Raw genomic sequence first — 49,220 nt, forward strand, 5'->3', positions numbered from 1 at the left:
TCATGTTTAATTCTTTTCATTTAAGAAAAGCCCTATCACATTTACGAAACTTTGTTCAGTTTTCAAAGGACTACCTTATCGCTTGACGCAATAAGCTTTATCAGCTTATCACAGCAGCAATCAAGTTGTCAACGAAAATTTCAAATCAATTTTCGTAAAGCGCTTCATTCACGCTTGCGACAACTTACATATCATATCAGCTGTGTTACCAATCGTCAACTACTTTTTCACGGTAATTTTCAATTAGTTCGATCAAGCTGAATATTCATTCAGCCCTGCTGCCATGTATGCACGCCACCATTCGATCAACCGCATCAAGCCGGCTGTCGAAATGACAACGTTGAATATAATATCAATTCCTGCCGCGAGGGTCAACCCCCTTTTCCAGAAAAAAATCATGATGCGGTGTCACAAGCCATTGACCACATAAAAAAGCTAGGGATTTCTCCCTAGCTTTTTGGGCCCACGCTAGTCTTCTGCAGTGATCAAAGTCTGGCCACCCATGTATGGCACTAATACCTCAGGGGTCGTCACCGTGCCGTCAGCATTTTGGTAGTTTTCTAAAATTGCGGCGACAGCACGGCCAACTGCCAAACCAGAACCATTTAACGTATGCACGAATTGCGGCTTGCCGTCGTCATCGCGATACTTGATCTGCGCGCGGCGGGCCTGAAAGTCGGTACAATTAGAGCAGCTGGAGATCTCACGGTAACGATCTTGCGCTGGCAACCAAACTTCCAGATCATTGGTCTTGGCACTGGTAAAACTGGCATCCCCGCTGGCTAAAGTGATCACGTGATACGCCAAGCCAAGCTTTTGCAGCAGTTCTTCGGCATCATGGATCAAGTTGTCGAGTTGATGCCAAGAATCTTCTGGTTTGCAAAACTTCACCATTTCAACTTTATTGAATTGGTGCATCCGGATCAATCCGCGCGTATCACGCCCAGCACTGCCGGCTTCAGAGCGGAACGCTGGAGACAATGCGGTGAAAGAGATCGGCAATTTTTCGCTAGGAATGATCTCATCGCGGTAATAATTGACCAGTGGCACTTCCGCCGTCGGGATCAGCGTTTCTTCTTGATCCTCGTTGTTGATGCTATAGACATCTTCAGTGAACTTGGGGAATTGTCCGGTGCCAAACATCGAGTCGTCATTGACTAAATAAGGGGTGAGCATTTCGGTATAGCCTTCTTTGGCATGTTCATCCAAGAAGAAGTTATACACGGCGCGTTCCAACCGCGCCCCTGCACCCTTGTAATACACAAAACGGCTTCCAGAAACTTTAGCCGCACGTTGAAAATCTAAGATACCCAGTGCCTCACCGATTTCATAATGCGCCTTAGGGGTGAAATCAAATTCTGGCAGTTTTCCCCACTTATATTCTTCACGCGAATCATCTTCGTTCAAGGACATAGGCACATCATCAGCCGGAAAATTAGGTAAACGGACAAGAATATACCGGATCTTTTCATCGATCGTTTTTAATTGCGCATCTAATTTTGCAATGTCTTGCCCAACCGCGCGCATTGCGGTGATCTGCGCGGTGGCATCTTCTTTGGCGCGTTTTTTGTTGGCGATCTCATCAGACACTTGATTGCGCTTGGCCTTCAAGTCTTCAGTCTGCTTGATCACACTGCGACGCTGCTCATCTAAAGCCAACACCTCATCGATTTGGGCGCCATCAACGCCTCGAGCTGCCAGTTTGTCCTTTGCCCATTGCGGTTTTTGCCGCAACACCTTGATATCTAACATGTCTTTCCTCCTAAAATTGCACACAAAAAGCCCTTCATCCAATTGGGACGAAAGGCCTGTTTCCGCGGTACCACCCAAGTTTGGCCAATTGGCCACGCTCAAACGGGGTAACGGCCCGCGACCGAACGGATCCTCTCCGCCCACTAACGCATACTGGAATCAGGGTCTTCGCCGCTTGCACCAACCGCGCCGTCTCTAGGTGACCCCCTATGGGTACGCTATGTGTGTTTAATAATTTATAACATAACGTATTTTCTGCCGTGACGCAATCCAAACCGGCCTCAAAAACCCAAAAAAGCTTGCCAGTTGCCGCCATTATTCTTGGGCGGCTAACGCCTCAGGATCTAAGAGCTTGATTTGTCGATGAGCAGCTTGCTGCAGCCACCCCTTGTCAGCAAATTGCGTCAGTTTGCGGCTGAGTGTTTCCGGCGTCGTCCCCAGAAAATCCGCGAGATCACGTTTTTTCATCGGTAATGTCAACGTGTTGCCTTGCGTTTGCGCTTGGGTCAACAAATACTGTGCCAAGCGCGTCGCCACATCAGCAGTGGTGACCATGGTCGTTTGGGTCTCTAACTCGCCGATGCGCGTCGCCAAAGCGGCGATCACGGCTTGGCTGATCGCCGGATACGTTTGCAGCAGCTGTTGAAAGTCTTTTTTGTATAAAACACAAGCAGTAACTGGCGCCAATGCTTGGGCTTGGGCGCTGTGTTGGCGATCCATGAACAACGCTTGATCACCGTCAAAATCCCCTGGGTGTAACACTCGCAATAATTGCTCGCGGCCTTGCGCTGAGGTGCGCGCGATTTTGACTTGACCGGCATGCAAAATATACAACGCCTCTGCAGGGGTGTTTTCCAAATACAACGTTTCTCCCGCAGCAAAATGGCTATGATGCACCAACGCTTCGATGCGTTCCAGTTGGGCGTGCGGCAGCTGATTGAAAATCGGCACCTGCGCCACACACAAATGTTCATGCTCAGTAATCGACGACACCCCCAACGCTCATCTTATCATCCCAAAGTTGCCGAATGGTGGCATACAATTCACCGTACCAGTCATTAGAGCTTGTCGACGCCCATTTGTAAGTCACTGTGCCGGGCCCTTTTTTCTCAGCTGAATCAGGCACTGTCGAGCTTTCGATCACCAGATCGGCTTGATCCAGATCCGTTTCATTCGGTGACACCAGCTCGACGACGGGCTGGCTCATCAAAAAGGCCAGCAAATCAATATAACCTAGTAAGGTTTGTTCGATCACCACGGCCACTTTGACTTTCACCGGCGGAATGAACTGCACGACTAATTGCAAGACGTTGCGGTAAAAAGAATCCGTCAGCACATCAAGGGAAGCCGTGAATTCATCTAATTCATGGCTAAAGACCACGTGTTCCAAAGTTTGGCGCACTTTTTTGCGAAGCCCTGGGTTTTCTGGCATCTGGTGCAGCTTGTCATTGACTTCATAAGCGATCACTTCGGTCAAGTCTTCACCGAATTCTTGGATCGACACCGTCACCGCCAACAAATTCGCCAACAACATATTCATGGTAGCTTGCGGCAGCATCGCATCGGCAATGAAGTCCACTGGCAACTTCGCCAAAAACTCCGTGACCAACGTATGGATCTCTGGGTTATACCGTTCAAACCGCCGCACAACAGTCGACTGCAGATCCGTCCCAGTGGTGACATAAAACGGTAAGAAATTGAACAGGAAAAACAGCGCCGCTGATTCGCCCATTTGCTCACTGATACTTAAGTCGCTGTGATCCAGGCCAGCAGGCAGCACATCTTGAAGTTCTTCAAAAACATTCGGCACCGGATACTTCAAGGCAAAGCTAGTATTCGCTAGTGACAATGCGTGCCCGTCTTTAGCGCGCTGTTGCGCCACGGCACCATAGTACATGGCGATTTCACGGGTCACGAGATTCGGCCGGCCCATATCAAACATGCGAATGATCGCATCGATTTCTTGACCCTTGTCATCACGCTGGCAACCGGTAAACGGCCAACCAGCCCCGTCTGTTGCCATCCAAAAGATGATCGTCAAAAAGACGCGGATGCGCTTTTCATCGCCTTGCAAGCTTAAAGTTTCATAAGAAAAACGGACGCCAAATTTGCGGGCAAAGTCTCTGACCGGCTTCAAATGGCGCAGCATCGTGGCTTTGCTGGTTTGTTCATGAGCTAAAAAGTCTTCAAAATTATCAAATTTATGGTACAACAAGGCTTCTAAGAATTTATACGGCTGGCCTTGTTGGACAAAAAATAACCGCACCTGACTCGATGGTACGTTAAATAACCGCTTCGTCGTCGTGTTTTTATGGTGGGTCATGACTTCCAAAGTCTCGACCAGACCATTGTACGTGTTATAAACGCTACCATAGTTACGCCCAGTCAATGACGCGATCTGCTTGAGATTGACATCTTTAACTAAAGGCTTGCCTTGATGTTCTAACTCAAGGCGATCTTCAACTGGCGTTTGTGCCACACGTGCATTCACGATTCGGCGGAACAAACTCATTTTTTCTGTTTCGGACATCGAAAGAAAAATATCTTCCCGACCGCGCATATACATTTCCCCCAATTTAGCCTGGTATTCATCACGGTAATTATACCCGCAGATGACAGAAGTTTTCAAATTAAGTTTTCAGAATATTGAGCCTCACCTAACGCTTGCATTCGGCTAAAGTTCCCCGTATGATGGAAGACGCGTGAATTTTCGCGACGAATTCCTGAGCAAAGAGGGAGCATGATGACATTGATCGTATTAGCAGGGACTATTGGGGCCGGCAAAACCAGCCTCACCCAAATGTTGGCAGACCATTTGGGGACACAAGCGTTTTATGAATCCGTTGATGACAACGAAGTCTTGCCATTGTTTTATCAAGATCCGAAAAAATATGCCTTTTTATTGCAAATATACTTTTTAAATAAACGCTTTGCTGCGATCAAACAGGCTTATCGCGACGATAACAATATCTTAGACCGATCGATTTTTGAGGACTCTTTGCTTTTCCATTTAAATGCCGATCTTGGTCGGGCAACCGCCACCGAAGTCAAAGTCTATGACGACTTGTTGGCGAATATGATGGAAGAGCTGCCGTTTGCCGCGCACAAAAAGCGGCCAGATTTATTGGTCCATATCCGCGTCAGCTTCGAAACCATGCTTGACCGGATCAAACGCCGCGGCCGCCCTTATGAGCAGCTCGATGCTGACCCGACATTGTATGCCTACTATCAAGAACTCAACCAGCGCTACGACCAATGGTACGACGATTACAACGAAAGCCCTAAGATGCAGATCAATGGTGATGCACTCGATTTTGTCGGCAATGACTTAGACCGGCAAAAGGTGATCGCCAAAATCGACGCCCGCTTAGCGCTGTTGAATCAAGCGCATCAACAAGCCAACGCCTAAGCCTGCCGCTTCAAACCAAACGCCCATGATCACTATCATGGGCGTTTTTGTGTCGCCATGCGCCTCACTGACGCGGACCCGGTCAGGAGAAATCACTTTTGATTATAGTATTTTTTCCGATATTTGATATAATTAATTCGAATACGGTAGGAATGAGGGGCGTGGCGCATGGATTTTGCGGCAATTTTTCTAGAAAAATCAGATCTGCAGAAATATCAATTGCTGCAAACCCTCAGCGCGTTAGAAGCCACTGGCAAAACGATCGCTGATCTCAGTAATAAGTTGGCCTTTTCTTATCAACGGACCTATAACCTTTTCCAAGAACTCAGCCAAGACTTGGCCGCGATGCGCCACTTGGCCCCGGCAAAAATGCGCCAGCAGCTGCTGTCGCCTGGGCCGCTGGCGATTTCTGCTGATCATTATCTTTATGATCGGCTGCAGCACGCACTGCCATTTCTCTTCTTTGATTATTTGGTCCAAGGCCACCAGCCTTCGGTTAACCGCTTTTGTGCAGAACACTTCATCAGCCGTTCGACGCTGAATCGCAAATTAGTCACATTACGCCATTTTTTCGCGCAATATCAGATCAAACTCTCCTTAAGCCGGCCTGGGTTGATCGGGCCTGAACCGCAGATCCGCTTATGTTTGCAAACGATCTATTGGCAAGCGACCCATGGCGAAACATGGCCGTTTAGTGCCACGCCATTAGCCGCCCTTAAAACACAATATCAGGCCTTACCCAGTGGCGAGGCTTATCCGGTTTTCGCCCAATTGGATCTGTACTTGATCGCCTGCAGCCGCTTGCGCATCGCGACTGGTCATGTAATCACGGCTTTGCCGCTGGCGGCTGCGCCGGTGTATCCCGTTTTTGACAGTGCCAGTTATCCGCATTTAAGTGCGGCGCAGCTAGCGGCTGAAAATGATTTTTTTGCTTTTTATCAAGCGACCAATCTGCGTTTGCACACGACCACCAAACAACCGGCCAGCTTATCTGCTTGGCTTCCAGAAGCGCTATTAGTGACGCAATATTTGCAACAGCACCTGCTGCAGCCTAGTGATGCGGGTTATGTCGCCTTGCACGCGAATCAACGCTTGATCGCCAATATACAGCGCGTCACCGCCCGTTTTTTGGCTTTTGGCGGCAATTATCCCAAAGCTTGCGATTTTTCCATGCCTGAGCGCATCACCGCCCGCAGTCAACGTTTAGCTGAACAATTGGCGCAATGGCTGACCACATTGCCCAAAACGGCCCCATTTGATCTGCTCACGCAAAACGCCGCGAGCTTTGCCGACGCCATCAGATTCTTGTTAGCCCCTTATCTGCTCGCCGCAAAACCGCCAGCGCGCGTCAACGTGAAAGTGTTACTGGCAGCGAATGACATCTTAAATCGCCAGTTGAGCGGTTTTTTAGACAATCTCTTCTTTGTAACGCGCATGTCTGAACTGGCGCCGTTAACCGATGCTGATCTGGTCGTTTGTGACGCGGAAATGGCACAAACACCACCGGTACATCGCTATCTCAAAACCCATCCGCAAGCCTTGTTCAGCTGGTATTTAGATGTTACCCGCACTGATTTTCATCAACTGTATCTCAAATTATCCCAGCTTTACCAAGCAAGCTTAGTGCCTGTCCACCCAAAACCATAAAGATGTGCAAGCCCACCCAGCAACCCAAAAGGCTGCTTGATCAATTTTTGATCAAGCAGCCTTTTTTCTGGCTATTGCGGATAAACGGCGATCCGGTCGGTGCCGATATGGGTCAATTGGATCGGCGCCGCGTAAAACTCACTGAGTTTGTCATCGGTAAGCAGTGCTTGGCGCTTGCCTTGAGCAAAGACTTCGCCGGCTTTTAATAACATGACATGTTGAAAACACGGCATCAATTCTTCCGTGTAATGGGAAACAAACAGCAACGCCGGGCTATCTGGCATCTGGGCGATCTTAGCAACGCGCTGCAACAGCGCTTCTCTGGCAAACAGATCCAAACCGTTGCACGGTTCATCTAAGATCAACAAGTCCGGTTTGGCCATCATCGCCCGTGCGATCATCGCCAATTGGCGTTCGCCTTGTGATAAGACGGCATATGTTTTGCCGATCAAGCTTTCGCCGCCCATTTCGCTTAACACCTCTTTGGCCGCTTGCAAGTCAGCTTGGGTATAGCGCTCATACAAGCCGATGCTGGCAAACTTCCCGGACAAGACGATTTTTTCCACCAAGTCGCCAGGGTGCAGCCAGTCTTGCAGCGCCGTAGAGACCCAGCCAATGCGCTTGGTCAATTCAGGGATCGAAATATGACCAAACACCCCGCCAAGGACTTCAAGTTCCCCATCAGTTGGCCATAAATCCCCATGGATCATCTTCAGCAGGGTGGTTTTGCCAGCCCCATTCAAGCCTAAGATGGCCCAGTTTTGCTTGGGTTGGATTGTCCAGTCAATGTGGTTGAGGATCTTTTTATCCCCACGCTCCAGCGAGACGTCGCGGAACGCTAAAATCGGTTCTGCCATTAGTCTTCCTCCTTTGGCGAATCACACCAGCATTTCGTAAAGCATCGGGTTGTCCATCAAGTTGATATAGTGCGGATCAAATGCCGCCATGCGTTTGACCAAATCAGGATAACTGTTGCGATTGCTCAACAAGATCCCCAACAAAACAGGACCATCCCCGCGATTGACTTTTTTGGTGTACTCAAACTTCGTGATGTCATCATTCGGCCCTAGCACTTGGCTGACGAATTCGCGCAAAGCACCTGGTCGTTGGGGGAAGTTAAAGATGAAGTAATGTTGCAAGCCGGCATAAATCAAGGCGCGCTCTTCGATTTCTTGCATCCGATTGATGTCATTATTCCCACCAGAAATGATGCAAACGACGGTTTTGCCTGTGATCTCGTCTTTGAGGTTTTCCAACGCCCCAACACTCAAAGCACCAGCAGGTTCTGCCACGATGGCTTGTTTGGTGTACAGATCAAGGATCGTTTGGGAAACTGCCCCTTCAGGCACTTGCGTCAATTCATCCACATATGCCCGGGCGGTTTGGTAGGTCAAATTTCCGGCAGTAGCCACTGCACAGCCGTCAACAAATGTATCCATCGAATCCAATGTGACGGGCTTGCCAGCTGCAAAAGCGGCCGCCATGGACGCCGCGCTGCCAGGTTCGACCCCGACAACTTTTGTTTGCGGGCTGACGCCTTTGGTATAAGCAGAAACGCCAGAAACCAAACCGCCGCCGCCAATGGCCACACATAAGTAATCGACAGCAAAACCTTGTTTTTTAGCATCTTGGAAAATTTCTGTGGCGATCGTGCCTTGCCCGGCCATGGTCAAGAGATCATCAAATGGCGCGATGAACGTTTGTTGTTCTTGTTCACAAAATGCATTCGCCGCGGCCGCACATTCATCAAAAGTGTCGCCGACCATCTTGATGGTCACATTGTCACCGCCGAAAAAGCGCACTTGATCACATTTTTGCTTTGGGGTGGTCACTGGCATGAAGATCGTGGCATGGATCCCCATTTTGTGACTGGTCCAAGCGACCCCTTGAGCATGGTTGCCGGCACTGGCACAAACGACCCCGCGCTGGCGTTGGGCTTCAGTGGCTTGGCTGATCGCATAATAGGCGCCGCGGATCTTAAAAGAGCGCACCGCTTGCAGATCTTCGCGTTTTAAATAGACATTGGCTTGATATTTTTGTGATAAGTAAGGATCGTATTGCAAGGGGGTGTGGCGAATAATTGGTGCCAACACCTCGCTTGCTTTTTCAACATCTGCCTGGGACAATACTTGTTTCGTGACAGCCATATTCGCCACCATCCTTTCATTATTCATCATGATCGATTGTGTGTTCAGACCAAGCTGCGGTGTGAGCACCGCTTAACGCTTGCTGGCGCTAAGCGGTACTCGCCCCTAACAGGCGAGCGACCGAAACACTTCATATGTAAAAGAGCCGCGGCCACAATGCGTGACCAGCGGCCCTTTCAAATGCCGTATCGAAAACTGCGATTAGTTAGCTGGTGTGCTGTACTTATCAGCTTCCGTAACAAATGGCATTGCCGAACGTAATTCTGCACCCACGCGAGAAAGCAGGGAGTTAGCAGAGCGTTCGCGCAGCTTCTTGAGTTCTGGGAAGCCGGCACGATAGTCTGCCATGAAGCGCTTAGCAAAGGTTCCGTCTTGGATATCCTTGAGGGCATCTTCCATCGCCTTCTTGGATTCTGGGCCAATGACCTTAGGGCCGACGATGTAAGCACCGTATTCAGACGTGTTGGAGCAGTCAGCATACATCTTGTTGAAGCCGCCTTCGTAGATCAAATCAGCGATCAGCTTCATTTCGTGTTGGACTTCGAAGTAAGCCAATTGTGGGCTGTAACCAGCTTCGGTCAGCACTTCATAACCGGTTTCGATCAAGGAAGTCAAACCACCCATTAAGACGTTTTGTTCGCCGAAGAGATCTTCATCAGTTTCTTCTTTGAAGGTCGTCTTCAAGAGGCCGGCACGGGCAGCACCGTTGCCTTTAGCAAATTCCTTTGCTTCGTCTTCAGCATGGCCAGAGTAATCTTGGAAAACACCATACAATGCAGGAACACCGAAGCCTTCTTTGTAAGTCCGACGGCAAAGATTACCTGGGCCTTTAGGAGCCATGATGATAACATCAACGTCTGCAGGCGGCACGATTTCTTTGTAGTAGATGTTGAAACCATGGGAGAAGCCTAAGATGTTGCCGGCTTCCAAGTTATCCGCAACGGATTCCTTGTAAACTTCTGACATTGCTTCGTCAGTAGTCAGCATTTGGATGACATCTGCTTGCTTGGCAGCTTCGGCAACGGTGTAAACTTCAAAGCCGTCTTTCTTCGCTGCATCCCATGACTTACCAGGACGAGCACCGATGATGACGTCATAGCCTGAATCGCGCAAGTTGTTGGCTTGGGCGTGACCTTGAGCCCCGTAACCGATAAAGGCAAACTTCTTGCCCTGCATATAATTTGTGGTAACGTCCTTTTCGTATAACATGTTAGCTACTGCCATATGTAATCCCTCCAGATTTTATCCATTCGATTAATAATCAACATTTGCATTTCAATACTTTGGAACATGATGTCTTCATTGCAACAAACCAGAACACTTTAGATCCCCATCATGTGGTCATTTGATTGACCAGGCGCGATCATGGGACTGACCGCTTCCAACTTAGGGATCGGCACTTCGATCAAAGCTGAGTGTTCTGAAGATAATGCATCCTGAAGCATGTGCTTCCAGTCGCCATGCGGATCTAATAAGTAATTTTCGATCCCATAGGCTTGGGCCAGTTTTTGAAAATCAGGCTGTTCATGAAAAACGGTTTGCGAGCGGCGTTCGTCATAAAACAGATCCTGCCATTGGCGCACCATACCAAGCGTCCCGTTGTTCAACAAGATCACTTTGACATTTAAGCCATAGGCACTGAGCACGTCCATTTCTTCGCTGGTCATCTGTAAGCTCCCATCCCCAGTAATTAGGATGATGGTTTGATCAGGATGGGCAAATTGCGTCCCGATGGCTGCCGGCAGGCCGAAGCCCATGGTGCCTAACCCGCCACTGGTCACGAGCTGACCAGGGAAAGTGTACGGATAATACTGTGCGGCCCACATTTGATGTTGACCGACATCAGTGACGATATATGCCTTACCTTCAGTCAATGCACCCACTTCTTCGATCAGCTGTTGTGGTTTGATCTTGCCGTCTTCGTGGTTGTAGTGATACGGATGTGCATGTCTGCGGTCGCGACATTCTTCGACCCACTCAAGATGATGAGCGGCTGAAGAGGTGCTGGTCAACATCGCCGTTAACGCTTGTTTGGCATCGGCGACGATCCCGTATGTTGTGGTAATGATCTTACCAATTTCGTTAGGATCGATATCGATATGCGCGACTTGCGCGTTCGGCGCAAAGCGGCGGGTATTCGGTGCGAAGCGATCTTCGAACCGGCAACCTACATTGATCAGCAGATCGCAGTTATGCAAGGCCATGTTAGCCGCAAATGATCCGTGCATGCCCGCCATCCCCATAAATAAGGGGTCGGTATTCGGCATCACGCCGAGACCTAGAAGCGTGGCGACCACTGGGATCTGATGTTGATGGGCGAATTCGTTGAACTCAGGACTAGCCTGAGCGGAAACGACCCCGCCACCGGCGATCAGCAATGGTTTTTGGGCCTTATGTAAGGCGGTCATGAGCGCATGGAGCTCGGTTTTGGCTTGGTCACTAAGCCGGGTCGCTTCAGGAGCTGGCGGCAAGGCCGTGATGGCAGCAGGGGTGATTTTACCCGACATGACATCCTTAGGCAAATCGACGACTACAGGGCCCTTACGGCCGCTGGCGGCAATAGTGAAAGCCTTTGAAACGGTTGCTGCGACGTCTTCGATGCGCCGAGGCTGGAAACCGGCTTTGGTCACGGACTTGGTGAGGCTGAGGATATCCACTTCTTGAAAAGCGTCTGTCCCGATCATCGCCGTGCCGACTTGGCCGGTAAAGATCACCATCGGTACCGAATCGCGCATCCCATCTGCGATCCCAGTGATCGCATTGGTTGCACCAGGACCGCTGGTAACAAAGACCACGCCGGTTTTCCCGGTAGACTTGGCGTAACCTTCGGCTGCATGGGCGGCACCTTGTTCATGACGAACCAGAATATTATTGAAGTGTTTTTGATACATCACATCATATTCTGGCAAGATGGCGCCACCTGGATATCCGAAGACCACGTTAGCTTTTTCTTTGACCAGTGCATCGATCAGTATTTCAGCACCGCTGAGCTTGATGGCATCGCTAAGCTGTGGCTTACTTGACTGTTTCTGTTGCATTGAGTCACCTCCTTTCCATGATTAAAACCAAATTAGTCTTTGATTAGAAATCATGTCTATAAATTTACTATAATTTCATGGATTGTCAACAGCTATCCTCAAACTTTTTTATTTTTTTGCCAAAAATATTTTTTTAGCGGTGAAATCCCTTGATATAACTGGGTTCTTAAAAAAATCGTTTTTGACAATTTTGGCGCGGTTTATCTCACAGAATTCTCTAATTCGTAAGAATCCAGCCTCATCGTTCAGCGCAACTTGCTAATTGCTTTCACATTTTGATGACAAAAAAAGTGCCAATCAGGATTTGATTAGAAAAATCCTCATTGGCACTTTTATTGTCATCCCGCTTCTGGTGCTGATTCTGCAGGTGATGTTTGGGGGTGGGTCTGACGATAGCGCGCAGCGGCAGTTTGATAAAGCACATCCAACCGCTCATGCGCATGCCCCAATTCATACATGACGATCGTCATTTTCTCAAAATTAGTAAAGAAGCGGCCTTGCGATGGCTGATCTTGCAACCAATTGGCAAACATCATCTCAAAATCATCCACCGTTAAGTCTAAGCGCCCTAATAAGCGCGTCAGCAGTTGTTTTTCAAACTCGGTAAGCTTGGCCCAAGACGTTTGATAACAAGCACTAGTGGCGACGTCAGGCGGCATGGTGTCCAGTTCGATGTCGATCAGTTGCATCAAGGTAGTCAATGCCGCTTGATCATGTTGAGTGCCAAACTCCAGCTTCAGCTGATGGCGCAAGAGGATGGCCAAATAGTCATCATCATCGGCAATGCGCTGCTTGGCGGCTTCGATCAAGCTGACCAATAGCGGATAGCCTTGCAAAGCCGTACGCGCGTTTTGTTTCTTAGCTAAGGAAAAATCGATCACCCCTGGCAAATAATATTCATGGATCCATAGCCATTCTTCAATATCGCCTATCGCCGCTTGGCCTTTAGCCGTCAAGCCATAATCATCAGTGGCAAGAGCTTGTAACAAATGGCGCCGCTTGAGTTTGGCCAACAGCCGGCGGGGTTCGAGGTGGTATCGCTCTTGCCAAATGCCATCTGCCACCACTTGCTTTGCGTCTGCTTGCGTCAATAAGTACAAAAACACTTTCATCTCTGGTGTGATCCGCATTTTAATGCCCCCATCCCCAGTCTCTGAGACTATTTTAGCCACAACCGTAAGCGCTGTCAATCTCCCTGTCAGCTGGTGTCGCGACACCCGCGTTTACCATTTAACCTGTGACTTGGACCTGATCGTCTCGGCGCGCTGCCAATCCCACCCCCAGCAGCAAAAACACCTTAGGCCCGCGATCCTAAAAGCGAATCGCGGGCCCAAGGTGCTGGTGTCATGGGCTAAAACCGGTTTGCGGCTCGGCTCAATGGCAATTATTGGCGGTGCTCCCGATGCGGGGTCAAATCGACTTGGTCCAACGGGATCAAGTGCGTTTTATGTTTGACTTTGTACCAGATCATCAAGATCAAAAATAATGGGATCGACATATAAGACACTAATAACCGGTCCCAGGCAAAATGCGCCACTGAACTGATATCTTGCCCAGCGATCACGATCACACTCATAATGATCGCCAAGATCGGCCCGATCGGGAACCATCGGGCATGGTAAACCAGCTCGGACACCTGATGCCCTTGTTTGATAAACGCGCGGCGGAAGCGATAATGGGACACTGCGATCCCTAACCAGGCTAAAAACCCGGTCAAGCCGCTGGCAGCAACTAATAACTGATAGACATTCGGCCCCATGATACTGGACAAAAAGGTCAATGCCCCCACTGCCGTCGTCGCTAACAGTGCCGGCAGCGGCACCCCGCGATCATTGGTTTTGCCAAAGATCCGCGGGGCAAAGCCAGAATTGCCCATTGCCCACAACATCCGCGTGGACGCATACATCCCAGAATTGGCGCTTGATAAGACTGAAGTCAAGATCACGGCATTCATCACCGATGCCGCACCGGCCAAACCGATCCGCTTGAACACCAGCGTAAACGGTGAAATCGCGACATCACTGGCCCCAGAGCCTAACAAGTTGGGGCTGGTATAAGGAATGATCGCTGCGATCACCGCGATCGCTAAGATGTAAAACAACAAGATCCGCCAAAACACTTGTTTGATCGCTTTGGGGATGCTGGTTTCAGGCGTTTCAGATTCACCAGCCGTGATCCCGATCAATTCGGTCCCTTGAAAAGAAAACCCTGCCACCACAAACACGGACAGTGTTGCCGGCAAGCCGCCGACAAAAGGCGCCGCGTGATAAGTATAATTTTCTAAGCCGATCGGGTGACCGCCTAAGATCCCGACGATCGTCAAGATCCCGACGACTAAAAACACCAACACGGTAATCACTTTGACCAGCGACAGCCAATACTCGGTTTCGCCAAAGGATTTTACCGAAATGATGTTGATCAAGAAGATCAACGCCAAAAAGCTTAAGCTAAAGATCCAGCCAGGCACACTTGGCAGCCAAAAATGCATCACGATCGCCGTCGTCGCGATATCCACCGCCACAGTGATCGCCCAGTTGAACCAATAGTTCCAGCCTAATGCAAAGCCCACAGCCGGATCCACGAAGCGGCTGGCATATTCCGAAAAAGAACCGGAAACGGGAATATACGTCGCCATTTCGCCAAGACTGGTCATCAAGAAAAACACCATCAAGCCGATCGCCATATAAGCTAAGATCGCGCCGCCTGGACCGGCGCCGGCGATGGCGCTGCCGCTGGCTACGAATAACCCGGTCCCGATACTGCCGCCTAAGGCGATCATCGACAGGTGGCGGGTCTTTAACTCGCGGCTCACCTGGTTTTGTTGCGTTTTGTCTGCCAAGAAAATACTCCCTTTTAAGTGTTGGACCATCAAAAAAAGCCGATCGGTTCTCACCAATCAGCTCAATCAATCCTTTGAACAAATTAGCGCACCGCCTGTTGGCGACAGTGCGAACGGTATTCCCGATTCGCCCCAAGTCTGCGTGCTGCCGTCACGGTGACTTTCGGCACGCGCCCCTTTTGACTAAAGGCATTCAAGCGACAGCTTGCCCTTCAGTCGACTGATGACGAATGCGACCTCTAACTATATGCGCTAAATAGTTTATCAAAGATCCAGCAGCAACGCCACCAGCTCTCATACACTTCTCATTAACCTTCTGCGACCATGATGTCTTTGACGATCTTGGTTTCATCAAAGTCCTCTTGTTTGAATGCCGCATCATCCACTGGCAGATGCAAGCGCAAGTCGCTAAAGGTTTGAATGCCTAATTCGGCTTCGGTGACATCCAGGCTCAACAAGTGACCGCCAAATTTGTGGTCATCACTTAAAAAGTGCAAGTGAAACCCTGGTGCTGCCACGCCGGCGTACAACAGCGGCGTGAAATAACCAACGACTGTGCCTTCAACATCATCTTTTTCAAACAACGTCTGCGCTTCGGCAGTGGCTCTAAGCGTCGGGTAAGGCGCTTGTTGGGCGTTGACGACCCGCGTTTGCACATGGCTAAAGCGGCCGTGCATCTTGACGCCGGCAAAGGTGTTGACCGTTGCCAGCGTGCTTTCGATCGTCGGACGCAGTTGCGAATCGGTCACATTTTTCAGTTTGCCGACAGTATGGAAGCGCGCATAATGCACGTTGGCAAAAGGCAGTTTTTCTTCAGGCTGCACGACGCGGACCTTGCCGCTGGAAGCAACTTGATAGACCACGCCTGCTAAGATCACTAATTCGCCGTCTAAGCCGGCTAAGGTGCCAATGCCGGTGTCGCCATGACGCATCAACTCACCAATGGTCATGGTGCCTGCAAATAATCCCGGTACCAAATTTGCCAAAGTGCCGTGTTGATACAATAACTGACTCATAGCTTCCTCCTATTAGGTGTGATCGTGTTGTCGTTTAATAAAATTGATCGGGTAACATTGCTTGGCCAAGTGCAGCGTTGTCTGAATAGTCGACGGGGATATCCACAACGACTGGTCCATCACTGGCAAAAGCCTCATCCAAAACCTTGCCTAAATCAGCTGGCTGGTTGACGCGCAGTCCTTTGGCGCCAAAGCTTTGGGCATATTTGACAAAATCAACTGGGCCAAAATCGACCCCGGCGTTATGGCCGCCATATTTCATCTCTTCTTGGAATTTTACCATATCATAGTGCCCATCGTTCCAAATAATATGCACAATGTTGGCATGCATCCGCACCGCGGTTTCTAATTCTTGCGAAGAAAAGAGGAAACCGCCATCGCCAGAAACCGATACGGCCTTTTCATTTGGCCGCACCAGCGTCGCAGCGATCGCCCAAGGCAAGGCCACGCCTAACGTTTGCATCCCGTTTGAAAAAAGCAAGCGCCGGGGTTCATAACTGCGGAAATGCCGCGCCATCCAAATATAGAAACTGCCGACATCCACCGCCACGGTCATATGATCGTCAACGTGTTTTTGTAATTCTGCCACGATACTCAGCGGATGGCTGTAAGTTTGGTTTTCCAAAGCTGGCGGCACATCGCGTTCATGCAGTTTGGCTTGCAGCCGATCTAAAACTGGCTTGGCCGTCGGGGAAACTTGATACCCGCGCAGCAATGGCATCAAGATCTCTAAGGTCTGGGAAATATCCCCGATCAATTCGGTTTCCGGCTGGAAATTATGATCGATTTCAGCTGGCGCCGAATCGATCACGATGATCCGCGCTTGCCCGTCTTGATTCCAGTTGCGGGGTTCGTATTCGACCGGATCATACCCAATGGCGATCACCAAGTCGCTGTCTTGCAGCAATTGGTCCCCTGGTTGATTGCGGAATAACCCGACGCGGCCAAAGAAGTTATCTTCTTGGGCATGCGACACGATCCCTGCGCCTTGGAAGGTTTCGACGACTGGTAATTCAGTGACTGCCAGCAATCCGCGGATCGCTTTGGTGACCGCTTGAGAGCTTGCCCGCATCCCCAACAGCAAAACTGGCATTTGGGCATCTTTGATCTGGCGGGCCAAATAAGTCATGTCTTCTGGGCTGGCAGGACCTAACTTAGGCGCTTTTAGCGCCTTGATCGGCTGGCTGGACACCGGGGCATCCGTCACGTCTTGCGGGACAGAAACAAAGCTTGCGCCTTGCTTGCCGGATTCTGCGGCTTGATAGGCATTGGCAATGATCTCACTGACATTATCAGGATCTTGCACTTCTGCGGAGTACTTGGTGATCGGCGCGAACAAATCAGCGTTGCGCATGCTTTGATGCGCAGAACGCAAGAGATCGGCACGCTTGACTTGACCGGAGATCGCTAAAACAGGATCGCCTTCTGCGTTAGCCGTGACTAACCCAGTGGCAAGATTTGACGCACCAGGGCCGCTGGTGGTCATCACAACGCCAGGCTTGCCGGTGATCCGACCGATCCCGGCAGCCATGAACGCCGCGTTTTGTTCGTGGCGCACCACGACCAGCTTCGGGGCCTTAGGATTGGTTGGGTGTTCTAATTTTTCAAAGACCCGGTCGATCTTTGCGCCTGGGATCCCAAATACATAATCGACCCCATGGTTGACGAGGCTGTCGACGATCAAATCTGCGCCGTAGCGTTGTTCTTCTGTCATTACAAACTCCTTTATATTTTCATCTGTAACAATAGAATACCACGTTTGTGTCACAATGCAATCCCAAATTTTAAAATATTCGCTGATATGGCAGTGTTTATCTGTATTTGTCATTACTATAATCTGTGTTCATAATGACTGGTAACGCCTTGTGTATCGCTGAATTATCTCGCGCTATTTTTCTCTTCTTAATAATCGCCGATTCTCATGAAAAGAACGTCGCCATTACTTTCACCGGTGCCAAGCCGCTTCTGCATGAAGCTATTTACACTTTCACAAGCGGCGTACAATTTTGATCATCAAGCCTAAATGAAGCCGCTTTCTCATTTATTCTGAGCAAACCTTCATCCGGTTCACTTTTTTTGCCTGCCAGCAGGTGTATTGCTTCAAGCCCGCGCACTGTGTAAAAAAAAGTCTCAGCCGCTCACAAATGTGTGAACGGCCGAGACTAACTGGGTTTAATCCCCTAATGTCATCGTGATCTTGCCAATGCCTTGATTGGGATCGGCGACGTGCAAATCAAATTGATACTTCTCAAAGATGTGCTGCAGCTTGGCAAAGTTATCCTTATCAAAGGAGCTGATGTTGCCATCGATCATGGCGATATCCGCTTTGCGGGCTAAATTGATAAATGCCTTTAGCGCCAATTGTGCCAAACCCATGTTTTGGAAGTCAAAAAAGGCCAAGCGGCTTTCGGAGCCTAAAGTCTCCAACACCGTGATGTGCATCTTATTTTCCCAATGATTCACATCAAAAAGCAGTTGGGATTGATAGTCCGCTTTGGAGTGCCCATATTTATCGACATTTTCAAACGGCGTGTAGACGGATACGGTGAAACTCTTTTGCTGTTGGTTGTCAGGCTTAAAATCCGTATAGACGATGTACTGCGTCGCCTGTTTGCCTTGCATGGGCTGATTCATGCTTGACAAGATCGTGAAATTCGGGTCTTTTTCGATCGCGGCTAAGCGCTTGGCGTACACCTGATCATACTCTGTTTGGGAACTCATTTTGAAACCTCCACCTGTGATGTTAGTTTCAGTATATCATTATCTATCACATGCCACGACAACTCTTTTAGAATTGAAATGAAAAAATAATTTTACTGCCACTTAAAAATAAAAATCCAGTCTTTTCATCCGTTTGGCAACAAACGGTAATAGGCCTCATCGCGCGGCGCATCTAAGGCTAATCCTGCCGGCAACGGCACCGTGAATTGGTAACAAAAACCTTGCCGCTGTAATAAAGCGATCGAGCGCTGATTGTCAGGAAACACTGCTGCCCAAATGGCTTGGATCCCTTGGGCAAATAAATGCGCGCAAACTAACGCCACCGCTTCTGCCATCAAGCCTTGGCCCCAATACGCTTGGGCCAAGGCATAACCGATCTCTTTGGTGGTCAAATCAGGCGCGCCATTGGGCAACACCCGCGGATAAATACCGATGTTCCCGATCACCCGGCCGGCATAGACAATGGCAAAATCACTGTGCGCCAAGGCAAAGCGCTGCAGGGTCTTTTTTGCCGTTTGCTCATCCAATACTGCCTGCATCCCTGCCGGTTGGCACACGGCCAAATCGCCAGCATATGCCAGATAGTCAGGAGCATCTGTTAAAGTAAAATCGCGGATCAAGACCCGCTGTCCCACCAGCCGCATCTAGCTACCTCCGTTGGCTTCTTCGTCGTTTGCTGGTCCGAGAGATTAAAAAACCGCCCTACCAGCAAGCTGGTGGGGCAGTCAGTCGTCACGGCCGTTGACGACGAAGGACTACTTTTTAACTTCAGTAAAGGTAACGCGCTTGCGTAACTTTGGAGAATACTTCTTCAAAGAAAGACGATCTGGCGTGTTGCGCTTGTTCTTGGAAGTCAAGTAGATCCGTTCGCCGGTTTCAGCACATGCAAGTAAAATGTTATCACGCATGTTCTTCACCTCGCTTTTAGATTTAAACTAACTTATTAATCATAGCGAAAATCCGGCATTTGTCAAGGCGAGAATTGCCCCGGCTCAAAAAGCCGTTTGCCATGCGGCTGGCCGCGGCAGGACTGCACTGAGCGCTTGCTGAGTGAAGGGGTCGGTGAAGCGCAGTTCACTGGCTTGCAGCAGCTGGGTGGCAAACTGGCGGGTATCGCCGCCATAAAGCCCATCGCCAACTAGCGGATGCCCCATGTGGGCAAAATGCGCGCGGATCTGATGCGTCCGGCCGGTCACCAGCTTGACGCGCACCAATGCGGCATGCGGCCCTTGTTCAACGACTTGATAATCAGTCACCGCCGGCTGGCCATCGGCACGCACCTCTCGATGGATCCCATCTGCGGCTTTGCCTAATGGCCAAGTTAAGTGGCCCCTAGGTGCAAGCGTCCCAGCCGCCATCGCCAAATACGCCTTGTCAACGGCTTGATTGACCCCCACCGCATCCAAACGGCCTTGGGCAAAGGTGTGTTTCGCCACCAAGACCAAGCCAGTGGTGTCGCGATCGAGGCGGGTGATGATTGCCGGTTGCGGACCGTTGATCCCAGCTGCTGCCAAGTACCCGCCGACGCGATTGAGCAAACTGTCGCTGGGGTTGCTGGGACCAGGCACACTCGCCAGCCCAGCTGGTTTGTTGACGATCAGCCAATTGGCGGTTTCTAAGCAAATCGCCACCGGCTGGCTGCTCAACTGCAAGCCCGGTTCTGGCGGCAAGGTAAAGGTAACGGTTTGTCCAGGCTGCACCGCCACGTTTTGGACGCTTTGCTGATCGATAAACACACTGTGGGCATCAAATAATTTGCGCAATAAGCGGTGGCTGACCCCTTGGGCTTGCAATAAGCGTTTAACTGTCGTCTTTTGTGTGACCGGATAGGTAAAAGTAAAAGGCATAATTTCCTCCATAATGGATAGTCTAGCACGCCGATGGGTTTGCCAAAAGGCACCGCGTTGCACTATGGTAAAATAAATGTGAATTGGAGGTGCGCCTTGACCGTAATTAACGATGTCGCTTACGGCAGCGACCCATTACAAAAAACCGATCTTTATCTGCCTGACCAAGCCCAAGCGCCGGCGGTGATCTTTGTGCATGGCGGCGGTTGGATCCGCGGTGACAAGCAAAATGATGTGGCGATCGGCAAGTATTTTGCCCACCGAGGCTACTTTGTGGCGATCCCTAACTTTCGCTTGGCGCCGGCGCATCAATTTCCTGCTGCCCAAGACGACTTGGCCGCATTTTGCCGCTGGCTGTTGGCTTCACCACATGATTTTGATCGCCGCCACATTGGCTTGCTTGGGGCTTCTGCCGGCGGAACGATGGCCATCACCCAAAGCCTGGCCACCAGCTGGCCCACCGTGGCCTGGAGCCCAATCGTGGATTTTGCGACTTGGGTCCAACGCCACCCGGATATTCGCCCCGATGTCGCCGCTGAAGGTGACCGCCACGATGTTAACGATGCGTTTTACAAATACTTTATCCAAGCTTATCTAGGCGATTTAAGCGCCGCACATTTGGCGGCGGTCAACCCCATGGAGCACTTGACGGCCAAGCTGGGACCGACGATGCTATACAATAGCACCGATGAGCTGGCGCCTTTGACTGGCGCGTTGCGGTTTGTTGAACGCGCCGCGGCTCACGACAGCAATATTGCCATTCATGTGGTACCTGGCACCCGCCATGCCATGGGCTATGCTGCTTTTGCCTTGCCAGGCACCGCCGCATTTTTTGATTATTATTTACACGTTGCCATTCACTAACGGAGGTTGCTGATGCCTTTTATTGCCCTTTTAATCGATGTAATCGCCGCTGGCAGCTGGTACGCGCAGCGCCAAGGCGGCTGGTATGGTTTAGGCTTGGGTTTGCAAGTGCTGTTGACCCTGATCTTGCTGGTGATGACCTTTGGCTATCGCGGCAAGCGCAAAGGGTATTTTAATTTTAACACCTGGTCGCATGTCTTCACGCTGCGTTTTGCGGTGATCGTGTTTTCGCTGATCGGCAATGCACTCCTGGTATTTTTATACTATTTAAATTGGACCGGCCAAAACCCGCTGATCTTCAGCTAACACAATAAAAACACCAGGCGTTATCCGCCTGGTGTTTTTATTGTCATTGATCGAGCTGCCCGGCTAAATTTTGTAAGGTATGGACCAATTGTTCATGCCCCATGGCCGACAATAACTCGGCGATCTGTTGTTCCCGATGGGCAAAAATGGCTTGCGCGGAAGCAACTGCCGCTTGTCCAGCAGCTGTCAGCGTGAGCTGCTTTTGGCGCTCATCGCCTGGTGTCAGCATCCGCGTCAGTAATTGGCGTTTTTCCAGCACTTTCAGCAAATTTGTCACGGTGGCATCATGCTTGCCTAAATAATGGGCCAAGGCCTTTTGATTCGTTTGCGGATGTTGCGCAATAAATTGCAGGCTTCGCGCTTGATGGATCGTCAAGTCTAATGCCCGCAGCTGCGCGGCGACATAGGCTTGATTGCGCGTATTGAGCCGATATAGCGCCTCGATCACGCTGTTTGTCATCCCAAAATCCAAAGTCGTGCCTCCTATTAGTGGTCGTGCCTAATAGTGTAAGCGACAGCTTTCAGAAAAACAAGGGGCACTCCTGCCCCGACATGAAAACGACTGGTGCTTGCGCCGATCATTGCGCCAAATCTAATTCCGTGCCGGCGACGCGGGCAAACTGCTCAACCAATTTGATCCCGGTTTTCAAGCTGGCATTGCGATCCGTCAGCACCGCGATCGTACAGCTGCGCTTGCCGGAGCCCAAATGGCCGATACTATTGACGATCCAGGTGTTGTCCCCATTGAGGCGCCAGCCGTTTTTTAATTGAAACGTGCGGCTGCCGGCGGACACGCCCCATTGCTGATCGGCTTGGACTGCACCCATTTCCGCTTGCACATACGCGCGCGACGCACTGGATAAGTAGTCTTTAGCATAAAAGATCTGCTCTAACAACTTGAGCTGATCGCTGGCGGCCGTGGTCGTTAACACCCACCCGCTTGAATTCGCCACTGAATTGGTCATTTGCAGTGCATCAAACAGCGTCGTCAACCCTTGGCTGTTCCCGATTGCCTGATACAATCCGGTGGCAGCGGCATTGTCACTGTTTTGGATCGCCGCTTCCGCATAGGTGTGCTCAGCAGCGATCAGCTTTTCGCCAGCGGCACGATGGGTGTGCAATAACTGCACCAGCATCGCCACTTTAACGATACTGGCGGTGGTGTTCGGGGTCGATTTGTGATTGTTCAACGCCACTGTGACCCCGTATTGCTTGGAATACACCGCCACTGAAATCGGGATGTCCGGATGCGCCGCCAACAGCGCCTGCCACTTTGCAGTCAAGTTTTTTTCAACTGAAACTTTGGTTTTGCTGGTGCGCTTGCCTTGTGTTTGTGCCGGCTGGTCAGCAGGCGCTGGCGTTTTTTGTTGGGGACGATGGTGCCAAGCCAGCAATGCAATGATCACAATTAAAATTCCCCAAAGTGTGCGCTTAACGCTTTTTTTCAATCGACGACGTGGTTTTGACATGCTTGATCACCGGATAAGCGGACCCAAAACCCGCGCTTATCGGCCCCTTTCGGTATCATTATCGCATATTAGGAAAACGCTTGCGATTAAAATTTTGCTGCCGCAAAACGCCGGTTGTTTTTCAGGCGTGATCATAAAACTTGATATTGTTTTTTTTTTTTTGATATTATCATGAAGTTGACTCGGAAAGGAGTTGACGTCATGCCAAAAGCAAATCACTGGCCCCGGCTCAAACCCCAATATCGCCTGCCGGCTAAATTAATTGGCAGTACCTTGCTGGTGGCAGCAATCGCCACGTTTTATCTGGCCACCACGGCTCACCCCCACAAGGTCCGCCTCGCCCCTGACATCACCCAACAGGTCTTGCCGCCGGCTGCATCGGCGTCTGTTCCTAAACTGGTTGATCAAGAACCCATTTTCCCAGAAGCCGCTTTGATCCGCCGGCAGCTGCATCAATATCTCACACAAGTGACCGCCACTGCAGACGTCAGCGTGAGTTTCGCCAATTTGGCCCCGCAAGCCAACTCCCCTGCCGCCAAACGCGCCGATGACCCGCTGAATACTGCAGGCAGCGTCAAGGTCAATGCATTAGGCACACGCTTGCGTCTGGCAGGCAGCAGCACACATCTAGCCATTGCCGCTTATTTGAGTCATTTACAGGCCACCGGGGCAAAAACTTGGACCGCCAGTGATTCTGCCGGGATGAAAATGATGCTGGCCAATAATGGGCCTTATTATGCCAACACGATTTTACAGCGGTATGGTAAGGTAACACTCAACCGCTACCTCGAAAAATTAGGGCTGACGCCGCCTTTTAGCTACGTTGCCGAGGATCAAACCACGACCAACGACTTAGTTTCGTTGTTACGCCTGCTCGCCGATCAACAGCCGCCGTTTGCCCACCGGCAAATGCAGCGCCGCATTCGCCGCGATCTTCAAGCACAAGTCCGCCGCAATGGGATCTGCGCTGGCGTCAAACAATTACTGCCGCAAGCCCAAGTGCAAAACATCACCGGCCAGCTCGGCTACAGTATGAGCGATGCGGCGATCGTCACCTTGCCAGACGGACACCGCTTCATGCTGGCGATCATGACTACCAGTCCCACCGCTGATTTTAACCAGATCCAAGCCATCGCCAAAGCAGTCACGCATGTCGTGTACTTCCGCGGGTGAGCGCTGATCGACTGACTAATTGTAAATGTCGTATACAGCTGCTGTCAGAAGTCCCGTTGTTGCCACATGCGCTTATATGCCGGCACACGCGCATGTGGCTGGGTATGGTGGTGCGCATTCCCAGACATCAACAGCGAGGCAGCCTGAGCCTCACCCACGCTAAGAGATACATCCCGAAGCTGGCCTTGAAAGACTCGGGCAAAGGCGAGACACTGGTGTACCACCTTCAAAGCAGGCCAAAACGGCCAAGCCCTGAGCGCAAGACTAAACCGCTTTTTCAGCAAATCATCGCATTAACTTAGTGTGTTGCAGCCACCGCACCCCGGCTACCACAACCGCACCGATGGCAATCACGTTGACAACCGTGAAAATGGCAGCAATGCCGCTGACGCTTAACATATAGCCCACCAAAGCCCAGCTAAATAAAGCGGTCCAAACTTCCAAAATGACCAACAGCTCTGCAACTAATGGCGCATAGGCATCAAAGCGCTCTTTCATCGTCATCGCCAAGCGCCCAAGAGCAAGCGACAGCAGCGCCAAAACCGCTAAGTAACCTGCATCCGCAAGCAACGGGGGGCCTGCAAAAGCCACGGCAAAGACAACTTTACCAGTAAGCGTCAAGTATGTCGGCACAGCGGCTGTCAAAGCGTGCTGGCACCCGATGATCAGCAACAGCTGAAGAATCAACGATCCGGTATGCAGTAAGCGCCGATGTTTGCAAATTTTCATCGTTTTTCTCTGTTCTTTCACTGCCGGCGGCAATAGCAGCGCCGGTGATCCAGTTGATTTCCAACACGATTGTAACCCTTTTCAAAAAAAAAAAAAAAATACCTGGCAATCAATTTGGTTAAAACTGGCCTCTAGGGATTAACGCCGCTGACTCAGGCTTTTTTACCGAGGCGGATCTGATCCCCCTCTTAGCCACAATAAAGGCAGCACCGCAAAATCACGGTGCCGCCTTATTTCACTGCTCGTTTTCTAATACTCGGTCGACTTTGGCTTGCAAGCGTTCAGCCGTTTCAGCTTCACCAGTTTCCACTTGCGGCTGCTTCGGCGGCAAAAACCAGTTAGCCACGACCATTGCTAACACGATCCCCAACCCCATCGGCAACAGCGCACTATAGTTTAAGTGGCTCACTTCAAACAACATAAACATCGCCATTAAAGGCGCTTGTTGGGATACCGCTAATAATGCCGCTGCGCCGAGCATGGCACATTGCCACACCGGCACACTTGGCAACAATGGGCTCATCAGCGTCCCAACTGTCGCGCCGATCGCCGCGCCAATGGCGATCGATGGCGTCAGCGTGCCGCCAGCAGCGCCTGCTTTTAAACTCAACAACGTGACCAAGGCCTTGATCGCCGCGCTTAAAAGCAGCCACGGCACCAAATTGGCTTGTTGATTATCAAACACCATTTGCGCAAGCGCCCGGCCATTACCGGTCACTTGCGGGAACCAAACGGCGATGATGCCCGTCAAAAGCGCCACTAACGGCAACTGCCACAACAAGGTCCGCCGCTGCGCTTGCTGCATGCCGGCACGCTGGATCCCGCGGCGAAAAAGTGCCCCTAACACCCCACACACCGGCCCGATCACCAATACGATCAAGCAGTTTTGCGGGGTGAAATTCGTCTTGGCAAGCAAGTAATAAGGGTTGAACCCTTTTAACCACGACCCGACAAACGTCGCGATCACCGACATCGCCAAACTCACGATCACACTGCGGCGCGAGACGTTTTTCCATAAGATCTCAACACTAAACAACATCCCGGTGATCGGCGCAATATACACGCCGGCAAAACCGGCGCCGGCAGCTGCTGCGGTCAATAAACGCCGATCGCTGGCGGCAAGCTCCAAGTGAAGATAGCGGCGCATTTGGCGTTGCCACCACTGCGACAGCATCGCTGCTAATTCACGCGGCGCTAATTCACGCCCCACGGAACCGCCGGCACCCACAAACAGCATTTGCGTGAAGGTATGTAAAATCGTCGACCCCACCGGCATGGCGTCGCCGGCGACGGCATCGCGCACGCTGACAGTGGGTTTTAGCTTGTTGCGGATCACCCACCAGCTCACCGCCGACACGATCCCTACCCCCGCCAACACCAACACGCGGCGTTGGGGGCTCACCGGCCAGGCATAGGGATGGCTGGCCGTTTCGTGAAAATTCAACAATAACTTTTCGATCACTTCAAGAAACAGGCTCAAGATCACTGCCCCAATGCCGGCCACGACGCCAATGGTCACTGTCGCTACCGCCAAAGCAAGGTTTTGTCTGTTCTTCATCTGCTCACGTCACTCCTTATTCGATCCGTGCATAACATGATCCAGCATACCATATTTTGGCATCTGTCCGCAGCCAAGCCTATAATGAAGAAAACCCTTTAGGAGGAATCAATTATGTCAAAAGTCGTCGTCCTCAACGGCGATGTGGTCAATTATGACGGCCACATCGACTGGTCCACTATCGGCAGTGACGTGGTGGTTTATCCCACCACTGCCGAAGCAGAGATCTTGCCGCGAGTCGCTGATGCAACAGTGGTCGTGACCAAAGAAATGCCGCTTTCAGGTGCCGTCGTGCGGCAATTCCCGGCCAGTGTCAAATTAGTCGTTGAAGCCGGGACGGGCTACAACAATCATGACCTTGACGCCTTGCGCGAAAAAGGCATCGCCTTGACCAATATCCCGGAATACAGCACCCAGCGCGTCGCCCACACGGCGATCATGTTAATGCTGAATTTGGCCAGTTCCATGCAACAACAATTGACCATGTTGGCCCATCACGACTATACGAATTTTACCCAGCACTTACAAGTCGACCATGTGGAACTCAACGATAAGACCTTAGGCGTGATCGGCTTTGGGCACATTGGCCAAAACGTGATCAAGATCGCCCAAGCCTTAGACATGACGATCTTGGTCAACACGCGTACCCCACGAGCCGATCGCAAAGGGATCCACTTCACCACCTTAAATGACCTATTGGCCAAAAGCGATTTTGTGTCATTGAACCTGCCTTTGACACCAGCCACCCAGCACTTGATCAACGCCGAAACCTTAGCGTTGATGAAACCCAGCAGCTTTTTGATCAACACGGCCCGCGGCGGTCTCGTCGATGAACCGGCCTTGATCAACGCGCTGCAAAATCATACTATTGCCGGCGCCGGCTTGGACGTGCAGGCACACGAGCCGCTGGATCCAGCTAGTCCGCTGTTTACGCTGCCCAATGTGATCGTCACCCCGCACATGGGCTGGCGCGGCTTAGAAACCCGTCAGCGGCTGGTGCAAATGATCGGCGCCAATATCGAAGCGTTTTTGGCTGGCACCCCGATCAATCAGGTAGATTAAGCAATGCTTCATTATCATGGTCATTAGTCATCACTGACGCTGTCGCGCAGCGCCAGCTAATGAGTAATGGTCTGCAACCGCAGCGCCAGGCAATCTGTGCGGTTAAATAACGGGGTTTATAATTTAGATGACTTTTATAAAAGAATTTATAGTCACAAAAATAACACTTTTTGCTTGCCATGTACCCGCTTACATGCTATACTCACTACATCGGCAAGCCATGGCTGGAAGGTCCGTTAACGGGCGCCGTTGCGGTGAGTTCCTGTCCAGTCGACGAATCATTCCGGCGATGTGAAAGCATCGTGATTCGTCCTCTCAGAAGGTCGACATCTTTACTTCTCCCCAGGTACGTTGCGCTGGGGACATCAGGGTGACCCTCGGAACCGTCGATTGCGATCGACGGAAAATGTACCACCGGCACTAAGCGGCAACGCTTAGGCTTATTGAAACTGTCAAAAAAAGCCAGATCCCCAACCAGCACCTCGAGATCGCAGGCAATCAGCAAAATGGGACACGAGCGGGAAACCGTCCGTGTCCTTTGTGTGCGCAAGATCCTGTTGCAGCCATGATCTCAAGCAAAAGCCCTGGACAACCACTATGTTGTCCAGGGCTTTTTTATCGTTACCAGCAGCGCGTCTGTCAAGCGCCGTCATTGCGGCTGTGATCCGGACTGACTCGGCGGCCGCCTTATAGATCATAAGTAAACGGTCCTGGTTGATGGCTGTCGGTCGGCGTTTCCGATGCGCCGCTGGTGGCATCGACTGCTGGCGCCGCTTCTGTTTCTGATGCGCCGCTGGTGGCATCGACTGCCGGAGCGGCTTCTGTTGCTGACGCGCCGCTGGTGGCATCGACTGTTGGCGTCGCTACTGCTTGCGACGCGCCGCTGGCGGCATCTGCCCAACCGCCATTTTCATAAGCGGTCAAGATCGGTTCAGCGCTGCCGGTGAATTCAATGGTTCCTAAATAAGTCCCATCGACGTCCCGCAAGGCATAATATTGGATGAAAACACGATGCCCATGCATGACCAGCGGCCGCACGACAAAGTCTTTAGTGCCGTCTTTGAAGCTGTTGATGATTTTCATCACGACCGGCAAGACCCGTACCGGGTGGCATTCAGCAACCGTTTCGTTTAGCTCATCGACTGAACGCACATGTTCGCGATTCGGCTTATCAGAAAAATAAGTGAAGTGGTCGGTGTGGTCGATCAAGTCGATTTCAAAAGGGATCGTATTAAAGATCTGTTGGACTTCGGTCAGTGTCAGCCGCCCAGTCGGGAACATAATGTACGTACCATCAAAATCCGGTTTTTTTGTCATAATTGCCTCCATAATTAACGCTGCAGCCACTTAACCAAATGCCTGCACGATTTGTGCTTGGTCAATCCGCAACTGCACAATGCCTGCTGCGGCCAAACCATAGACCCGCTGATCCACGAGATGCACCAACACCTGCTCCCCGGTTGCCGTCGTCGCCTGCCAAAAGCCGGCTGGCGGCAGCTGTTGGGCGATCACCGGCACTAGATCCTTTCCCAAAGCGGTGAACGCGACTTGATAAGGATGTCCCAGTAAGGCTTCTGCAGCTTCGAGCTTGCCCGTCGCAACGAGTTGGCGGATGCGCGTCGAGGAGATCTTTTGGCAGCCTTGTTGATACTCGCTGACGACTGTGGTCTCAAACCGCTTTGCGGCTAAATGCGTCAAAGCTTGCACCCCTGCGCGGCCGCCTTGGCCAAACGTATAATCAAACCCGGCAACGACTTGGCAAGCGCGCAGCTTGACGAGATAATCCGTCACAAAAGCCGCTGGCGCCAGGCTGGCAAACGCTGCATCAAAATGCACGACATATAGCCGATCAACACCTAATTGCGCCATGATGGCGGCTTTTTGCGTCAAGGTCGTCAAGTAGCGAAAACGGGCACTGGCAGGACTGGCAAACACCTGTGAAGCATGTTGATCAAAGGTCATCACCGCCAAAGGCAGCTTGCGGGCCACAGCTAGCTGTTTGGCCATGGCGATCACCCGTTGATGGCCGCGATGCACACCGTCAAAAAAGCCCAGGGCCAACACGCATGGCTTTGCGCCTGAAAACGTGGCGATATTAGTGGTATTCAAGCGGATCTGTTCCATGCGCCGGCCTCCTTATGACAATTGATCGTGCTTGTGATGGTGTTTTGCCGGCTTGCTTGCCGGTTTTGCTTTTGCGTCTTGTAAGAAAGCACGCAATGGCCGCAGGGCTTGGGCATCATATTGGTCGACGAATGCGGCGATCTTAGCGGGATCTTGATAAGCGGGATCCAGGTACATATGCTGTGTGGTAAATGGCATCTTGTGCGTCAATTTGACATCGATGACTACTGGCAGCGACGTTTTTTGGGCGGCGTCGATCGCGGCTTGAAATTCGGCTTTAGTGTGCGCAGTGAAACCTTTGGCTCCCATGCCTTCAGCGACTTTAGCCCAATTGGTATCGGGGATATCGACCCCTGAAAGCGGCTGGTGGGAATCATCGCGCTGCTCGGCTTCGATATAGCCCAGCGTCTGATTGGAAAACACCACGTTGATGATGTGCAAGTGATACTTATACTGCGTCAACAGCTCTTCGCACAACATGGCAAACGCGCCATCGCCGCTGAGACTATAGACATCACGGTGCGGATAGCGGACTTTGGCCGCAATGGCCGCCGGCAGGCCATAACCCATCGTGGCGTATTTGCCGCTGGTGGTCCATTTTTGCGTATGGACGCTGTCGATCAGCCGTTCGAAATTGATGTTGATATTGCCGACATCCACCGCCCATACCGCTTTTGGCGACGCGGTGTGATTCAACACATCAAAAATCGGCTCTGGGCGCACTGGCAATTCTTGGGCGTCTTTGAAGCTGGCTTGCCAATCCCGCCAGTTTTGTTTATTGGCGATCGACGCTTCGTAAAACGGGGTCGCTGCACGTTCATCCCCGGCTTTTAACAAGGCTTTCAAGGCGGATTTGGCGTCGGCTAAAATCGCCACATCATCATGGCGGCGCTTGCCTAACTTCGTGGCTTCAATATCGATTTGGATGACTTTAGCTTGCGGATTAAACAACATGCTGGCAAACGGCACGTCATTGCCGACCCACAAGATCAAGTCGGTGGCCATCCCGGCTTCGACACCAGGTTTTGGCGCAACGCGGCCGGTCGAGCCTAAGTAAGCGGGGTAATCTTCATCCAAGATGCCTTTGGCTAATACCGATGAAACCAGCGGCATCTTGAATTTTTCAGAGACTTTTTGCAACTGCTTGGCCGCATGCTTGGCGCCTAAGCCAAAATAGAGCAACGGTCCTTTGGCTTGGGCGATCAGCTTGACCGCCGCTTGGATCTGCACTGGATCGGGTTGGATCGCATAAGGCTTGATCGGTGTATTAGCGTTAGACACGTAATTGTCTTGGATCTGGGCCCAGCCAAAATCTTTGGGGATCGTGACCACCGCCACGCCTTTTTGCGCATAAGCGGCTTGGATCGCTTCATCGATCACCTTCGGCAGGCTTTGCGCAGTCATCACCGTGTGGTTGAACACCGCGACGTCGTTGAACATCGGCTCTTCGTTCATCGCTTGGAAGTAATCGATGTTCATGTTCTTAGAAGGCACTTGCGCCACGATCGCCAAAACTGGGACCCGATCGATTTTGGCATCATACAAGCCGTTCATTAAGTGCACCGCCCCAGGCCCGGCAGAGCCAAAGCAAACGCCGATTTGGCCGCTTAACTTGGCGTCGGCAGCCGCTGCCAGCGCGCCGGCTTCTTCATGCCGGACTTGGATGAACTTGATTTTGTCCTTTTGGTTGTACAAGGCGTTCATGGTGGAATCAAATGAGCCTCCAGGATAACCGTAAATATGATCGACACCCCAAGATTCAATAACCTTCAGGACTGCATCGGAACCGCTGATCGTTTGTGCCATAATGGGCCTCCTAAATTGTGTTTCATCGCAACACTCAAGCTGTTGCCTGTCAGCGCTGTCATTACGTTGCACTGAAAACGTTTTACAAGAAGAAGTCTAGTGCTAATCACCGTTTTAGACCATGTTTGTAACTACACAGATTGTTTGTTTAAACTGACATAACTGTTTCAAATTACCATATATTAAAGTATAAAAAACCGCACCTCTTCGTATTCTCAAGCAGACGCGCAGTCATGATCAAATTTCAAAACTGGTAGTACAATGCATCTGCTTGACCGCGTCGATGGTTTGACAGCCGGTGAGCTGCATCGCAATGAAGATCTCCATCTTCAAGTGATCGGCCACGGCCTTCACGCCTTTCCACCCGCCTAAAGCTAAGCCGTAACTGAATGGCCGCCCGACGCCGACCAAATCAGCCCCTAACGCCAAAGCCTTCAACACATGGGTCCCGCGCTGGACCCCGCCGTCGAAAATGATCGGCACGCGGTGCGCAACCACTTTGGCGATCGCCGGCAAACATTCGATCGAACCAGGCGCCCCGTCAAGCTGGCGGCCGCCATGATTGGACACATAGATCCCAGCTGCCCCTGCTTTGATTGCCGCGTCCGCGTCAGCTGGCGTTTGGATCCCTTTGATGATGATCGGCAGATGCGAATAAGCAGCGAGCTTGTCGATCAGCTCAAGGTTCAGTTTTTGCATGGATTCTTTGAACAACGAACCTGCTCCCGCGCCGTTTTCGCCTGTGTTGTAACCGGCAAGATTGGCGATTTTCCCCTTCAGATGGTACCGGTTGATCACATCTAATTCCCGATAACCGCCTAACGTCGAATCAGCAGTCAAAACGATGGCCAAAGCGTTGGCTTGGCGGGCTTCATCCAGCAAGTATTGGCAATAGCCCCAATCTTTGGGCATATACAACTGGAACAAATACGGTGCGCCGGCTGATACCGCCGCAGTTTCGGCAATCGTTTTAGAAGCAAAGGTGCTTTGGGCCATCATGATCCCCGCTTCTTTGGCCCCTTTGGCTAAGCCGATTTCACCGCTGGGATGCGCCAGCGCATTGCCAGCGATCGGCGCGGTCATCAATGGGGATTTTAACTTTTCCCCTAACAACGTCGTGCTTTGATCCGGCTCAGCGACGTCTTGCAATACCCGCGGCAGCATATGGACGTCTTTGAACGCATTGGTGTTGCGCCACTTGGTGTAACCATCATCTGAGCCTTCGGTGATATACCCGAATTCGCCGCGGCCGATCAAGGCTTCGGCGCGTTTTTCTAAGCTTTTCAGATTTAAAACGTCAATCGCTTGCACATTACCAAAATCTGGTGTCGTCATGTTGTTCCCTCCTGACTAATATTCTGAAGCCCCAGTCATCGCATCGGTCGCCTGACCAGAATCGCTAAATGGCCCGGTGCTATCAGATTGCGAGGCGCCTGAATAAGCATCGGTTTGCGACGTCCCGGCATCAGCCACGGCTCCAGTTTCCGGATGCGTTGACGCACCGGTATCGGCATCTGTGACTGCCGGCACGCCGGTTTTGCCATCGGCTTTAGAGGCGCCAGAACTGGCATCAGACCACCCGCCATTTTCAAGCGCTTGCAAGATCGGTTCCGCACTGCCGGTAAACTCGATGGTCCCCAAGTATTCCCCGTTGACGTCTCTTAACGCGAAATATTGAATGAATACCCGGTGCCCATTCATCACCAAGGGGCGGGCCACAGCATCACGGCTGCCGTCTTTAAAGCTTTGAATGATCTTGGCGACGATCGGCCAAGCCTTGGCCGGGTGGCATTTTTGCACGTGTTCGCCTAAATCCTTCAGCGTCCGCACATGCTCACGCTGCGGCTGGTTTGAATACCAGCTAAAATGATCGGTGTGGTCGATCAAGTCGATTTCAAAAGGGATCGTCGTAAAAATCTGTTGGATCTGCGTTAAAGTCATCCGGCCAGTGGGAAACTGTACATAAGATTCGAGATACGGCATTTGTACCATCATGATGTCGCCTTTCGTTAACACATATTTTTTATTATCTGTAAACGTTTTACTTATATGAGTCTAGGCGAATAATGATCATCACGACAGCACGCCAGCTATCCATTTTCATGTGCCAGGCTGACTTTGCCTTGAGCCCACTAAAAAAGGCTTGGTCACGCACATTCTGCGTGACCAAGCCTGATTTAATACAAAGGCGTATTGAGACTGGTTTGTAACGGGGCACTCGGCTTGTTGAAGTAAAAGCCTTGGGTCCATTTGATTCCCAAGCGGCTAGCCAGCTGCACATCCGCACTGGACTCCAACCCTTCCAACGTGAAATCCGTTCCAGCAGCTAATGCCAGCTGCTGCCAATATTTGATTTGTGCTTGCGCCTTGGCCGCTTGCCCATTGGCCCGCAAATTCTGCAAGGCGTATTTGAGCATGTCGACATGCGGGGCTAACTGGCGCACCAACGCTGCGTCTGTGATCTCAGTGCCGACATCGTCTAAAGCCACGCTGATCCCAGCTTGGCGATATTGTTGGCCGATCGATAAGACTTCTGCAAGAGTCGGCGCTTGGGTCAATTCGATCATCAGCTGGTGCAGCGCTGGCGTGGAATGCGTAAAAGCGATCAGCTGCTGCATCGTATTTGGGCTGGCAAATTGTCGCGCCGTTAAGTTGATGCTGACATTTTTGACCGGCAACGTCTGCAAGACCGCCTGCATCATGCGCATTTGTTTTTTTACCGTGATCTCAAAATCTTTAGGCAAACACCATTGTTTTTGCTGCGCCTGCCACAACCGCAACAGCAGCTCATAGCCGACCACTTCACGCGTGGCGCTGTCCATGATCGCCTGGGAAAAATAAGTGTATGTTTTCAAAGTTCCTCCCTCAAATTAGAAATACCAATGCGAAACACAACAAGCGGCCTCACAGCACAACCGCAAATCAAGTTGTGCTGCAAAGCCGCTTGCCACGGTGAAACTGCTCACCTCAAGCAAAAGCCTGACTACATCAGATCAGCACGAGTCCCTGGCATGGCCGGGCGGCTGAAGTAATACCCTTGCACATGGGTGATCCCCAAGGCGTTAGTCACCGCTAGTTCATCAGCAGTTTCCAGGCCTTCGACTTCTAGCAGGTTGCCATGTGCTTGCGCAACTTTTTGCCATGCAGCCAGATTCTTGGTGATCTGAGTCAGATCATCACCGTTTTGACGCATGCCGCGCAATGATACCTTCAAGTTATCGACTTGATCGGCAACCGGGGCCACTTCAGTTGTGGAGCCTTGATTACCCAGATTGTCCAAGGTCACCGTGATGCCGGCATCTTGATAAGTCTTAGCACTAGCCGCAACTGTCGCATCTGGCACGGTGCCAAGTTCAACCGTCACATGGCCAACGTCTTTGCTTTGTGCCAAAGAGGTTAAGGCCTTTTGCGTGTCATCATCAAGAAACTGCGCTGGGGTAAAGTTGATCGAGACATTTTTCACATCCAATTGCGCCACGGCACGTGCCATCAAGTGCGCTTCCATGGAAGCGGGGATGCCAAAGCTTGCCGGCAAGTGCCAGCCGCCTTGCTTAGAATCCCAGACCCGCAACAACAACTCATAATGATCGACGGAGTTCGTCGCGGTATTCATGACGGGTTGGGAGAAGAACGTGTAGTCCGCCATCCCTGGCGCGCCACCAGCGGTGAAAATGTTGCCATGCGTTAACTCGGCACTATCGTCACGAAAATCAACCGGCGGCGTCACTGGATCAGCTGGCGTCGCGGCTGGCGTTGCCGCCGTACTCAACGTCGGGATATCGCTCAACGCCTGCTTAGCTTGTGGCGCAGCAGCTGGCGCGATGCCATTTTGGTCAGCGTTGGCAACCGCTTGTTCACCAACTGCGGCAGTCGGCGCTTGCGTTGCATCGACCATCGTGATGGTTTGCGACTGAAGCGGTGGTGCGACTACCCCTTGTTGCGGTGTCGCAACATTCGGTGTGACCTGACCTGCCGGCGTCGTTGGCGCAGCCGAAGCAGGAGCTGCCGGTGTTGGGGTAGGCGTTGCATTACCGGTCAGTGGTGTGGTCGTGCCTGTGGTTGGCGGCGTCGTCACGTTTGCGGTTGGCGGCGTCGTTTGACCGTCGCTTGGCGGGGTGGTTTGACCGTCGCTTGGAGGCGTCGTTTGACCGTCGCTTGGCGGGGTGGTTTGACCGTCGCTTGGCGGCGTGGTCTGACCGCCACTTGGCGGGGTCGTTTGACCGTCGCTTGGCGGCGTCGTCTGCCCGTCGCTTGGCGGCGTCGTTTGGCCGTCACTTGGCGGCGTCGTTTGACCGTTGCTTGGCGGCGTGGTTTGACCGTTGCTTGGCGGCGTCGTTTGGCCGTCACTTGGCGGCGTCGTTTGACCGTCGCTTGGCGGCGTCGTTTGGCCGTCACTTGGCGGGGTCGTTTGACCGTCGCTTGGCGGCGTCGTTTGACCGTTGCTTGGCGGGGTCGTTTGGCCGTCACTTGGCGGCGTCGTTTGGCCGTCACTTGGCGGCGTCGTTTGACCATCGCTTGGCGGCGTCGTTTGGCCGTCGCTTGGCGGCGTCGTTTGACCGTCGCTTGGCGGCGGCGTTTGACCGTTGCTTGGCGGCGTCGTTTGACCGTCGCTTGGCGGCGTCGTTTGACCGTCGCTTGGCGGCGTGGTCTGGCCGTCGCTTGGCGTGACATGAGGCGCATCGTCAGGAACTTCACTAATCGTCCATGACTGCACCCCATCACCAACTTCACCGGTTGGTTCAAATACGGGATCGGGCACACCAGAACCGCTGCCTTGCACGCCCCCAACTTCACCAGTTGGCTCAAATACCGGGTCAGGCACACCAGAACCGCTGCCTTGCACGCCCCCAACTTCACCAGTTGGCTCAAAGACTGGGTCAGGCACACCAGAACCGCTGCCTTGCACGCCCCCAACTTCACCAGTTGGCTCAAAGACTGGGTCAGGCACACCAGAACCGCTGCCTTGCACGCCCCCAACTTCACCAGTTGGCTCAAAGACTGGGTCAGGCACACCAGAACCGCTGCCTTGCACGCCCCCAACTTCACCAGTTGGCTCAAAGACTGGGTCAGGCACACCAGAACCGCTGCCTTGCACGCCCCCAACTTCACCAGTTGGCTCAAAGACTGGGTCAGGCACACCAGAACCACTGCCTTGCAAGCCCCCAACTTCGCCGGTCGGCTCAAATACTGGGTCAGGCACACCAGAACCACTGCCTTGCACGCCCCCAACTTCGCCTGTCGGCTCAAATACCGGGTCAGGCACACCGGAACCGCTGCCTTGCACGCCGCCAACTTCGCCTGTCGGTTCAAACACAGGATCTGGCACACCAGAGCCGCTGCCTTGTAAACCGCCGACTTCGCCTGTCGGCTCAAATACTGGATCTGGCACACCAGAGCCGCTGCCTTGTAAACCGCCGACTGCAACCATGGCATAATCCACGTCAGTAAACAGCGTCGGGATCGCCGGGCCGTTTGCTTGCAGCATGGCTAAAATCCCGGCATCATCGATATCATCATCGGCTTTTGCCACATAGCCGCTGACAGTTGGCACGACGAGCTTATCGATGCCTTTGGTGATCTGCCAGTCACTATAGGAAACGTCGCCTTGCGAATCGGTCGTTTCAACATAGGATACCGTTACATTCCGGTTATAATCAGTTGGTAAAAGATGTGGATCACCAGAAGACCCGTCTGCAAAATCGTAATCGACGACATCAGTCACCGTTAACGTTTTGTGCTTCGTTGAAGTGGATGGATAATACGTCACGGTGATCGTGTGATGCAAAGCATCGCCGTCAGGCACCGCTTTGGCTTGGGTGATCAAGGTTTGCTCATCCCAGCCGCGATTATCAGCCGTCCCTGAATAAGTCGTGACATCCCCATTAGCGGCCGTCACTTTGATTGCTTGCGTCTTAACGGCGATCTTAAAAGGCGTATCTACCTTGATATGCCCTTGGCCATCATCGGTGATGGTCGTGGTTTCGGTCGTATCTTTAGGCAAGTCTGCGGCATTGCCGGTGACGCCATCGCCATAGGTATAATGAATAGTTTGCGTGGCGATCACTTTTTTAGTTTGCGGCTGATTGGTGGTGTGATCACCAGTTGGCGTGTCGCCAGTGTTGGTTGGCGGCGTTTTGCCCGTATTGGTATCAGTTGCCGGCGGCGTTTTGCCGCCACCAGTCGGAATATTGACCGGGTTATTGGGATCGCTTGGCACCACATAACCGTTGCCGCTGCCATCTCCGTTGATCGCCCCGACGAAGCCCGCATAACCGCCAACCGTCGTGATAATGTCAGATTGCGGTGCCAGCAGCACTAAGCTGCCTGCATCTGCGACGCCATCAACATCACTGACATCAACCGTATTGCCATTAGGTACCGACAAGACCAGCTTGCTGCCATTGGTTAAAAAGCCGGTGTTATCACTGCCAAAATGCGTCATGCGCGACAAATTGACCTCATTGCCGCCAGTGACGTGGATCACGACGTTGCCGCCTTGATAAGCGTCTTTGTTGGTGAAGTTAAGGCTGTATTGAGTCGTCGCGTTTAATTTTGAGGAATCAAGCGTAAAGACATAATTGCCATTGGCATCTCGAGTCGCCGTTTTGAAATCAAGATTATAAATATAGGAATTGTATTGATCTTGCGTCGCCGCAGCGGTTGCCGAACCAAAGCTGTTGTCAATGGTCGTTACTGCCGTCTTTAAAGCGCGCAGCGAATCTGCCATTGACCCGTCAGAAAACGTGAAGCCCCCAGCTTTGGCTTCGTCTAAAACGGTGTTAGGAATATTCGTTTGACCGGTGATATAGCCGCTATCTGTCAATAAGATCTTGCTTGCTGGCATCGGGGCATTATCCGCTGACGGCACCGTTAAAATACCGGAGATCACGGCGCCATAGCCAGTGCTGCCAACCGGTTTATTAGATTGATTGAGCGTGCCGGTGGTCCCCATGGAAAAATCATCCCCAGAGATCAGACTGTTATTCATCCAGCTGGTTTTCACCGCGCCAGGATGATCTGTCGTCCCGCCATTGACCGATAAAATGCCGCTAGCCGCGACAAAATTCAAGATCGCTTGCATATTAGCCGGAGCAGTCGGATTTTGCAGCGCGGCTGCAGACGGGAACCCGACTTGACTCAAAACAGTGTTGAGATCAGCCTTAGTGGCGTCTTTGGCGGCAGAAATCGTCCAACGATCGCCATTCAGCGTCAAATGCAAATGCGCCGCTGCTAACGTGGCAATATCTTGCTGTTCTACCAGCACCGAACTGGAGCCAGTTGGCGTCGCATCATACACGGTACCGTTGGCGATGCCTTGCATGACTTGTGCGACGACTTGCGCGTCACTGCTGCCTTTATACACATAACCGGCATCGCTGCTAGTAGCGCGCACACTGGCCGGCGGCGCTAACAAAGTAGCGGAAAAAAGCGCAACCGGCAAGATCACTGCCGTTGCGATCCCTGCCGCTACCCAATTCTTGCCATCTTTGTATAGCTTGAATCTTACCTTTGTTTCTTTATTGATTGCTCTCATTGTAAGCATCCCCCAAGCAACGAATCCGTGTTCGCCATATAACAATCAAATTATCTAAAGATTATTTATATACTTGCATACAAACTATCATTACACCATTAATATCAAGGGCTGTCAATGAAAGGTACATATCTTTGTGAACGAATTGACTAAAAATTGTCGGCTGTACATCCCGGTCGATAATTGGTTCGCCGGTCCGGCCAAATCGTGCCATAATAATATTAATATAGACCGATAAGGAGACCGCATGACACCCTACCAATATTTCGCCCAACCCATTGTTAATATCACTACCAAGCGAGTGATCGTTTATGAACTCTTACTGCGGCAATGGACTGCAACCACCCCGCACTGGCGGATCCCGACGGACTTCGACATCGACAGCCAAACGACCATCCACCTCTTAAACACCGCCCTTAAGTGTTTGCTCCCGCAAAGCGTGAGCATCAACTTGACGAACCAGCAATTTGCCGATCCCAAGATGTTAAACGCGTTGACCGCTTTTGCCCAAACTAAGATGAAACCGCGCCAACTGACGATCGAGCTGATGCAGACCCCTGATTTTCAAACGCTTAAAACCATCGGCGCCCAATATCAGCAAGCGGGCATCTTGATTGCCTTAGACGATGTCGGCTCAGACAATTTATATCCGGCGATCAAACCCATGCTGCCTTATGTCAATACGCTCAAATTCGCGATCCAAAACCTTCGCCGCTTGGGCACCCCCACCACTGCCGCACAACGCGCTGCCTTGCATTTTTGGTTTGAACAAGCTGAGACCCACCAATTACTCTTCACCTTTGAAGGCATTGAAGATCAAGCTGACAGCGCGTTGGCAACCAGCTTGGGGATCACCCGCGGCCAAGGCTACTTTTTCGCGCACCCCCAGCCGATCACCATTAAAAAAGACAAGTCATAACGACTTGCCTTTTTTTGCAGCGACTAAGCCAACGGCAAAGCCAGCACCCGCTGCTTGATCTCATCACGTACTTGACGAAACACCGCTAAGCGCTGTGCCAGTGTGCCAGTAGCTTGCGCCGGATCTGGAAGCGGCCAATGCAATCGACGCACCGATGCCGGTGTCACCGGACAGCGATCACGCGCGTCGCCGCACAAGGTCACCACTAAATCGGCGCTTTGCAAGTAAGCTGGATCGATCAGTTTTGACTGCTGCTGGGAAATATCGATCCCGGCTTCTGCCATCACTTGCACGGCCAATGGATTCAACCCATGCCGCTCAATACCGGCACTGGCCACTTGCCAATCCCAACCAAGCAGCGTCTTGGCAAAACCTTCTGCCATTTGGCTGCGGCATGAGTTGCCGGTACACAAAAAATACACTTTCGGCATTGCATCCTCCTTGTTGACACCAAATCAGGTTACAAGCGCGTCGTGGTGATTTTATCGGCTGCGATCTGCCGCGGCGCATAGGCTTGCGTACTCATCCCCAGCGTCAAGCCGCAAGTGGGGATGAACCCAGCTGGCAAATGCAATTGTGCCAACACTGCCGGTGATTGATTCAAAGCGGCGATCACACCCCAGATATAACAACTGGCCACACCTTGATCCACCGCAGCCAATGCCATGTTGTGCACGATGATCCCGGCACTGGCATATTCTGCATTGGTCAATGCCTCATGGGCTGACTTCGCGGCCACAACGACAAACACTGGTGCGCCATACAACATGTGCTCACGGCCAAATTGGGCCGCCCCGGCAGCATCGATCGCCTGCAAGATCGCCGGATCGCTGATGACGCTAAGGTGATAATGTTCAAATTGCCCCATCGCCACCGGCGCCGCTTGTGCCGCTTGCAAGATCTGCGTCAATGCCGCTTCACTTGGTGCTTCACCGGTATATGACCGGATCGCCGTACGCTGATTCAATGTTTGTAATGTTTCCATATGCTGTGCCCTCCATATCAGATTTCGTCTTCTTCTATAGAATACCGCAACTGCGTCAAAAATAGGAGTCGCGCCCAACCGGCAGCGGCTCCTATTTTGACCAGCGGCGCCAACACCACGCTAGTTATTTTTTTCCAAAGCTTCCCATAAGCCATTCAAGTAGGCGATACCCAGCGCGCGGTCGTACAACCCGTAACCAGGCACCCCGTCTTCGCCCCAAATATTACGCCCATGATCTGGGCGAATATAGCCGTCAAAATGGGTATCATGCAAGGCCTTCATGATCTCATACATATCCAAGCTCCCGCATTCAGAAAGGTGCGCAGATTCATGGAAGTCGCCTTTGGCATTCATGAACTTGATGTTGCGCGCATGGATAAATGGAGCGCGGTCTTTGGCAACGAATTCGCGAATGATCGCTGGCACATCGTTGTTAGGATTTTCGCCTAAAGAACCGGTACAAATCGTGAAGCCGTTGTATTTAGATTCATGCATCGCTTCGATCGCCCGCATGTCTTCGGCATTCTTATAGATCCGCGGCAAGCCGAATAACGGACGAGGCGGATCGTCTGGATGCATGGCCATGCGGACATCACATTCCTCACAAACTGGAATGATCGCGTCCAAGAAATACTTCATATTCTCGCGCAGCTTGGCTTCGTCCACGTCTTTATAGGCTTTAAATAAGCCTTCGATCGTCGCCAAGCGTTCCGGTTCCCAACCAGGCAAGGTGTAACCGTTGCTGCCATTGCGGGTGGAGTCAATGATCTCTTGAGGATCATCGGCTAACTTGTCTGCTTCAAAAGCCATGTCGTTGGACCCGTCGGCTAACACATAATGCAAGTCGGTGCGCAGCCAGTCGAACACTGGCATGAAGTTGTAGCAAATCACTTTGATGCCGTACTCAGCCAGGTTGCGGATCGTTTGCTTGTAGTTTTCGATGTATTGGTCGCGGCTAGGCTTGCCGATCTTGATGTCATCATGAATGTTGACGGATTCGATCACTTCCAGCTTCAACCCGGCAGCTTCCACTTCACGCTTTAATTCGGCAATTTTTTCCTTTGGCCAAACTTCGCCCACCGGCACGTCAAACAACGCGCCGACGACTTGAGTGGTGCCTGGAATCTGACGAATATTTTGCAAGGTGATCGGGTCATCTTTTGGCCCATACCACCGAAATCCCATATTTTTCATTGTACGATTATCCTTTCGTTTGCTAAGCGCCAACGACGGCATGCAAGGTCTTGGCCACAGCACCTGGCCCGGCGATCATGTCGTTAAAGTAAGCCGTGATCTTTGGCATTAAGCCTGCAGCTTCTAAGTCGGCTGGGAAGATCTGCTTGTTGGTCAAAATCGGCTTCAAGACGGCTTGGGCATCCACGTGATCACCTAAATGAATGGCTTTCACGTAGGGTTGTAATGCTGGCAACAACGGATCGCGACTCGGTTCAAAGGCGGTTCCATCATCTTGCACGGCCATCAAGAAACGACACCATGCAGCAATGATTAACGGAATGGCTTTTAAGCCGGACGTCTCTTTGCCTGCATCCAAATAATGCTGGATGGTCACCCCATAGCGAATCGGTAGTTTCTGTGACGTATCACTGGCGATGCGCTGCGGCGTATCCGGAATGTTTTTATTCGGGAGCCGCTTTTGGATCACTTCATCAATGAAGCCTTTGGGACTGATGATCTTTGGGTCTTTGACCACCGGCAGATCTTCGTTGTATCCTAATTGCTTCACCAACGCAACGAGATCCGGATTGGTCATTTCTGCTGCGATGCTGGTATAGCCCAACACCGAGCCAAAAATCGCCAAACCGGTGTGCAGCGGGTTCAAGCAAGCGGTGACTTTCATTTGATCCGCATCATTGACCGTATCGCGATCTGCTAAGATCACCCCAGCTTTTTCTAATGGCGGCCGGCCATTAGGAAAACTGTCTTCGATGACCAAATAATGCGTGACTTCCGTATTGCCAAAAGGCGCGATATTCGTATGCTTAGCCGTATGAATGATCTGCGTATCTGCAAAACCGCTGGCCGCCAAGATCTTAGCCACTGATTCGGCCGGATTAGGCGTGATGCGATCGATCATCGACCAAGGGAAGCTGACTTGTTGCGGATCCGTCAAATAATCGATAAAGCCTTGATCGACGGTGCCTTTGGCTAACCAGCCTTTGGCGATCGTCAAAACTTCAGTTTCAAACCGCTTGCCATTTTCAGAGAAGTTATCCGTTGAAACCATCGCGATCGGATATTTGCCGGCATGATACCGTGCTAACAACAGCCGCGCGATCGCGCCCATATTCGTCGTTGCCGCGTCTGGCTCACCAGCAATATCCGCTTGTGCAGCCGCGGTTAAATCCCCGTTCAAATCGCGTAAGGTGTATCCTTTTTCGGTGATCGACATCGTGACGAACTGCAAGCTGGGCTGTTCAAAGATCGCTTTCAACCGAGCCCAGCCAGCTGGATTCACATGATTATAGTAGATCGCCTCGGCGACGCTGGCGATCAAGGTCTTGTCATAGTGGCCTTGTTCATCCATGACCACTTGTAACGCGCGGTTTTGATAAGGCGCGTAAGCTTGTTCAACGACCCCATCGTCATAGGTTTCTGCCACGATCACCCCCGCTTTGAGGGCCCCTTGGTTCAACAAATCTTGGGCGATTTTGGCGTGAAAGCACCGAAACAAGTTCCCGCCGCCAAAATGGACCCAAACCGGCGCTTCAGCAGCTGCTTGAGCCGCCTGTGCCTGATCAAATTGCGGCACCGTGATCCCGGCTTGTTTGAACGCCTCAGGGTCTTTGAGATAATCATCTGTTAAGCGCACCATGAAGTTGTGCTCCTTTCATCATCACAAAAATTGTGTGATACTAATATATCAGTTTACGGAATCAATGTAACATGTGCTGAAGGCGATTACAAGTCTGTTATTATTTTTTGTGAAAGAATATTCTTATGTTGACAAACTTGCTATACTGAAAAAGAAAAACGCGCTGCAAGGAGGGTATTATGGTCGAAATCGGTAATTTCCAAGATGAAGCATATGCTGCGATCCGCAACAAGATCCTCCGCTTGGAGTTTGCACCTGGCGAGCGGATCAACAAACGCAAGTTACAAACCCAGCTGGATATCGGCGCAACGCCCATGCGCGAAGCCTTCTTGCGGTTGAGTCGCGAAGGCTTATTGACGGTGCGGCCGCAAAGCGGGACATATGTGTCTAAGATCAATGTCGATGAAGTTTATCAAGCCCGCTTCGTCCGTGAAAGCATTGAAAAACTCGTGGTCACAGAAGCCATCACTCATATTGATGAAGCCCAATTAGCCGGCTTGCAAAAGCTGATTCAGCTGCAAGAATTCTACTTACACTCACAAGACTACGACCGCTTTTTTGACTTGGATGAAGACTTTCACCGCACGTTTTATACCATTGATCACAAGGAATTCGTGTGGGATTGGCTGCAAGTCGTCAACTTGCAATTCAACCGCTTCCGATATTTTCGCCTAGAAGTCAAAGACTTGGATTGGCAGCAGATCTTTGACGACCACCGCGCGATCGTGGCCGCAGTTGCCGACAAAGTCCCGCAGCGTGCAGAAACTTGTGTCGGCCGCCACCTGCACATGGTCGACGACGATATCAAAGTGGCATTGAAGCTGCATCCGGACTATTTCGAATAATGTCGTAAAAAAATTTTCTGTACTAGCGGCACACAATGTTAACGTCAACATCACCGCTACAGCAGGGGCTGTTCCTTAAATGAAACAGCCCTTTTTTTGTGTGTTCATTTGGCTGAAATTGTCTATTGATTCACAAAAAACCCTTTGACATTTTGGGTGTAGCCGTTAAACTGTAATCGTATTCAAATATACTAGTATTTTAGTTAAACGCATTTTTGCTATTATTAGGAGGAAAAACTATGGGTGCAGATCTACTCGCCATGTTCTGGGTCCTGATCGGGATCTTGTTGCTGGTCTTCATGATCGTCAAGTTGAAGATCCACAACATCATCGCATTGATCTTATCAGGATTGTTCATTGCCTTTGCTGAAGGCATGCCGATTGCGAAGATGGTCCCGACGATTGAAGCCGGGCTTGGCAGCGTCCTACAAAGCTTAGTCTTGATCGTCATCTTCGGGGCGATCATTGGTAAGCTGATGACCGAATCCGGCGCGTCACAACAAATCGCCGATACGATCGTTGGTAAAATGGGCACGAAGTTGTTGCCTTTTGCCTTGCTGCTGATCGGGATGATCTTTGGGATGGCGATGTTTTATGAAGTCGCCTTCTTGATCACGATGCCATTGGTCATCAGTATTGCCAAAGAAGCTAAGATCCCTTACATGAAGCTGGTCATCCCCACCGTTGCTGGTGCCACGATGGGTCACTCCATCTTTCCACCACAACCGGGGCCAATGGCTTTGGTCAACGCCTTCCACGCTGACATCGCCCAAGTTTATATTTTTGGCTTGATCGTGATCATTCCAACGATCATCTGCAGTGGGGTCTTGATCCAGCGCTTCATTCCCGGCCTTGAAAAAATGCCTTTAGGCAACGTCATGAAGCCGGCTCCACGGATGGCCAAAGCAGACTTGCCAAGCTTTGGCACCTCTTTGATCACACCGCTTTTGCCAGCAATCTTGATCGTCGCTTCTTCTATTGTTAAGAACTTTACCGCTAAAAATAGCGGCCTGTATAACTTTGCGGGATTCATTGGCAGTGCTGAAATCAGTATGCTGATCACCGTGATCGTTGCCATGATCCTCTTTGGCTATAACCGCGGGATGAAAGGCACCGAGATCACGGCGCATATGACCAGCGCGATCGAAGGCATTTCTAACGTCTTGCTGGTCATCGCTGCTGGCGGGGTCATGAAGGAAGTCATCATCAACGCCGGTATCGGTGACAAGATCGTTAATCTGGTCGGTCACTCCGGTGTTTCCCCATTGATCTTAGCTTGGCTCATCACGATCTTGATCCGGATCTTGACCGGTCAAGGGGCGGTGGCGGCGATCACCGCTGCTGGTATCGTGGCGCCAATGATCGCCGCGTTCAATGTCAATCCCGTGTTGATGGTGCTTGCTTGTGCTTGTGGCAGTAACACCATGACGTTGATGTATGATGGCGGGTTCTTACTTTTCCAACAATCTTTTGGGATCTCATTGAAAGACACCTTCAAGACTTGGGGCGGTTTGGAATTGGCCAACTCGATCGTCGGCTTGATCATGGTTTTGATTTTGAACATATTCATCTGATTTTCAGCGCTAGGCCGATTGTGGTCTAGCGCTTTTTATTGCCAAAAAAAGCGGGTCAGCCCTGATCGGACTGGCCCGCTAAGTGATTTATGGCCGAAAACGCAACAAGTCACCTGGCTGACAATCTAACACCGCACAGATCTTCGCTAATGTTGAAAACCGGATTGCCTTGGCCTTACCGGTTTTTAGGATCGACAAATTCGCCATCGTTAACCCCACTGCTTCAGAAAGTTCCGTCAGCGTCATGTGCTTGGCCGCCAGCATAGTTTCTAATTCAACTTCGATCTTCATACGGTCAGCTCATTTTCTTCCTTGTAGGCTAAAGCCGCTGCCCACAACCGCTGTAATAATGCCAAAAACACCCCGACGACCATCGGGATTGCAAACAAGACCAACCCGATCAGCATCACGCCAGGCGCATCATCTTGATCCGCAAACGTATAAATCATCGGCAAGCACAGCAAAACCCCTGCCTGCATCCCCACACATGCCCACTTCAAGCGCGCCAGCAACTGCACCGCGCGTTGTGAAAATGCCAAGTTGTGATCGATCGTCGCCAACAGCTGCCAAGCAAAAACCACCGCCGCCAAAAATCCAGCGACGATCACATACAAGCCGCTGCCAAAAGGCCACGCCAGCAATGGCGAAACCCCAGACTGCAAAAGGGCCCCAGGCGCTCGCCAAAACAATACGACACCCAACGTCAACACCAACAACGTCGCTAAAACCAAACAGACCTTCAAAAACCAGCTGCGTAATTTCATCCCACACCTCCATCGTATGGTTTCAGCATAGCAGAAATTTATCGATAATCGATAAATAACCGACGCTTTTAAACAACCTTTAATAAACACAACAGCAGTCCCGTTTCAGCAAATATGCTGAAACAAGACTGCTGTTAGCGCTTTTCATGGCGGCGTAATGCGCTAATCACCCCTGCGTCTGCAGGGAATACGCAACAACTGATCCATCGAAGGCTCACCACCCAAGGATCACCCCTGCAAGCGGCAGGGAATACGCCTATAGTATACCGTGCCGCAGTGTACTTCACCAAAGATTAACCCTCGCGTGCGCGGAAACTACCAAGCAGACAGATCCTCATTACACCTTGGTTTAGGATCACCCCCGCGTGTGCGGGGAATACGCATTTTGCATTCACAGAATCATTCACAAAATGGGATCACCCCCGCGTGTGCGGGGAATACGATTTACGCGATGACTTGCCGCAGAACTTATCGGGATCACCCCCGCGTGTGCGGGGAATACGATGAGAAGGCCGATGCAGAGCCGCTCAAGGCGGGATCACCCCCGCGTGTGCGGGGAATACCTGTGAATGAAATGACCGATTTTGTGACCAGCGGGATCACCCCCGCGTGTGCGGGGAATACGGATCTTTGCCTGATAACACGCGCTCACTGTCAGGATCACCCCCGCGTGTGCGGGGAATACACCTTGCGCTGATAAGAAAGCAGCACATCCTTGGGATCACCCCCGCGTGTGCGGGGAATACTGGGTCGCTTTCAACTTTCTCTAGCGCGCGTTGGGATCACCCCCGCGTGTGCGGGGAATACCACGTCGTTCATGGTAAATGCAATATCAGCCATGGATCACCCCCGCGTGTGCGGGGAATACGCCACAGCAACCTGCGGATAATCGCGAATGTCGGGATCACCCCCGCGTGTGCGGGGAATACAGCGAGTTATATGGGGATAAGTTTACCGCCACAGGATCACCCCCGCGTGTGCGGGGAATACCATCAGCGAGTGTTTTAACGCGGTCAAACAGTAGGATCACCCCCGCGTGTGCGGGGAATACGATACTTAACGTTGCCATGATCGGCATGAATATGGATCACCCCCGCGTGTGCGGGGAATACTGTTTTGGAAGATTATCGCAGACGCAAACAGCGGGATCACCCCCGCGTGTGCGGGGAATACACATGGTTCATCCTCCATTTATGCGTTTATTTTGGATCACCCCCGCGTGTGCGGGGAATACCGTAGATTTCACCTTCTTGCCAGTCGTAAGCGAGGATCACCCCCGCGTGTGCGGGGAATACTCTCATATACTATTCCTGATGGAACAACTAGTAGGATCACCCCCGCGTGTGCGGGGAATACCACACAGCAATCACGTTACGAACGGTGTTAGACGGATCACCCCCGCGTGTGCGGGGAATACTTTTGGATTGGCGATATAATCAACCTGATTCGAGGATCACCCCCGCGTGTGCGGGGAATACGTTGTAAATTACTTGGCATGAATTATGCTAAAAGGATCACCCCCGCGTGTGCGGGGAATACCCGTCGGGCTTGGTTAGAAATTCAGCCGTACCGGGATCACCCCCGCGTGTGCGGGGAATACTAAAGCACCAGTGTTCATAAGCTCTGATCGCTAGGATCACCCCCGCGTGTGCGGGGAATACGTGGGTATCAAATCAACGCTTATCCAATACGCAGGATCACCCCCGCGTGTGCGGGGAATATGAAACGCTACACGGCTGGCTAATCAGCAACGGGGGATCACCCCCGCGTGTGCGGGGAATACATGTGATTGACTTCTGGCAAGTTGTCGGGATTAGGATCACCCCCGCGTGTGCGGGGAATACGAAAAGTATTCAATTGCATTGACCATGTCTGAGGGATCACCCCCGCGTGTGCGGGGAATACCTACGGCAATTGGTCGCTTAATGTAATAGTCTAGGATCACCCCCGCGTGTGCGGGGAATACCATAAGAAGCCATACCAAGCTAAAGCACCAGTGGGATCACCCCCGCGTGTGCGGGGAATACCAACCAGCCACTGGTAAACCTGATCGGTGTTGAGGATCACCCCCGCGTGTGCGGGGAATACAAAGAGCCCGAGAAGCCTAAGCGAGATAGCCCAGGATCACCCCCGCGTGTGCGGGGAATACTCAAGATCGAAACGATAACGAACGTGAGGGAACGGATCACCCCCGCGTGTGCGGGGAATACCATAAGAAGCCATACCAAGCTAAAGCACCAGTGGGATCACCCCCGCGTG

The 49,220-nt window shown here is 51.5% G+C and carries 41 protein-coding genes, 1 CRISPR repeat array and 1 riboswitch; of the genes, 9 read left to right on the top strand and 32 right to left on the bottom strand.

All coding sequences use genetic code 11. The features are described 5' to 3' along the window. Positions 1-468 precede the first annotated feature (468 nt). The 3 genes from serS to EKM91_RS08555 all read right to left on the bottom strand — a co-directional run bounded on the left by serS (position 469) and on the right by EKM91_RS08555 (position 4,282). Positions 469-1,752 (bottom strand): serine--tRNA ligase, encoded by a 1,284-nt coding sequence (serS, locus tag EKM91_RS08545; protein ID WP_125752738.1) that lies wholly within the window; start codon positions 1,750-1,752, stop codon positions 469-471. 315 nt (positions 1,753-2,067) lie between these two features. Continuing rightward, positions 2,068-2,745 (bottom strand): Crp/Fnr family transcriptional regulator, encoded by a 678-nt coding sequence (locus EKM91_RS08550; protein WP_164508514.1) that lies wholly within the window; start codon positions 2,743-2,745, stop codon positions 2,068-2,070. Then, entirely contained in the window at positions 2,729-4,282 is a 1,554-nt protein-coding gene (locus EKM91_RS08555) for a helix-turn-helix domain-containing protein (protein WP_164508515.1), read from the bottom strand. The genes EKM91_RS08550 and EKM91_RS08555 overlap by 17 nt, the downstream gene beginning before the upstream one ends. A gap of 213 nt (positions 4,283-4,495) precedes the next feature. On the opposite strand from EKM91_RS08555, the gene EKM91_RS08560 reads away from it, so the two are divergent. Beyond that, positions 4,496-5,161, top strand: a complete 666-nt coding sequence (locus EKM91_RS08560; RefSeq protein ID WP_125752848.1) for a deoxynucleoside kinase — start codon at positions 4,496-4,498, stop codon at positions 5,159-5,161. A 168-nt stretch (positions 5,162-5,329) separates the two neighbouring features. Then, a complete protein-coding gene (locus EKM91_RS08565; protein WP_125752747.1) occupies positions 5,330-6,808 on the top strand; it encodes a helix-turn-helix domain-containing protein in 1,479 nt (492 codons plus the stop codon). A 71-nt stretch (positions 6,809-6,879) separates the two neighbouring features. Here EKM91_RS08565 and EKM91_RS08570 read toward each other — a convergent pair whose 3' ends face one another. The 12 genes from EKM91_RS08570 to EKM91_RS08625 all read right to left on the bottom strand — a co-directional run bounded on the left by EKM91_RS08570 (position 6,880) and on the right by EKM91_RS08625 (position 20,416). After that, complete coding sequence (locus EKM91_RS08570; protein ID WP_125752751.1) at positions 6,880-7,665, bottom strand: ABC transporter ATP-binding protein; 786 nt, start codon at positions 7,663-7,665, stop codon at positions 6,880-6,882. Between the two features lie 21 nt (positions 7,666-7,686). Next, positions 7,687-8,955, bottom strand: coding sequence for a threonine ammonia-lyase IlvA (ilvA, locus tag EKM91_RS08575; RefSeq protein WP_125752754.1), 1,269 nt, complete (start codon positions 8,953-8,955; stop codon positions 7,687-7,689). 201 nt (positions 8,956-9,156) lie between these two features. Continuing rightward, positions 9,157-10,179, bottom strand: a complete 1,023-nt coding sequence (gene ilvC, locus EKM91_RS08580) for a ketol-acid reductoisomerase (RefSeq protein ID WP_125752757.1) — start codon at positions 10,177-10,179, stop codon at positions 9,157-9,159. A gap of 98 nt (positions 10,180-10,277) precedes the next feature. Beyond that, positions 10,278-11,993 carry a biosynthetic-type acetolactate synthase large subunit gene (ilvB, locus tag EKM91_RS08585; protein WP_125752760.1) on the bottom strand — a complete coding sequence of 572 codons (1,716 nt, stop codon included), beginning with the start codon at positions 11,991-11,993 and terminating at the stop codon, positions 10,278-10,280. Between the two features lie 338 nt (positions 11,994-12,331). Continuing rightward, positions 12,332-13,123 carry a hypothetical protein gene (locus EKM91_RS08590; protein WP_125752763.1) on the bottom strand — a complete coding sequence of 264 codons (792 nt, stop codon included), beginning with the start codon at positions 13,121-13,123 and terminating at the stop codon, positions 12,332-12,334. Between the two features lie 254 nt (positions 13,124-13,377). After that, positions 13,378-14,862 (bottom strand): amino acid permease, encoded by a 1,485-nt coding sequence (locus EKM91_RS08595; protein WP_125752851.1) that lies wholly within the window; start codon positions 14,860-14,862, stop codon positions 13,378-13,380. A gap of 46 nt (positions 14,863-14,908) precedes the next feature. Further along, positions 14,909-15,082, bottom strand: a riboswitch (Lysine riboswitch). Positions 15,083-15,140: 58 nt separating this feature from the next. Continuing rightward, entirely contained in the window at positions 15,141-15,848 is a 708-nt protein-coding gene (gene budA, locus EKM91_RS08600) for an acetolactate decarboxylase (protein WP_125752766.1), read from the bottom strand. Positions 15,849-15,882: 34 nt separating this feature from the next. Further along, positions 15,883-17,562 carry an acetolactate synthase AlsS gene (gene alsS / locus EKM91_RS08605; RefSeq protein ID WP_125752769.1) on the bottom strand — a complete coding sequence of 560 codons (1,680 nt, stop codon included), beginning with the start codon at positions 17,560-17,562 and terminating at the stop codon, positions 15,883-15,885. A 458-nt stretch (positions 17,563-18,020) separates the two neighbouring features. Continuing rightward, positions 18,021-18,569: a hypothetical protein gene (locus EKM91_RS08610; protein WP_125752772.1), complete on the bottom strand. Its 549-nt coding sequence runs from the start codon at positions 18,567-18,569 to the stop codon at positions 18,021-18,023. A 125-nt stretch (positions 18,570-18,694) separates the two neighbouring features. Beyond that, positions 18,695-19,213, bottom strand: coding sequence for a GNAT family N-acetyltransferase (locus tag EKM91_RS08615; RefSeq protein ID WP_164508516.1), 519 nt, complete (start codon positions 19,211-19,213; stop codon positions 18,695-18,697). 111 nt (positions 19,214-19,324) lie between these two features. Continuing rightward, on the bottom strand, positions 19,325-19,477 hold the full coding sequence (gene rpmG / locus EKM91_RS08620; RefSeq protein ID WP_054718962.1) for a 50S ribosomal protein L33: 153 nt from the start codon (positions 19,475-19,477) through the stop codon (positions 19,325-19,327). A gap of 84 nt (positions 19,478-19,561) precedes the next feature. Next, positions 19,562-20,416, bottom strand: a complete 855-nt coding sequence (locus EKM91_RS08625) for an RluA family pseudouridine synthase (protein WP_125752774.1) — start codon at positions 20,414-20,416, stop codon at positions 19,562-19,564. Positions 20,417-20,512: 96 nt separating this feature from the next. On the opposite strand from EKM91_RS08625, the gene EKM91_RS08630 reads away from it, so the two are divergent. Together EKM91_RS08630 and EKM91_RS08635 are read left to right on the top strand one after the other, a co-directional pair. After that, positions 20,513-21,280 carry an alpha/beta hydrolase gene (locus EKM91_RS08630; protein ID WP_225419483.1) on the top strand — a complete coding sequence of 256 codons (768 nt, stop codon included), beginning with the start codon at positions 20,513-20,515 and terminating at the stop codon, positions 21,278-21,280. A 12-nt stretch (positions 21,281-21,292) separates the two neighbouring features. Then, entirely contained in the window at positions 21,293-21,586 is a 294-nt protein-coding gene (locus EKM91_RS08635) for a hypothetical protein (RefSeq protein ID WP_125752780.1), read from the top strand. A 43-nt stretch (positions 21,587-21,629) separates the two neighbouring features. On the opposite strand, the gene EKM91_RS08640 is transcribed toward EKM91_RS08635, so the two are convergent. Together EKM91_RS08640 and EKM91_RS08645 are read right to left on the bottom strand one after the other, a co-directional pair. Next, positions 21,630-22,058 carry a MarR family winged helix-turn-helix transcriptional regulator gene (locus EKM91_RS08640; protein ID WP_125752782.1) on the bottom strand — a complete coding sequence of 143 codons (429 nt, stop codon included), beginning with the start codon at positions 22,056-22,058 and terminating at the stop codon, positions 21,630-21,632. 106 nt (positions 22,059-22,164) lie between these two features. Next, the gene (locus tag EKM91_RS08645; RefSeq protein ID WP_125752785.1) at positions 22,165-22,992 is read right to left on the bottom strand and encodes a serine hydrolase; all 828 of its coding nucleotides are present in this window, start codon (positions 22,990-22,992) and stop codon (positions 22,165-22,167) included. 264 nt (positions 22,993-23,256) lie between these two features. Here EKM91_RS08645 and EKM91_RS08650 point away from each other — a divergent pair, with 264 nt between their 5' ends. Next, positions 23,257-24,228, top strand: a complete 972-nt coding sequence (locus EKM91_RS08650; protein WP_164508517.1) for a serine hydrolase — start codon at positions 23,257-23,259, stop codon at positions 24,226-24,228. Positions 24,229-24,513: 285 nt separating this feature from the next. Here the strand turns inward: EKM91_RS08650 and EKM91_RS08655 are convergent, their stop codons facing one another. After that, positions 24,514-24,957 (bottom strand): hypothetical protein, encoded by a 444-nt coding sequence (locus EKM91_RS08655; RefSeq protein ID WP_125752791.1) that lies wholly within the window; start codon positions 24,955-24,957, stop codon positions 24,514-24,516. 235 nt (positions 24,958-25,192) lie between these two features. Next, on the bottom strand, positions 25,193-26,515 hold the full coding sequence (locus EKM91_RS08660) for a chloride channel protein (protein ID WP_125752794.1): 1,323 nt from the start codon (positions 26,513-26,515) through the stop codon (positions 25,193-25,195). Positions 26,516-26,629: 114 nt separating this feature from the next. Between EKM91_RS08660 and EKM91_RS08665 the strand changes: the two genes are divergently transcribed. Continuing rightward, a complete protein-coding gene (locus EKM91_RS08665) occupies positions 26,630-27,577 on the top strand; it encodes a 2-hydroxyacid dehydrogenase (protein WP_225419484.1) in 948 nt (315 codons plus the stop codon). A gap of 687 nt (positions 27,578-28,264) precedes the next feature. On the opposite strand, the gene EKM91_RS08670 is transcribed toward EKM91_RS08665, so the two are convergent. From EKM91_RS08670 to EKM91_RS08700, 7 genes are all read right to left on the bottom strand, one after another. Then, complete coding sequence (locus EKM91_RS08670) at positions 28,265-28,894, bottom strand: PAS domain-containing protein (protein WP_225419485.1); 630 nt, start codon at positions 28,892-28,894, stop codon at positions 28,265-28,267. A gap of 30 nt (positions 28,895-28,924) precedes the next feature. Continuing rightward, on the bottom strand, positions 28,925-29,701 hold the full coding sequence (locus EKM91_RS08675) for an FAD synthetase family protein (RefSeq protein ID WP_125752803.1): 777 nt from the start codon (positions 29,699-29,701) through the stop codon (positions 28,925-28,927). Positions 29,702-29,713: 12 nt separating this feature from the next. After that, on the bottom strand, positions 29,714-31,507 hold the full coding sequence (spxB, locus tag EKM91_RS08680; protein WP_125752806.1) for a pyruvate oxidase: 1,794 nt from the start codon (positions 31,505-31,507) through the stop codon (positions 29,714-29,716). A gap of 237 nt (positions 31,508-31,744) precedes the next feature. Continuing rightward, positions 31,745-32,842: an alpha-hydroxy-acid oxidizing protein gene (locus EKM91_RS08685; protein WP_125752809.1), complete on the bottom strand. Its 1,098-nt coding sequence runs from the start codon at positions 32,840-32,842 to the stop codon at positions 31,745-31,747. A 15-nt stretch (positions 32,843-32,857) separates the two neighbouring features. Next, the gene (locus tag EKM91_RS08690; protein WP_225419486.1) at positions 32,858-33,523 is read right to left on the bottom strand and encodes a PAS domain-containing protein; all 666 of its coding nucleotides are present in this window, start codon (positions 33,521-33,523) and stop codon (positions 32,858-32,860) included. Between the two features lie 161 nt (positions 33,524-33,684). Further along, a complete protein-coding gene (locus EKM91_RS08695) occupies positions 33,685-34,362 on the bottom strand; it encodes an EAL domain-containing protein (protein WP_125752815.1) in 678 nt (225 codons plus the stop codon). A gap of 128 nt (positions 34,363-34,490) precedes the next feature. Continuing rightward, positions 34,491-39,041: an EAL domain-containing protein gene (locus EKM91_RS08700; protein ID WP_164508518.1), complete on the bottom strand. Its 4,551-nt coding sequence runs from the start codon at positions 39,039-39,041 to the stop codon at positions 34,491-34,493. Between the two features lie 247 nt (positions 39,042-39,288). Between EKM91_RS08700 and EKM91_RS08705 the strand changes: the two genes are divergently transcribed. Beyond that, entirely contained in the window at positions 39,289-39,960 is a 672-nt protein-coding gene (locus EKM91_RS08705; RefSeq protein ID WP_125752821.1) for an EAL domain-containing protein, read from the top strand. Positions 39,961-39,983: 23 nt separating this feature from the next. Here EKM91_RS08705 and arsC read toward each other — a convergent pair whose 3' ends face one another. From arsC to EKM91_RS08725, 4 genes are all read right to left on the bottom strand, one after another. Then, on the bottom strand, positions 39,984-40,391 hold the full coding sequence (arsC, locus tag EKM91_RS08710) for an arsenate reductase (thioredoxin) (RefSeq protein WP_125752824.1): 408 nt from the start codon (positions 40,389-40,391) through the stop codon (positions 39,984-39,986). A 29-nt stretch (positions 40,392-40,420) separates the two neighbouring features. Beyond that, positions 40,421-40,945, bottom strand: coding sequence for a nitroreductase family protein (locus EKM91_RS08715; RefSeq protein ID WP_125752827.1), 525 nt, complete (start codon positions 40,943-40,945; stop codon positions 40,421-40,423). Positions 40,946-41,065: 120 nt separating this feature from the next. Further along, on the bottom strand, positions 41,066-42,139 hold the full coding sequence (gene uxuA, locus EKM91_RS08720; protein ID WP_125752830.1) for a mannonate dehydratase: 1,074 nt from the start codon (positions 42,137-42,139) through the stop codon (positions 41,066-41,068). Between the two features lie 22 nt (positions 42,140-42,161). Further along, a complete protein-coding gene (locus tag EKM91_RS08725) occupies positions 42,162-43,778 on the bottom strand; it encodes a mannitol dehydrogenase family protein (protein WP_125752833.1) in 1,617 nt (538 codons plus the stop codon). A gap of 179 nt (positions 43,779-43,957) precedes the next feature. On the opposite strand from EKM91_RS08725, the gene EKM91_RS08730 reads away from it, so the two are divergent. Together EKM91_RS08730 and EKM91_RS08735 are read left to right on the top strand one after the other, a co-directional pair. After that, on the top strand, positions 43,958-44,623 hold the full coding sequence (locus tag EKM91_RS08730; RefSeq protein ID WP_125752836.1) for a GntR family transcriptional regulator: 666 nt from the start codon (positions 43,958-43,960) through the stop codon (positions 44,621-44,623). 239 nt (positions 44,624-44,862) lie between these two features. Then, entirely contained in the window at positions 44,863-46,197 is a 1,335-nt protein-coding gene (locus EKM91_RS08735) for a gluconate:H+ symporter (protein WP_125752839.1), read from the top strand. Positions 46,198-46,284: 87 nt separating this feature from the next. On the opposite strand, the gene EKM91_RS08740 is transcribed toward EKM91_RS08735, so the two are convergent. Continuing rightward, on the bottom strand, positions 46,285-46,488 hold the full coding sequence (locus tag EKM91_RS08740) for a helix-turn-helix domain-containing protein (RefSeq protein ID WP_125752842.1): 204 nt from the start codon (positions 46,486-46,488) through the stop codon (positions 46,285-46,287). Continuing rightward, positions 46,485-46,961 (bottom strand): DUF2975 domain-containing protein, encoded by a 477-nt coding sequence (locus EKM91_RS08745; RefSeq protein ID WP_125752845.1) that lies wholly within the window; start codon positions 46,959-46,961, stop codon positions 46,485-46,487. Before EKM91_RS08745 ends, EKM91_RS08740 begins: the two co-directional genes overlap by 4 nt. Before the next feature lie 352 nt (positions 46,962-47,313). Beyond that, positions 47,314-49,171: direct repeats of the CRISPR family, unit length 28 nt; unit sequence GGATCACCCCCGCGTGTGCGGGGAATAC. The last annotated feature ends 49 nt before the right edge of the window (positions 49,172-49,220 follow it).

The sequence above is a fragment of the Lacticaseibacillus baoqingensis genome, assembly GCF_003946165.1.
Lineage (GTDB): Bacteria > Bacillota > Bacilli > Lactobacillales > Lactobacillaceae > Lacticaseibacillus > Lacticaseibacillus baoqingensis.

Excerpts from the sequence above, each read along its gene's own strand:
- serS (WP_125752738.1), bottom strand. The coding sequence starts at position 1,752 with ATGTTAGATATCAAGGTGTTGCGGCAAAAACCGCAATGGGCAAAGGAC.
- EKM91_RS08555 (WP_164508515.1), bottom strand. The coding sequence starts at position 4,282 with ATGTCCGAAACAGAAAAAATGAGTTTGTTCCGCCGAATCGTGAATGCA.
- EKM91_RS08560 (WP_125752848.1), top strand. The coding sequence starts at position 4,496 with ATGACATTGATCGTATTAGCAGGGACTATTGGGGCCGGCAAAACCAGC.
- EKM91_RS08565 (WP_125752747.1), top strand. The coding sequence starts at position 5,330 with ATGGATTTTGCGGCAATTTTTCTAGAAAAATCAGATCTGCAGAAATAT.
- EKM91_RS08570 (WP_125752751.1), bottom strand. The coding sequence starts at position 7,665 with ATGGCAGAACCGATTTTAGCGTTCCGCGACGTCTCGCTGGAGCGTGGG.
- ilvA (WP_125752754.1), bottom strand. The coding sequence starts at position 8,955 with ATGGCTGTCACGAAACAAGTATTGTCCCAGGCAGATGTTGAAAAAGCA.
- ilvC (WP_125752757.1), bottom strand. The coding sequence starts at position 10,179 with ATGGCAGTAGCTAACATGTTATACGAAAAGGACGTTACCACAAATTAT.
- ilvB (WP_125752760.1), bottom strand. The coding sequence starts at position 11,993 with ATGCAACAGAAACAGTCAAGTAAGCCACAGCTTAGCGATGCCATCAAG.
- EKM91_RS08590 (WP_125752763.1), bottom strand. The coding sequence starts at position 13,123 with ATGCGGATCACACCAGAGATGAAAGTGTTTTTGTACTTATTGACGCAA.
- EKM91_RS08595 (WP_125752851.1), bottom strand. The coding sequence starts at position 14,862 with ATGGTCCAACACTTAAAAGGGAGTATTTTCTTGGCAGACAAAACGCAA.
- budA (WP_125752766.1), bottom strand. The coding sequence starts at position 15,848 with ATGAGTCAGTTATTGTATCAACACGGCACTTTGGCAAATTTGGTACCG.
- alsS (WP_125752769.1), bottom strand. The coding sequence starts at position 17,562 with ATGACAGAAGAACAACGCTACGGCGCAGATTTGATCGTCGACAGCCTC.
- EKM91_RS08610 (WP_125752772.1), bottom strand. The coding sequence starts at position 18,569 with ATGAGTTCCCAAACAGAGTATGATCAGGTGTACGCCAAGCGCTTAGCC.
- EKM91_RS08615 (WP_164508516.1), bottom strand. The coding sequence starts at position 19,213 with ATGCGGCTGGTGGGACAGCGGGTCTTGATCCGCGATTTTACTTTAACA.
- rpmG (WP_054718962.1), bottom strand. The coding sequence starts at position 19,477 with ATGCGTGATAACATTTTACTTGCATGTGCTGAAACCGGCGAACGGATC.
- EKM91_RS08625 (WP_125752774.1), bottom strand. The coding sequence starts at position 20,416 with ATGCCTTTTACTTTTACCTATCCGGTCACACAAAAGACGACAGTTAAA.
- EKM91_RS08635 (WP_125752780.1), top strand. The coding sequence starts at position 21,293 with ATGCCTTTTATTGCCCTTTTAATCGATGTAATCGCCGCTGGCAGCTGG.
- EKM91_RS08650 (WP_164508517.1), top strand. The coding sequence starts at position 23,257 with ATGCCAAAAGCAAATCACTGGCCCCGGCTCAAACCCCAATATCGCCTG.
- EKM91_RS08655 (WP_125752791.1), bottom strand. The coding sequence starts at position 24,957 with ATGAAAATTTGCAAACATCGGCGCTTACTGCATACCGGATCGTTGATT.
- EKM91_RS08660 (WP_125752794.1), bottom strand. The coding sequence starts at position 26,515 with ATGAAGAACAGACAAAACCTTGCTTTGGCGGTAGCGACAGTGACCATT.
- EKM91_RS08665 (WP_225419484.1), top strand. The coding sequence starts at position 26,630 with ATGTCAAAAGTCGTCGTCCTCAACGGCGATGTGGTCAATTATGACGGC.
- EKM91_RS08670 (WP_225419485.1), bottom strand. The coding sequence starts at position 28,894 with ATGACAAAAAAACCGGATTTTGATGGTACGTACATTATGTTCCCGACT.
- EKM91_RS08675 (WP_125752803.1), bottom strand. The coding sequence starts at position 29,701 with ATGGAACAGATCCGCTTGAATACCACTAATATCGCCACGTTTTCAGGC.
- spxB (WP_125752806.1), bottom strand. The coding sequence starts at position 31,507 with ATGGCACAAACGATCAGCGGTTCCGATGCAGTCCTGAAGGTTATTGAA.
- EKM91_RS08685 (WP_125752809.1), bottom strand. The coding sequence starts at position 32,842 with ATGACGACACCAGATTTTGGTAATGTGCAAGCGATTGACGTTTTAAAT.
- EKM91_RS08700 (WP_164508518.1), bottom strand. The coding sequence starts at position 39,041 with ATGAGAGCAATCAATAAAGAAACAAAGGTAAGATTCAAGCTATACAAA.
- EKM91_RS08705 (WP_125752821.1), top strand. The coding sequence starts at position 39,289 with ATGACACCCTACCAATATTTCGCCCAACCCATTGTTAATATCACTACC.
- arsC (WP_125752824.1), bottom strand. The coding sequence starts at position 40,391 with ATGCCGAAAGTGTATTTTTTGTGTACCGGCAACTCATGCCGCAGCCAA.
- EKM91_RS08715 (WP_125752827.1), bottom strand. The coding sequence starts at position 40,945 with ATGGAAACATTACAAACATTGAATCAGCGTACGGCGATCCGGTCATAT.
- uxuA (WP_125752830.1), bottom strand. The coding sequence starts at position 42,139 with ATGAAAAATATGGGATTTCGGTGGTATGGGCCAAAAGATGACCCGATC.
- EKM91_RS08725 (WP_125752833.1), bottom strand. The coding sequence starts at position 43,778 with ATGGTGCGCTTAACAGATGATTATCTCAAAGACCCTGAGGCGTTCAAA.
- EKM91_RS08730 (WP_125752836.1), top strand. The coding sequence starts at position 43,958 with ATGGTCGAAATCGGTAATTTCCAAGATGAAGCATATGCTGCGATCCGC.
- EKM91_RS08735 (WP_125752839.1), top strand. The coding sequence starts at position 44,863 with ATGGGTGCAGATCTACTCGCCATGTTCTGGGTCCTGATCGGGATCTTG.
- EKM91_RS08740 (WP_125752842.1), bottom strand. The coding sequence starts at position 46,488 with ATGAAGATCGAAGTTGAATTAGAAACTATGCTGGCGGCCAAGCACATG.
- EKM91_RS08745 (WP_125752845.1), bottom strand. The coding sequence starts at position 46,961 with ATGAAATTACGCAGCTGGTTTTTGAAGGTCTGTTTGGTTTTAGCGACG.